At 60.0% G+C, this 55,619-nt stretch carries 56 protein-coding genes, 1 tRNA gene, 3 pseudogenes and 1 riboswitch (2 of these 61 cut by a window edge); of the genes and pseudogenes, 22 read left to right on the top strand and 38 right to left on the bottom strand.

Features of this window, described 5'->3' with window-relative positions:
- The 3 genes and pseudogenes from K3555_RS16065 to K3555_RS16075 form a co-directional block, all read left to right on the top strand.
- Positions 1-681, top strand: partial view of a S8 family peptidase gene (locus K3555_RS16065; protein ID WP_260006245.1) — the final stretch only. The gene continues 1,863 nt to the left of window position 1, outside the view; 681 of the gene's 2,544 nt are visible here — the last part of the coding sequence; its start codon lies beyond the left edge, outside the window; its stop codon occupies positions 679-681.
- Between the two features lie 272 nt (positions 682-953).
- Positions 954-1,778, top strand: a pseudogene (locus K3555_RS16070) (IS3 family transposase); the annotation flags it as partial.
- A gap of 398 nt (positions 1,779-2,176) precedes the next feature.
- Complete coding sequence (locus K3555_RS16075; RefSeq protein WP_260006246.1) at positions 2,177-2,479, top strand: hypothetical protein; 303 nt, start codon at positions 2,177-2,179, stop codon at positions 2,477-2,479.
- 668 nt (positions 2,480-3,147) lie between these two features.
- Here K3555_RS16075 and K3555_RS16080 read toward each other — a convergent pair.
- Positions 3,148-3,693 carry a TetR/AcrR family transcriptional regulator gene (locus K3555_RS16080; protein WP_260006247.1) on the bottom strand — a complete coding sequence of 182 codons (546 nt, stop codon included), beginning with the start codon at positions 3,691-3,693 and terminating at the stop codon, positions 3,148-3,150.
- A 108-nt stretch (positions 3,694-3,801) separates the two neighbouring features.
- Between K3555_RS16080 and K3555_RS16085 the strand changes: the two genes are divergently transcribed.
- From K3555_RS16085 to K3555_RS16105, 5 genes are read left to right on the top strand one after another with little or no spacing between them, the layout of a single operon-like run.
- Entirely contained in the window at positions 3,802-4,503 is a 702-nt protein-coding gene (locus tag K3555_RS16085; protein WP_260006248.1) for a type 1 glutamine amidotransferase domain-containing protein, read from the top strand.
- 57 nt (positions 4,504-4,560) lie between these two features.
- A complete protein-coding gene (locus tag K3555_RS16090; RefSeq protein ID WP_260006249.1) occupies positions 4,561-5,541 on the top strand; it encodes an MBL fold metallo-hydrolase in 981 nt (326 codons plus the stop codon).
- A 14-nt stretch (positions 5,542-5,555) separates the two neighbouring features.
- Positions 5,556-6,233 carry a cupin domain-containing protein gene (locus K3555_RS16095; protein WP_260006250.1) on the top strand — a complete coding sequence of 226 codons (678 nt, stop codon included), beginning with the start codon at positions 5,556-5,558 and terminating at the stop codon, positions 6,231-6,233.
- 4 nt (positions 6,234-6,237) lie between these two features.
- A complete protein-coding gene (locus K3555_RS16100) occupies positions 6,238-6,912 on the top strand; it encodes an SDR family NAD(P)-dependent oxidoreductase (protein ID WP_260006251.1) in 675 nt (224 codons plus the stop codon).
- Positions 6,912-7,997, top strand: coding sequence for an FAD-dependent oxidoreductase (locus K3555_RS16105; protein WP_260006253.1), 1,086 nt, complete (start codon positions 6,912-6,914; stop codon positions 7,995-7,997). Before K3555_RS16100 ends, K3555_RS16105 begins: the two co-directional genes overlap by 1 nt.
- 708 nt (positions 7,998-8,705) lie before the next feature.
- On the opposite strand, the gene K3555_RS16110 is transcribed toward K3555_RS16105, so the two are convergent.
- The gene (locus K3555_RS16110; protein ID WP_260006255.1) at positions 8,706-9,530 is read right to left on the bottom strand and encodes a type 1 glutamine amidotransferase domain-containing protein; all 825 of its coding nucleotides are present in this window, start codon (positions 9,528-9,530) and stop codon (positions 8,706-8,708) included.
- Positions 9,531-9,914: 384 nt separating this feature from the next.
- On the opposite strand from K3555_RS16110, the gene K3555_RS16115 reads away from it, so the two are divergent.
- On the top strand, positions 9,915-10,283 hold the full coding sequence (locus tag K3555_RS16115; protein WP_260006256.1) for a group 1 truncated hemoglobin: 369 nt from the start codon (positions 9,915-9,917) through the stop codon (positions 10,281-10,283).
- 326 nt (positions 10,284-10,609) lie between these two features.
- Here the strand turns inward: K3555_RS16115 and K3555_RS16125 are convergent, their stop codons facing one another.
- The 13 genes from K3555_RS16125 to K3555_RS16185 all read right to left on the bottom strand — a co-directional run bounded on the left by K3555_RS16125 (position 10,610) and on the right by K3555_RS16185 (position 21,257).
- On the bottom strand, positions 10,610-11,542 hold the full coding sequence (locus K3555_RS16125; RefSeq protein WP_260006257.1) for an IS5 family transposase: 933 nt from the start codon (positions 11,540-11,542) through the stop codon (positions 10,610-10,612).
- A 393-nt stretch (positions 11,543-11,935) separates the two neighbouring features.
- The gene (locus K3555_RS16130; protein WP_260006258.1) at positions 11,936-12,901 is read right to left on the bottom strand and encodes a transposase; all 966 of its coding nucleotides are present in this window, start codon (positions 12,899-12,901) and stop codon (positions 11,936-11,938) included.
- A 413-nt stretch (positions 12,902-13,314) separates the two neighbouring features.
- Positions 13,315-14,355 carry a type IV secretion system protein gene (locus tag K3555_RS16135; protein ID WP_260006259.1) on the bottom strand — a complete coding sequence of 347 codons (1,041 nt, stop codon included), beginning with the start codon at positions 14,353-14,355 and terminating at the stop codon, positions 13,315-13,317.
- Entirely contained in the window at positions 14,355-14,765 is a 411-nt protein-coding gene (locus K3555_RS16140; RefSeq protein ID WP_260006260.1) for a hypothetical protein, read from the bottom strand. The genes K3555_RS16135 and K3555_RS16140 overlap by 1 nt, the downstream gene beginning before the upstream one ends.
- 15 nt (positions 14,766-14,780) lie before the next feature.
- Positions 14,781-15,095: a hypothetical protein gene (locus K3555_RS16145; RefSeq protein ID WP_260006261.1), complete on the bottom strand. Its 315-nt coding sequence runs from the start codon at positions 15,093-15,095 to the stop codon at positions 14,781-14,783.
- The gene (locus tag K3555_RS16150; RefSeq protein WP_260006262.1) at positions 15,079-16,599 is read right to left on the bottom strand and encodes a relaxase/mobilization nuclease domain-containing protein; all 1,521 of its coding nucleotides are present in this window, start codon (positions 16,597-16,599) and stop codon (positions 15,079-15,081) included. The genes K3555_RS16145 and K3555_RS16150 overlap by 17 nt, the downstream gene beginning before the upstream one ends.
- Positions 16,593-17,066 (bottom strand): plasmid mobilization protein, encoded by a 474-nt coding sequence (locus K3555_RS16155; protein ID WP_311199989.1) that lies wholly within the window; start codon positions 17,064-17,066, stop codon positions 16,593-16,595. Before K3555_RS16155 ends, K3555_RS16150 begins: the two co-directional genes overlap by 7 nt.
- Before the next feature lies 1 nt (position 17,067).
- Entirely contained in the window at positions 17,068-17,799 is a 732-nt protein-coding gene (locus K3555_RS16160; protein ID WP_260006264.1) for a helix-turn-helix domain-containing protein, read from the bottom strand.
- A gap of 53 nt (positions 17,800-17,852) precedes the next feature.
- Entirely contained in the window at positions 17,853-18,077 is a 225-nt protein-coding gene (locus K3555_RS16165) for a MerR family transcriptional regulator (RefSeq protein ID WP_260006265.1), read from the bottom strand.
- 89 nt (positions 18,078-18,166) lie between these two features.
- Complete coding sequence (locus K3555_RS16170; RefSeq protein WP_260006266.1) at positions 18,167-18,871, bottom strand: hypothetical protein; 705 nt, start codon at positions 18,869-18,871, stop codon at positions 18,167-18,169.
- The gene (locus K3555_RS16175) at positions 18,868-20,046 is read right to left on the bottom strand and encodes a site-specific integrase (protein WP_260006267.1); all 1,179 of its coding nucleotides are present in this window, start codon (positions 20,044-20,046) and stop codon (positions 18,868-18,870) included. The genes K3555_RS16170 and K3555_RS16175 overlap by 4 nt, the downstream gene beginning before the upstream one ends.
- A gap of 2 nt (positions 20,047-20,048) precedes the next feature.
- Positions 20,049-21,020: a bacteriophage abortive infection AbiH family protein gene (locus tag K3555_RS16180; RefSeq protein WP_260006268.1), complete on the bottom strand. Its 972-nt coding sequence runs from the start codon at positions 21,018-21,020 to the stop codon at positions 20,049-20,051.
- A 147-nt stretch (positions 21,021-21,167) separates the two neighbouring features.
- A tRNA-Ser gene (locus tag K3555_RS16185) sits at positions 21,168-21,257 on the bottom strand.
- A 151-nt stretch (positions 21,258-21,408) separates the two neighbouring features.
- Between K3555_RS16185 and K3555_RS16190 the strand changes: the two genes are divergently transcribed.
- A complete protein-coding gene (locus K3555_RS16190; protein ID WP_260006269.1) occupies positions 21,409-21,606 on the top strand; it encodes a hypothetical protein in 198 nt (65 codons plus the stop codon).
- Positions 21,607-21,617: 11 nt separating this feature from the next.
- Here K3555_RS16190 and K3555_RS16195 read toward each other — a convergent pair.
- Together K3555_RS16195 and rlmF are read right to left on the bottom strand one after the other, a co-directional pair.
- Positions 21,618-21,844 (bottom strand): annotated as a pseudogene (locus K3555_RS16195) (transposase); the annotation flags it as partial.
- A gap of 174 nt (positions 21,845-22,018) precedes the next feature.
- On the bottom strand, positions 22,019-22,945 hold the full coding sequence (rlmF, locus tag K3555_RS16200) for a 23S rRNA (adenine(1618)-N(6))-methyltransferase RlmF (protein WP_260006270.1): 927 nt from the start codon (positions 22,943-22,945) through the stop codon (positions 22,019-22,021).
- A gap of 491 nt (positions 22,946-23,436) precedes the next feature.
- On the opposite strand from rlmF, the gene rsgA reads away from it, so the two are divergent.
- The 4 genes from rsgA to K3555_RS16220 all read left to right on the top strand — a co-directional run bounded on the left by rsgA (position 23,437) and on the right by K3555_RS16220 (position 27,531).
- A complete protein-coding gene (rsgA, locus tag K3555_RS16205; RefSeq protein WP_260006271.1) occupies positions 23,437-24,429 on the top strand; it encodes a ribosome small subunit-dependent GTPase A in 993 nt (330 codons plus the stop codon).
- A gap of 250 nt (positions 24,430-24,679) precedes the next feature.
- On the top strand, positions 24,680-25,222 hold the full coding sequence (locus tag K3555_RS16210; protein ID WP_259987201.1) for a YaeQ family protein: 543 nt from the start codon (positions 24,680-24,682) through the stop codon (positions 25,220-25,222).
- 215 nt (positions 25,223-25,437) lie between these two features.
- Positions 25,438-26,325, top strand: coding sequence for a site-specific integrase (locus K3555_RS16215; RefSeq protein ID WP_260005203.1), 888 nt, complete (start codon positions 25,438-25,440; stop codon positions 26,323-26,325).
- Between the two features lie 12 nt (positions 26,326-26,337).
- Positions 26,338-27,531 carry an IS91 family transposase gene (locus K3555_RS16220; RefSeq protein WP_260005205.1) on the top strand — a complete coding sequence of 398 codons (1,194 nt, stop codon included), beginning with the start codon at positions 26,338-26,340 and terminating at the stop codon, positions 27,529-27,531.
- A gap of 438 nt (positions 27,532-27,969) precedes the next feature.
- On the opposite strand, the pseudogene K3555_RS16225 reads toward K3555_RS16220, so the two are convergent.
- From K3555_RS16225 to K3555_RS16260, 8 genes and pseudogenes are all read right to left on the bottom strand, one after another.
- Positions 27,970-28,371, bottom strand: a pseudogene (locus K3555_RS16225) (integrase core domain-containing protein); the annotation flags it as partial.
- Positions 28,372-28,853: 482 nt separating this feature from the next.
- Complete coding sequence (locus tag K3555_RS16230; RefSeq protein ID WP_260006272.1) at positions 28,854-29,774, bottom strand: nucleoside hydrolase; 921 nt, start codon at positions 29,772-29,774, stop codon at positions 28,854-28,856.
- A 16-nt stretch (positions 29,775-29,790) separates the two neighbouring features.
- A complete protein-coding gene (gene pth / locus K3555_RS16235; RefSeq protein ID WP_260006273.1) occupies positions 29,791-30,468 on the bottom strand; it encodes an aminoacyl-tRNA hydrolase in 678 nt (225 codons plus the stop codon).
- A gap of 76 nt (positions 30,469-30,544) precedes the next feature.
- Entirely contained in the window at positions 30,545-31,786 is a 1,242-nt protein-coding gene (locus K3555_RS16240; RefSeq protein WP_260006274.1) for an FAD-binding oxidoreductase, read from the bottom strand.
- A gap of 136 nt (positions 31,787-31,922) precedes the next feature.
- Entirely contained in the window at positions 31,923-32,558 is a 636-nt protein-coding gene (locus K3555_RS16245; RefSeq protein WP_260006275.1) for a 50S ribosomal protein L25/general stress protein Ctc, read from the bottom strand.
- 126 nt (positions 32,559-32,684) lie between these two features.
- Positions 32,685-33,851, bottom strand: coding sequence for an alpha-hydroxy acid oxidase (locus tag K3555_RS16250; RefSeq protein WP_260008554.1), 1,167 nt, complete (start codon positions 33,849-33,851; stop codon positions 32,685-32,687).
- 141 nt (positions 33,852-33,992) lie between these two features.
- A complete protein-coding gene (trpA, locus tag K3555_RS16255; RefSeq protein WP_260006276.1) occupies positions 33,993-34,784 on the bottom strand; it encodes a tryptophan synthase subunit alpha in 792 nt (263 codons plus the stop codon).
- A gap of 93 nt (positions 34,785-34,877) precedes the next feature.
- Complete coding sequence (locus tag K3555_RS16260) at positions 34,878-35,375, bottom strand: acyloxyacyl hydrolase (RefSeq protein WP_260006277.1); 498 nt, start codon at positions 35,373-35,375, stop codon at positions 34,878-34,880.
- Positions 35,376-35,581: 206 nt separating this feature from the next.
- Between K3555_RS16260 and ychF the strand changes: the two genes are divergently transcribed.
- The 3 genes from ychF (at position 35,582) to K3555_RS16275 (ending at position 37,691) form a co-directional block, all read left to right on the top strand.
- Positions 35,582-36,679, top strand: a complete 1,098-nt coding sequence (ychF, locus tag K3555_RS16265) for a redox-regulated ATPase YchF (protein WP_260006278.1) — start codon at positions 35,582-35,584, stop codon at positions 36,677-36,679.
- A gap of 174 nt (positions 36,680-36,853) precedes the next feature.
- Positions 36,854-37,231 carry a DUF2237 family protein gene (locus K3555_RS16270; RefSeq protein WP_259997382.1) on the top strand — a complete coding sequence of 126 codons (378 nt, stop codon included), beginning with the start codon at positions 36,854-36,856 and terminating at the stop codon, positions 37,229-37,231.
- Positions 37,232-37,370: 139 nt separating this feature from the next.
- Positions 37,371-37,691 carry an antibiotic biosynthesis monooxygenase gene (locus K3555_RS16275; protein WP_259987239.1) on the top strand — a complete coding sequence of 107 codons (321 nt, stop codon included), beginning with the start codon at positions 37,371-37,373 and terminating at the stop codon, positions 37,689-37,691.
- A gap of 56 nt (positions 37,692-37,747) precedes the next feature.
- Here the strand turns inward: K3555_RS16275 and trpB are convergent, their stop codons facing one another.
- The 4 genes from trpB to ihfB all read right to left on the bottom strand — a co-directional run bounded on the left by trpB (position 37,748) and on the right by ihfB (position 40,803).
- Positions 37,748-39,007 (bottom strand): tryptophan synthase subunit beta, encoded by a 1,260-nt coding sequence (gene trpB, locus K3555_RS16280; RefSeq protein WP_259987241.1) that lies wholly within the window; start codon positions 39,005-39,007, stop codon positions 37,748-37,750.
- A 500-nt stretch (positions 39,008-39,507) separates the two neighbouring features.
- A complete protein-coding gene (locus K3555_RS16285) occupies positions 39,508-40,161 on the bottom strand; it encodes a phosphoribosylanthranilate isomerase (RefSeq protein WP_260006279.1) in 654 nt (217 codons plus the stop codon).
- A gap of 7 nt (positions 40,162-40,168) precedes the next feature.
- Positions 40,169-40,519, bottom strand: coding sequence for a LapA family protein (locus K3555_RS16290; protein ID WP_129371945.1), 351 nt, complete (start codon positions 40,517-40,519; stop codon positions 40,169-40,171).
- The gene (gene ihfB, locus K3555_RS16295) at positions 40,519-40,803 is read right to left on the bottom strand and encodes an integration host factor subunit beta (protein ID WP_129371946.1); all 285 of its coding nucleotides are present in this window, start codon (positions 40,801-40,803) and stop codon (positions 40,519-40,521) included. Before ihfB ends, K3555_RS16290 begins: the two co-directional genes overlap by 1 nt.
- Before the next feature lie 620 nt (positions 40,804-41,423).
- Here ihfB and K3555_RS16300 point away from each other — a divergent pair.
- The 5 genes from K3555_RS16300 to K3555_RS25010 all read left to right on the top strand — a co-directional run bounded on the left by K3555_RS16300 (position 41,424) and on the right by K3555_RS25010 (position 46,662).
- The gene (locus K3555_RS16300; RefSeq protein ID WP_260006280.1) at positions 41,424-42,797 is read left to right on the top strand and encodes an ammonium transporter; all 1,374 of its coding nucleotides are present in this window, start codon (positions 41,424-41,426) and stop codon (positions 42,795-42,797) included.
- Between the two features lie 114 nt (positions 42,798-42,911).
- Complete coding sequence (locus K3555_RS16305) at positions 42,912-43,109, top strand: hypothetical protein (RefSeq protein WP_260006281.1); 198 nt, start codon at positions 42,912-42,914, stop codon at positions 43,107-43,109.
- 643 nt (positions 43,110-43,752) lie between these two features.
- Positions 43,753-44,640 (top strand): site-specific integrase, encoded by an 888-nt coding sequence (locus tag K3555_RS16310; RefSeq protein WP_260005203.1) that lies wholly within the window; start codon positions 43,753-43,755, stop codon positions 44,638-44,640.
- A 12-nt stretch (positions 44,641-44,652) separates the two neighbouring features.
- Positions 44,653-45,846 (top strand): IS91 family transposase, encoded by a 1,194-nt coding sequence (locus K3555_RS16315; RefSeq protein ID WP_260005205.1) that lies wholly within the window; start codon positions 44,653-44,655, stop codon positions 45,844-45,846.
- A 456-nt stretch (positions 45,847-46,302) separates the two neighbouring features.
- The gene (locus K3555_RS25010; protein ID WP_409201661.1) at positions 46,303-46,662 is read left to right on the top strand and encodes a hypothetical protein; all 360 of its coding nucleotides are present in this window, start codon (positions 46,303-46,305) and stop codon (positions 46,660-46,662) included.
- Here K3555_RS25010 and K3555_RS25015 read toward each other — a convergent pair.
- The 9 genes from K3555_RS25015 to rpsA form a co-directional block, all read right to left on the bottom strand.
- The gene (locus K3555_RS25015; RefSeq protein WP_409201662.1) at positions 46,587-46,847 is read right to left on the bottom strand and encodes an energy transducer TonB; all 261 of its coding nucleotides are present in this window, start codon (positions 46,845-46,847) and stop codon (positions 46,587-46,589) included. The genes K3555_RS25010 and K3555_RS25015 overlap by 76 nt on opposite strands.
- A gap of 44 nt (positions 46,848-46,891) precedes the next feature.
- Complete coding sequence (locus K3555_RS16320) at positions 46,892-47,188, bottom strand: biopolymer transporter ExbD (protein ID WP_260006282.1); 297 nt, start codon at positions 47,186-47,188, stop codon at positions 46,892-46,894.
- Positions 47,189-47,442: 254 nt separating this feature from the next.
- Positions 47,443-48,444: a DUF6925 family protein gene (locus tag K3555_RS16325; protein WP_260006283.1), complete on the bottom strand. Its 1,002-nt coding sequence runs from the start codon at positions 48,442-48,444 to the stop codon at positions 47,443-47,445.
- Entirely contained in the window at positions 48,437-49,093 is a 657-nt protein-coding gene (locus K3555_RS16330) for an adenosylcobinamide amidohydrolase (protein WP_260006284.1), read from the bottom strand. The genes K3555_RS16325 and K3555_RS16330 overlap by 8 nt, the downstream gene beginning before the upstream one ends.
- Positions 49,093-49,848 (bottom strand): ABC transporter ATP-binding protein, encoded by a 756-nt coding sequence (locus K3555_RS16335; protein WP_260006285.1) that lies wholly within the window; start codon positions 49,846-49,848, stop codon positions 49,093-49,095. Before K3555_RS16335 ends, K3555_RS16330 begins: the two co-directional genes overlap by 1 nt.
- On the bottom strand, positions 49,845-50,828 hold the full coding sequence (locus K3555_RS16340) for an iron ABC transporter permease (RefSeq protein WP_259987261.1): 984 nt from the start codon (positions 50,826-50,828) through the stop codon (positions 49,845-49,847). The genes K3555_RS16335 and K3555_RS16340 overlap by 4 nt, the downstream gene beginning before the upstream one ends.
- On the bottom strand, positions 50,825-51,661 hold the full coding sequence (locus K3555_RS16345; protein WP_260006286.1) for an ABC transporter substrate-binding protein: 837 nt from the start codon (positions 51,659-51,661) through the stop codon (positions 50,825-50,827). The genes K3555_RS16340 and K3555_RS16345 overlap by 4 nt, the downstream gene beginning before the upstream one ends.
- Positions 51,662-51,664: 3 nt before the next feature.
- A complete protein-coding gene (locus K3555_RS16350) occupies positions 51,665-53,548 on the bottom strand; it encodes a TonB-dependent siderophore receptor (protein ID WP_260006287.1) in 1,884 nt (627 codons plus the stop codon).
- Between the two features lie 155 nt (positions 53,549-53,703).
- A riboswitch (cobalamin riboswitch) is annotated at positions 53,704-53,913 on the bottom strand.
- A 599-nt stretch (positions 53,914-54,512) separates the two neighbouring features.
- Positions 54,513-55,619: the 3' portion of a 30S ribosomal protein S1 gene (rpsA, locus tag K3555_RS16355; protein ID WP_259987267.1), read on the bottom strand. The gene runs 576 nt beyond the window's last position; 1,107 of the gene's 1,683 nt are visible here — the last part of the coding sequence; the start codon falls outside the window, past its right edge — the gene reads right to left on this strand; its stop codon occupies positions 54,513-54,515.

The following is a 55,619-nucleotide window of genomic DNA, read 5'->3' on the forward strand; positions in this document are numbered from 1 at the left end:
AGCATACCTGATGCGTTGGACGAAAAGGCCCTTCGCCCACTAGCCAGGGACCTCGTGGGATTTGGTATGACTGCGCCGGCTGATGAAATCCTTCAGGGCAACGATCACCAGATTACCTTAGTCTTCGCCTCTCGAATTCAAAAGGAACAACAGATTGAATTTGGCTTCGCTTGGCCCGCGTCCCTCGTCCTCCCTGGGGGGAAGTGTAGAGGGAAAGCAAAGCTAACTGTTGTTTCAACTCCACCTCTGGATTCGAGATTTGGTTCCGAATTCGTACGTGTCAACTTGAACGCAACCCTGCAGCAGGAAGAGCCAAAGGCAGATGGCACATCGGGTTGGCTGGGACGACTTGATCCTATCTATTCAGCCAAAGACATTGAAGGGCACAGAATTGAAGCCGAAAGAATCAAGCATGATCTAAAGTGGAGCCCAGTAAAAGGTTTCGAGAAAACCATGCCTCGAGGAAAAGGCAAGTCCTCGAACTGGCGCCTATTTGTGGAATACCTAACCCGTTCAAGCCAAGAGATACCGGATGAAGGAATTCCGTTTACTGCTGTCTTGACCATTAGCGACCCAGACAAGAAGGCATTTGTCTTCGATGAAATGCGACAAACCTTGCAATCGACGGGTGTTCAGATTGCGGACATCAGAACAGCTGCGAGAATTGCATCTCGGATTTAAGACATAATCACCTGGTAGGGCTATGGTAGGATTGCAAGGTGATCTCCACGTAGCCCAATCCGCTTAAATGTATCTCCATTTTTATAGTAAGGTGGTGGCTGTTTCTCCCCGTGAGATTTGGCTCACCTTTGTCGCTCTAAAGATGATCCTAATCGCTTTCTGCATGTTCATTCGGGTAGGAACTTCCGGGACAAACCAAGCATTCCACCTTGCAACCCTGAGCGGATCGTCACAGGTTTCACCAAGGCGTGACAGAAAGGTCGATTCATGGGTGTCGGCTGATCGGTGTCGATCCAAAGACAGTCCGGCGTGAACGCCCGCCGGACTGCCCCGAAATCCGCAAAGAGATGCATGAGATCGCCGGAAAGCGGCGTCGGTTTGGTTACCGGCGGATCGGCGTTCTGCTGGAGCGCAAAGGCATGATCATGAACCACAAGAAACTGTATCGGCTCTATCGAGAGGAAGGGCTGTCTGTGAAGCGACGGCACGGCCGCAAGCGGGCGCGTGGATCTCGCACGCCGATGCCTGGGGCTGCGTGTCCGAATGCTCGATGGTCGCTGGACTTCTTGTCGGACAGCTTTGGGGCTTCGCGCAAGTTCCGGATACTGGCCGTGATCGATGATTGCAGCCGTGAAAACCTGTGTCTGGTGGCAGACACCAGCATCTCGGGCGCACGAGTGGCCCGCGAATTGGATGCGCTGGTACGGGTCTATGGAAAGCCGGGCAGCATTGTCAGCGATAATGGGACTGAGTTCACCAGCCGCGCCATCCTGAAGTGGGCCGACCAGAACGATGTGCCCTGGCACTACATTGACCCCGGAAAGCCGCAGCAGAATGCCTTCATTGAGTCATTCAACGGCAGCCTGCGCGACGAACTTCTGAACGAGGAGATCTTCGACACCCTGGATGACGCCCGGAGAAAGCTGGCGCTCTGGCGCTATGATTACAACGCCGTCAGGCCGCATTCTTCTTTGGGAAACCAGACACCGCTGCAAGCGCGTCGGGCGCTTGAGCAATTTGAGGGCTTCGCGCACGCCGCGCTTGCCAAATCTGAGACCGACAATTACCAAAATCAAACCCGCAGACTCTCCCTATGAGCGAGGGACCGGCGGGGGGCAGGTCAATAGCCTTTGCTTCCAATCTCTTTTGTGTGGGCATGGGGTTCACTCCGTTATTTGAAACGCTCAGCGTTTCATTCAAAAAAAATTTGGGCTGGGTAAGCGATCGCTTACCCCTGCCGAGCGGCGAGCGTGAAAGGATGGGGGTGAAGAAAAATCGACAGGGGGGGGCGCGGCCCGCAGCGTAGCGAGGACACGGACCTGTCTATTTTACTTCAGGGGGAAGGAAGTCAAAACTCCTTTCCTCCTCAATATCAATGACATGGCTCGGAACATCGCGCCTTCTCTACTTTTCAAATCATTTGGTCTGAATTGCATCTTGCAAGCACTCCCCGTGCTGCTCAAAATGACATGAACCTCAAGTTAGAGGACGAAAAATGCCCGACTTGACACTTGATCTGCCGGACGAACTGTATGATCGCTTTTGCGAGATGGCTGCGACATTCGACGTCTCCGCTGAAACACTGGTGCGGCAAACAATTACACTCAAGGTTGGTTGCAACCCCTCATCCAACTGCAGCCCAATTTCGACCAACTTTCTGAGCCAGTTTACAGATGAAGTTCTGGCGGTCGCCGACAATGAACCTGTTTATCTCATCGACGCAGACAAGCAGAAGTATGTTTTGCTTTCCATCGATTACCATGATCGGATCCTAACACCAGGACCATCAGAGAGCTGAGATATCTACCGTGTTTGATCGGTCAACACCTGGTCACAACGATAGCATGGGCAAAGAGCGTGTAGACGCCAAATATTGGAACGCTCTTTGCCCATGCGATTTCAGCAGAGCCGCCGTTCAAACAAAGCGCGGCGGATTCAACGAGAGAGCCCACAGCCGACAAGCAGATTTTTCGCTTCGCTCGCTCGCAGCAACAAAATCGCCGCGACTGCATCATTTCCCGCTCCGTCGCGCGGCGTGAAAACCAGCCGTTCAAGCATATTGCAGCAATATCTGTCGCCCGAAATCACTGGTCGCGGGGTCATCTGTCTTTTGTTACTTCAGCGCCCATTCACGCAGAGTGCCTTTGCATCTGCAGCGGTGAATTCGCAACGAAACCGCGGAGTCACGGAAGCTCCTATTCAGGAAAGCGCGTTTTGACAGCCCCCTAAGCTATACTGCGCTGCCTCTGCGACCAGTTGCGGTGGGGTAAACCCTGAGTGGTTGAAACTCAAGCACTGCCCGTTTTGCTCGACTCCAGAACACAATCTGGCAGAGCTAGGGCGATACAAACGGCCTGAGCCAAACGCTGACCAAAGAGCCGGGTGCGCACACTCGAACTCAATTTTCAGGATACCTAAGTATGTGAATAACGCTTTACGCGGGCTGGCCGCTCCAAGCTCTGAGCCTCATTCTATGGCAATGCTACGAATGGCCGTTTTGGCGACTTGTTCGAACACGGAACGGTCGTTTGACGACGATGCGACGATCATGCCCCCTTCGAGGGCGGCAACAATGAGGCTTGCAACATCTTCCGCATCCCTGACCTTGTGCTTGGAGAACAGGGCGGTGAGCCAGGCCCTGTTCATCTCGAAGAAGGCCTTGGTTCGCTGATTGACATTTTCTGGTAGACCGATGGCTTCCGCCCCCATGATAGCGCAGAGGCAAATCGATTCATTCAGCACAAGTGCATTTGAATAGAGCCCGACAAAGCTGTCTATGGCAGTTTGCAGATTGTCCGGATCAATCTTGTCCAAATCTTCCTTGAACCGTTCAGCATAGCGGGCGACGAGCGCCTCCCCAAGATCATGCTTGGTGGGGAAGTGGTAGTGAACGCTGGCGCTTTTGATTCCCACATCGTTGGCCAGATCGCGGAAACTCATCTCCGAGAAGCCAGCGCTTCGCACCCTTTTTTCAGCAGCAGCAAGAATTTTTTCTTTCATTGTCAGTGGCATGACGGCCTCCAGTCTATCAATCGGTAGATATCAGTTGACAGGCGGAAAATCAATTCCTAGCTTTACTCTACCTACCGATAGATAGCTTTCAAGAAAGGAACTCTCCCAATGGCTACCGGAAACAAACAAAAGCGCGTCTTGCTGGTCATGTCCTCCGTTGACGAAATGGGGATCTCGGGCAAGCAGACCGGCACCTGGTTCGAAGAGGTTGCAACCCCGTACTATATCCTGACAGAAGCAGGCTATGAGGTTGTCTTTGCATCGCCTGCTGGCGGCAATGCGCCCATTGATCTCCTGTCCATGAAGGCCCCGTTCACCACCGAAAACACTGACCGTTTCTTCAGCGATCCGGTTGCGATGTTCGCGGTTCAGAACACCCGCAAGCTGCGCGAGATTGACTATTCGACCTTCGATGCGCTTTTCGTGCCGGGCGGCTACGGCCTGATCTGGGATCTGGCTTCGGACAGCTACACCATCAAGATGATCCGCGACTTCTACGAATCCGACCGGCCTGTTGCGATGGTCTGCCACGCGCCGGCCATCCTGCGGGACATCAAGAAATCCGACGGCTCCTACCTGGTTGATGGCGTCAGCCTGACCGGCTTCAAGAACGACGAAGACAGCGAGATCGAGCTTCTTCATCACCTGCTGTTCTCGCTGGAAGACGAGTTGAAGCGCCGTGGCGCCAACTATGTCAGCAAGGCCAACTGGGAAGCCAATGTGGTCGAGGATGGCGCCCTGATGACCGGCCAGAGCCCGGCGTCGGCACCCCCGCTCGCGGAAGCGCTCAAGCAGCGCCTGTCTGCCTGACGCCGGCTGCCGGGGCGGGCACTTGTCCGCCCCGGCAACTCGAAACGGAGAAGACCCATGCCCGCCAAGCTTCAACCCATCGACAGTGTCGAGATCCTGGTGCTGATCGATAACCAGACGGACAGCCTGTCCAGTGTGCCCGAGGGGTTCACCCATGAATGGGTCAATCTGCACAATGCCGGGATGGAGCAGATTTCGGGCGCCGGTCAATGCTGTGCCAATCACGGTCTGGCGCTGATCATCACGGCCAAACGCGGCGATACGGAGCATACATTGCTCTTTGACGCCGGCCCCGTTGATTTTGCCGTCGGGTTCAATGCATCGCGCCTGGGCAAGTCCTTTGCCTCCATCGAGGCCATCGCGCTGTCGCATGGGCACTGGGACCATGCGGGCGGCATTCCTGCGGCCATCGACCTGATCCGCAAGGATGGCCAGACCGGTGATCTGCCGGTTTATCTGCATCCCGGCATGTTCCGCAAACGCGCTTTTCCGCTCTCGTCTGGAGAGCTGATCGAAATCCGCGAAATCGCCACGCCCGAAGAACTGGCTGCGCAGGGGGCAACACCCGTTGTCACCGATCAGCCGCTCAGCGTGCTGGACGAAATGTTCTATGTCTCGGGAGAAATTCCCCGCATCACGGATTACGAGGCCGGGTTTCCGGGCCATGTCCGCCGCACCGAGGACGGCACGGGGTGGGAAGACGACCCGCTGCTCATGGACGAGCGCTATGTCGCGGTAAACATCGCAGGCAAGGGGCTGGTTGTGTTTTCGGCCTGTTCGCATGCGGGCATCGTCAATGTCCTTCATGCCGCCCGAAGAGACTTCCCCGGCGTGCCAATCCACGGCCTGACCGGCGGCTTCCACCTTGCCGGCGGCAACGAAAAGATCATCGGCCAGACCGTCGCCGACTTTGCGCAATTCGACATCGACCTGATCATGCCAGGCCACTGTACCGGATGGCGCGCGACTAACGCGCTGGAACGCCAATACGGCGAGCGTGTCGTGCCAATTGCCGTCGGCATGAAGATCAATCTCTGAGAAAGGAACAAGACATGGAAATCAATGCAAACTTTGATGAACGTGCGGTTGTCCATTCGGAAAATGAACCCTGGATTGCCTCACCGATGAAAGGCGTCGACCGCCGGATGCTGGATCGGATCGGCGATGAGGTTGCACGGGCAACAACAATTGTCCGCTATGCGCCGGGCAGCGCCTTTTCGGCCCATACCCATACCGGGGGCGAGGAGTTTCTGGTGCTCGACGGCGTCTTTCAGGACGAACACGGGGATTTTCCCGTTGGCACCTACGTGCGCAATCCGCCGACCACGTCGCACACACCTAGCGCGGCGGACGGCGCAACCATCCTTGTCAAGCTTTGGCAGTTCGACCCCGAAGACCGCACCCAGCTGACGATCGACACAACAGCTGAGGAACCGCGCCCTGTCGCGGAGGGCCTGTCCGAAATCCCGCTTTTCGAGGATTCCCGTGAACGGGTCCGGATCGAGCTGTGGAGCCCAGAGGAAGAAGTCAACGTGACCGGGCACAAGGGTTTTGAAGCACTGGTGATCGAAGGCAGCTTCACCGAAGGCGGCGAACTGTTCGGGATAAACAGCTGGCTGCGTTTGCCGCCGGGAATGGCGCTGAATGCCAAGGCCGGGTCCGAGGGCGCGCGCCTGTGGGTCAAATCCGGCCATCTGGCGGAACCGCCGATCATCCCTGCAAAAGGATAGGACTATGGCCAAACCTCTTGCAATCGTCGCTGGTGCCGGTCCCGGGCTTGGACAGGCACTGGTTTCCTCCTTTGGCCGGAACGGGTATTCGGCCTTTGGCCTGAACCGCACGGTGCCGCAAGGCGCAGGATCCACACTTGCTGTTGATCTGACCGATCCGCGCCGAAGCAGGTCCAAGCTAAGGGACATGATCTGCACCCATGGCGCGCCCAAGCTTGTGGTTCACAACACGGCAAAACTTGTCATTTCGCCATTCGAGGACACGAGCAATGACGAATTCGAGGCAACCTGGCGCGCGATGGTCTTATCCGCTGTCAATCTGGCGCGCAGTGTATTGCCTGCAATGGCCGGGACCGGCGGCGGAACGTTCATCGTCTCCGGTGCCACTGCGAGCCTGCGCGGCGGCAGGAACTTTGCAGCCTTCGCTTCAGCCAAGGCGGCCTTGCGGGCGTTGACCCAGTCTCTGGCCCGGGAATATGGGCCCAAGGGCGTCCATGTCGTGCATGTGATCCTGGACGGGATCGTCGACACAGAGGCCAGCCGGGATCTGCACAGCATGGATCCGTCACGGATGATGCAACCGGAAGACATCGCAGAGACCTATCTCGCGCTCGCCCGCCAGCCAAAATCCACCTGGACCCACGAACTGGATCTCAGACCCATGGGGGAGGCATTCTGATGCAAACGGACATTCTCATCGTGGGCGGCGGCCTGTCCGGCCTCGCCCTCGCAGACCACCTGACGCGCAAGGGCGCAGATTTCCTTCTGGTCGAGGCGCAGGACCGCCTCGGCGGGCGCATCCTGACCAAAGAGCTGTCGGGTGGAAAATTCGACCTTGGCCCGGCCTGGTTCTGGCCCGGCCAGCCGCGTATGGCGGCCCTGGCGCGGCGTTTCGATATCCCGGTCTTCCCGCAGTATTCAACCGGCGATCAGATGTATCAGGACCGGTCCGGCGCGGTCCAGCGGGCGCGCGGCTTTGCGTCCATGGAAGGGTCCTACCGGCTTGCCGGCGGCATGGGGGCCTTAATCAGTGCGCTGGCCGGATCACTGGATGCAGGGCGTATCCTGACGCAAGCCAGGCTTGAAACCGTTCAGCATTCCCCTGGCAGCATCACGGCGCATCTTGATCAGAATGGCGCATCTTTGACCGTGAAAGCCAAGAAAATCATGCTGGCCATCCCGCCCCGGGTCATTGCGGATACCGTCAGCTTTGAGCCGGCGCTTGATGAAGCTCAAAGCCGGTCCTTGAAGAATGTCCCGACTTGGATGGCCGGCCAGGCCAAGATCCTCGCCGTCTATGATCAGCCTCATTGGCGCAATGCCGGTCTCTCGGGCGATGCGATGAGCCACCGTGGTCCCATGGCCGAAATCCACGATGCCTCCGCGATGGAAGGCGGGCCTTATGCGCTGTTCGGTTTTGTCGGCGTCTCTGCGGAGGCGCGCGCAGCGCAGCGGGATGACATGATGGACCAGGCCCTGGCCCAGCTCACAGCGATGTTTGGCCCCAAAATGGCGCACCCCCTTGATCTGGTTCTGCAGGACTGGGCGGCGGTCCCGGAAATCGCGCGAGCTCAGGACCGCGTGCCATCAGGATACCATCCCAGCTACGGCTTGCCTTCAAGTCTCAGAAGCCTAGCGGCGCACGGCATGCATTTCTGTTCAACCGAGACCGCACGCGGGTTCGGCGGGTTCCTTGAAGGCGCACTGGAAGCTGCAGAACAAACTGCAAAAACTGCAGTGCTATCGATGGAAGCTGATGGCTGACCTCTTGGGCATGCTCATCTTGGCTTTTCAGCATCTGCAGCTTCGCCCCAGGGGCCGGAAGTATTAATGGTGCTTGCGGTAGAGGCGCCTGCTGCTCTTGAAATGCCGCGGATCCTGGCTCTTCGTCGCTCCAGAGACGCTCAACCGGCTTGCGCCTTGTCTCTGGTGCGGCTGGCTTTTGCAGTAAGGAGCTCTGCCAGCGGTCCACGGCAGCAAAACGATCCTGCGGCAGCCAAGTCTGCTGAGGCTACCGGCAAGACAGTTAACAACAGGCCGCAGGCCGTCTGATATCGCAAAAAACGGAGCGTAAGCCCGGCGGCCTGACAGGTCCGGTGATCCGCTGCCCCCGCCCGAATACCGGTTCACTGCAATCTACTGTTCCCGTCCCACGGCAACAGTTCTGGCCCCAGTTTTGGGTTCAAGGAATAGCCAGGAACAAGTTTTCTCCATCGCTGCCGCGCAGCAAAACGCGAGGACTCCTGCCATCGCCCCAAAAAATCGGCCACACATCCCAACCGGAAATGTAACGCCGTTTGGTCTCCTCAATCCGATTGGGGCAACCGGCAGCTTAGTGGCTTTGAAGGATGAGAAACATCAGGCATGTGACCCAGGGGTGGGTGCAAGGTCAGCATTACAGTTAGGTTCCGCCTGTGTTCCCACATCGGAGAGCCGAGGCAATATTTCCGCCGCGGCTCTCTCAATGGATAATCAGGAAGTTGCCATGTGGTCGCGCAGAGCTTCAGCCAGCGGCGGAGCCGAGGCGGGGCTTTGGCCGGTCATCAGCATGCCATCAACAACGACATTTGCTTCCCAGTTTGCCTTGCTGATGTAATTTGCACCACGGCCCTTTAGTTCGTCCTCAAGTGAGAACAGCAGGTGATGCAGCAGCTCGATCTCTGTGTCTTCGGCGTTTTTGAAACCCGTCAAGCTGACACCGTCGACCAAATACTTGCCGTCTGACGTTTTGACGTCCCGGAGCAAAGCCGGCGCGTGGCAAACCATCGCAACAGGCCGGTTGGTCTCGTAGAAGTCCCGGATCATCTTGACGACATAGGAATCCGAGGCCAGATCCCAAAGAAGACCGTAACCGCCGGGGAAAAACACCGCGTCGAAAGTGTCATAGTTGATTTCACGCAGCTTTATGGTGTTTCGCGCCGCAAACATAGCAACCGGGTCCTTGAGGAAGCGCCCGGTGTGCTCGGTGGTAAAAGGCTCCTTCATGCTGAGCAGGTCAATCGGGGCTTCACCGCCTTTAGGCGACGCGAAAACAACCTCGTAACCAGCTTCGGTCAGGATGTAGTAGGGGGCGGCAAGCTCGGTGAACCAGGTTCCTGTCTGTTTGCCGCTTATCCCCATTTGATCGACCGATGACATCACGAGCAGAACACGCTTTTGCTTGTTACCTGTTATGACCTCGCGGCCCTGTCTGGAATTTGCGCTGTCCGATGCCAGCGCAAATGAATTCATCAAGACAAGGCCTGCCGCGGCAGTTGCGGAACCCAGGAAGGTCCGGCGTGTAGTAGAGAGTTTCATAGCTTAAGCTCCAAAGTGAATACTATCTATCGTTAGGTAGATTAATATGTAGGCTGCTTGGAAGATGTCAATGCGCCCGGCTGCCAGAAAGTACCCTGTTCCGACGTCGAACCAGCTTCAGATCAAGGCCGGCATCGGATAGGCAGCTGATCTTCCCGATTCTGCCGGAGAGGCGGCTGCAGGTATTCGAACGCAGCGCAGGATTGCTCTACTATGCCATGGTTCTTCCCCTACTTTTCAAAGTCCCGGGCGCTGTATACCTATCGATTGATAGATAGACGTTGACAAGCCGGGGTCTTTGCGGCTATCATGCAACCTATCGATAGATAGTCACGGGCGAAACCCTCAGCTGGCAATCGAAACTAAACGAATATGGAGACCAAGATGAGCGACGGAACACTCTACACGCGCCTCGGTGGCTATGATGCGATACGTGCGGTTGTCGACAACCTGCTTCCTCGGCTGCAAGCTGACGAGTTACTCGGGCGCTTCTGGCAAAATCGTGGTGCAGATGGAATTGCACGGGAAAAACAGTTGCTGGTTGATTTTCTGGCGAATGTTTCCGGCGGGCCAATGTACTATACTGGCCGCGGCATGGTTCGCGCACACAAAGGAATGGGAATTTCCGAGGCTGACTGGACTGTCTTTGTTGGACATCTGAAGGCGACCTTGAAAGCATTCAATCTGCCTGAGAAGGAATTCAACGACGTCGTCGGCTTTATCGAAAGCCTCAAAGAAGAAATTCTTGTTTGAAGGCTATCCGATACGGTCGGTATCCTGAACTCTGTACGCAAGGTGTGTCGCCTATAGGGTCTAGGTCGGCCTTGTTGCGCAAATCTGTTGAGGGTCGGCCTTGCCCTTTCCCGGAATGGACTTACTCTACGGGCCGCGTAACTGGTAGGCCAAGTGCCGTGTATCCGTTCAGCACGGCGATACGCACCTGGGCTCAGCGATCTGGCGCTCGAAGTCTCGAGCCATGAGGGATCGATTGCAAAACGACTAATAGTGAGTTGATGCTCCGAAACGACTCTGTTGCGCAAATCGGGTGATGGCCGAGGTTCCCCTTTCCCCGGACGGACTTATCCCACAGCGTCCGTGACGGGTATGCCGAGCGCGGTGTATCCGTTCAGGACGGCGATGCGGACCTGGAGTTCCGCGACCTGACGGTCAAAGTCCCGCGCCATAAGGCGCTGCCCCAGCAACTTCACACAGTGCATCTTCGTCTCGACGCGGCTTCGGCGGTGGTATCCGCTCCATCGTCGCCAGAGCGCGCGGCCCAGGTATTTCGCCGCGCGCAGGGCCTCGTTTCGCGCCACGGCTCCGGCGGTGATGGTCTTCCATGGCTTTGCGTTCTTGCGTGGCGGGATGACGGCGTGGGCGCCACGGTCAGCAATGGCGTCGTGGCATTTTCGTGTATCATAGGCGCCGTCAGCCGTGACACTGCCGATCTGCTGGCCCGCCGGGATCTGGTTGAGCAGGCCGGGTAAAACCGGTGCATCGCCGATGTGGCTCCCGGTGACCTCGACTGCGCGAACCTCCAGTGTCTCCTCGTCGATCCCGAGATGGATTTTGCGCCAGACGCGCCGTTTGGGTCCACCATGCTTGCGGGCGTGCCACTCGCCTTCGCCCTCGACCTTGATACCCGTGCTGTCGATCAGCAGGTGCAGCGGCCTCTTGGAGCCGCGATACGGGATGTTCTCGGCCAGGGTCTTCTGGCGCCGGGACAGGGTGCTGAAGTCGGGCACCGTCCAGTCGAGGCCAACCAGCCGCAGCAGGCTCTCGACGAACCCGGTCGTCTGCCGGAGCGCCATGCCGAACAACACCTTCATGGAAAGGCAGGTCTGGATGGCGGCATCGCTGCAGGTCTGCTGCCGGCCACGTCTGCCAGTCGGCGCGGCCTCCCAGCTCATATCGGGGTCGAACCAGATCGTCAGCGAGCCCCGGCGCTTGAGCGCTTCATTGTAGGCTGGCCAGTTCCTAGTCTTGTAGGACGGGGGTGTAGGTCTGCTCATACATCTCAGCTACCACGCTGGATCCATGAGATGAATCCCACACGGGATTTGCGCAACAGAGCCAGTCTTTGCCGAAACCGATTTGGAGAGGGTATTTTCTTACAGCATTTCATATGTCGAGTATTCGCATCCCTCCAGCCAGATCACCCAACAGGCATGACCGCCTTGTCCCGCGTCTGGATTGTCGGCGAGGGCTGCGGCGAACGTGCGGTCTCGGTTCGGGTCAAATCGACACCCGCGAACGACCGCTTCGACGACATGCGCTGCATCGCAACCATGGGCGCGCTGCGTGCGCGAATGGATGCTGCGTCAGCAATGGCCAAAATTCCAATGTCGGGTTTGTCCCGCGTCTTTCGAGTTCATGATCCGCGCAGCGATCGGCAGCAGTCGCCGTCATACTGCACCGTAGCGGTTTGACGCCTGCCCTTCTTTGAGCACAGCGTTCATGATCACGATGAGCTTGCGCATGATGGCGGTTAGGATCACCTTTGATGGCTTTCCGCGCGCTTTCAGTTTGGCGGCGAAGTCACGGATTGCCGGGTTGCTACGCAGGGCCGAAAGCGCGGCCATATAAAGACTGACTCTAACGTCCTTCCGCCCACCCGCGACATGGCGATGGCCCTGATATGTGCCAGAATCCTTTGCGTATGGGGCCAGTCCCACCATGGCCGCCGCTTCGCCTTTGGTCAGTGCCCCCAGTTCCGGCAGGTATGCCAGACAGGCGGATGCTGTCTTGGGGCCAATGCCCTTGATGGATTGCATCAGCTCGGCTTTGCGTTTGAATGCAGGAGTGGTGGCAACCAGCTCCGCGATCCGTTTGTCCAGCCCCTCCATCTCGCGCGTCATGGAACGGACATGCCGTTGCAAGGACAGCCGCACAGTTTTGACCGTCGCATGTTCAAGGCGGTTCTGTTCCACACGCAGAATTTTCGCCAGATCGTCGCGGCGACGGCGCAAGGCTCTCAGTTCGTCAGCCACTGGGTCGGTCGGTTGCCAGAGACGCAGCCCATCTGACTTCTGCGCAAACAGCGCTAGCATCCGCGCGTCGATGGCGTCTGTCTTGGAAACGAGGCCAAGGAAACGCGCGAAGTTGCGGGTACGGGTGCCGTGTGCGCGATGGACCGGCAAATTGGCGTCTGCACAACAGGCCAGGACATGCCGCTCATAGCCGCCAGACGCTTCGCAAATGGCGAAAGATTTTTCCAGATTGCTAATCTGTCGAAGTAGCTTCTTGATCGCCTTTGGGGTGTTGTCGATGACAAGCTGCCGATCTTCTGGCATCAGATGTATCGTCAGGCTAGCCTTTGAAACTTCGAATGCAATGATGTGCTCATGCGCGGATTGAGTTGAAATGCTCATGTTGGTATCCTGATCCTTGATTATGTGCGGCCGCGAAGGCCCTTCTACCGTTCGGATGGCCGGACATATGGCGTGGCGGGTGGCGAGATATTTTACGACCGTAATGCCACCAGCTTCAGGTCTTCCTAGGGGTCGCCCGCCCGCCACCAGTCCCCCGGATGGCCACCCGGAAAACCGACCGCCTCCAATCTGACACAGGCCAAATCAACGGCAATGACAAACACATAATCTAGGGGCTGTCTGCCCCCGTGCCTGGCGGCACTCCCCCGAGGATGCATTTTGGGAAGATGAAGAGGCTTTCATCATCGGCACGCCATCGAGGTTTGCGAGCACTGATCACCCTTCAAAGCTACTGACTAATTCAACACCTCTATGTGCTTAGGACCTCATTTCATAACCTCGCAGGCTCTCGATCAATTTCGCAGCCTGTCGGCACGGTCTTTCATGCGCTGTACCTTTTCCCCTGCAGCGGTGGAAGGGCGGGCATCTCTTGCAGATGTTTGCGATTGCGGTGCCTCCGGCCCAGTATTCAACCTTCGGTTCGTGTCACTTGCCGTGCTCAAAGAAGGGCGTCTAGGTTGCTGCAAGTTGTGTTGTGGCGAAAGCCTCCTGACTCCTCCGCCAACCGCCGAAGCAGCCCAGCCCGCCTGCAGGTTGCCAGAAATCATCGGCACAATGAACGGGATTGCCACGACCATTGCGAGCGAGAGTATTACAACTGCCAGGAACGGAATCGTCGCGCCGACCTGCTCGATGGAATCTGCCGACCCAATCTCGCTAACCAATAGGCTAACCAGACCGAAGACCATCGAGAAAATCCCGGCCACTACAACCGGATAAAGGGCAAAACTCGCCAGAGAAGATAACCAACGATGGAAATAGTCCTGAGTGACCGAGAAGATCGAGCACAGTATCATGACGGGAGCGATGCCGATCAGGAACGTTATCATCATCTTTGCCAGCACGAGCACAGCACCTGCCGCACCGCCGACTACGGCCAAAAGAGCCATAAAAAATACACCCATCACAGCCTTGCTAACCGCACCCATATGCGAGGTAGCCGAATTGCCATACTCGGCCAACCTGTCCAGTTGGAGATCAAAGCGGGCGGCAAAATACTCCGGTCCCGCCCCATTCTTTCCGGTAACGGATCCAATTAGGCTTCCCGCAAGGTGGTCCAGACCGTCAATCAGGTTTCCGCTGACGAAGTTGAAATTCGCCCAATTTAGCGCAAATGCGTCTATCAGACCGATCTTAAACAACAGAACCAGCATCTCCCTACCGTCCATCGGCCGGACTTGCCAAGCCATATTGATGAACAGGGCAATGATCGCAATTGTTGCGGCCCCGACGATCATCGTGCCGAAAACCTCTGCAATGGCTGCGAATTGGGACGTCGCCACGGTTTCAAGGCCTTGGTCGGCTGCCTCCACAATAAATGAAACGATTCCCATTATTCCGCCTCTTGGCAGCGGGAGCGCAACCGATCCCGAAGATCGAAGATGATCGGGAAGTATTCTTCCGCCGACCATGCGATGTGCAGGCTGTCGGAGCTGGTCGGGGCGGCAAAGCCCAACTCCTCGAATTCATCCTCGATGGTCGCCCAGTCGGGCCAAAGGCTCTCACAATCGCAAGTGTCGGCTGCTAGCGCCATCTGATGCCGTCGGAGGCTGTAAAGATCATTCGCGGCAACCGAGCGCCAAGCGTCACGAAAGCCCGTGAAGGTCAGGCTCTCCGGTCGCGTGCGAATTGGACAGCCATAGCGATCCGCAGCACCCGGCCCAATGGCGGTCGAGAAACCGGCCTGCTCAGAATGGGTCGGCGCGGCTGTGGCAATCACAACAATAACTGCAAGGTAATTCATTTCTGAGACCTCCATTTACTCAACCCTAGTGGGTAATTGGTCGACATGGGGAAGATCGAGATCCGGTGCGGCACTCAGCCAGCCCTGGATCGCCGCAAGGTTGCCATGCTCGCTCAGCACGATCTCAAGCCCGTTGCGGAAGCCCTTCGGGCACTGATTGGCATAGCGCCTGGCCTGCGCGCCCAACTCGAAGGCGTAGCTGTCTTCCCAGATCGCGCCACTGCGGATCAGCACACCTATGCGTTCCAGCGCATCGAAGGCGCGATCATTGCCCGGTCGCCAGGTCAGCCAAGGATTTACCGGGAAACGCGGTTTAGTGCCGAAGCGCATGATTGTCCTCCATATCTTCGGTTAATGCGTCCCGAGGTGCTTCTTCGCCCTCCGCGCGTGTTCCATACTCTCGTTGAGCCGCCCGGATTCCGGCATCCAACCGTTCAAGGCTTCGACCAATGAGAGCTGCGATCTCAGCAAAGCGATCATTGAGCCGCGCAACCCATCCAGTTCCGTCCGCCTGTCCTGTCCGGAGGCGGTCAATTCCTGTGCGGATGCCCTGGAGGCTTCCGCCAACTGCTCGACGTAGCTCAGCAATTCGCGTTCTAGTGGCGTCAGACCGTCCATCGCTCACTCCTTCGGGATCATCAGGCAATCCACGGGCTCCCCTGCCAGCGAACAGCGGGTCAGCGTCGCCCGGTCGCTGCGCGGGATCAGAAACGTCGCCTCCGGTCGCTCGATCACCCTGAGCCCTAACGTGTTCAGATTGGGCATCAGCCAGGTCATCACCGTCCAGGTCGAAACCCCGGTGCTGATCATCAGGCAGCAGGCCACCAGCATCGGCCACATCAGCGCCTTCCATTCCGGTCGCGCTGCGTTCGCGCTCTGTCTCATGAGGTGCTTCCTCACGCGCAGCAGGTAGCCTTCCGTATCGGTCTTGATTGTAGCCAGCGCGCTTTCGGCAATGGTCTTCAAATCGCTCCTGAAGCTCTGCAGCTGTGCGTCGACCGAGGCGGCGTTCTCCAACCTGATGCGCTCCAGGTCCGCGTTCAGTTTTTCGCTCAGCCGTTGCTTCGGCTCTCCAGTCTTCATGGAAAATCTCTCCTTTCAGGCGAAACCGTTCTTCGGTCTCGGGATCTTTGACGGTCAGGTAATTCTTGCCCGCACGGGGCACCTCGAAGCCTGCATCGTTAAGCGCAGCGATCAGTCCGGCGCGATCCTCAATCAGCCCCAGGGAAATCTGGTCGCCGATCCAGGCATGGAGCCCGTCGCGCCCGGCGGCGCGGTCGGGCGCCTCGAACACCGGCTTGACCTCGGCCGCGCGCTCCACGTCCATGGGATCGGCCCAGCCGTGGGTCTTGTTCATCAGGTCGCGCAGGCTGTCGAAGGCGCGCTCATAGCCGGGCGGGGCGATGTTGAGGCTGCGCCCGCCGTACAGCTCCATGCGCGGCGTGCAGAAATGCAGCTCGACGCGATCCTCATGGGTGTGGCGCACCCAGAGGCAGGCATAGCGGTCGACATCGAGGCCGGCGAAGGCGATCTCCTCGAAACAGTCGATCACTTCCTGCTGCTGGTCCTCGGTCGGAGCGTCCTCGCGGGCGAAGCTGACAACACCGGCGCGATAGGTCCATTGGTGCGGGCAAGCGTCGATCAGGTCGATCATGCAATGGGGATCGCCGCGCACGACCTCCGGCAGTGGCGCACGCGTCACGGTCACGGGCTGGCCGGAGGCATCGCGGATCAGGTCGCGATGGCCGTCATAGGCGAGCACGGTGCAGGCGGTCAGGTATTCGACCGGCCCCGCACCGCCGCCTTTGCCGTTGGAGAAGAACTTGATCAGCATCCGGGCGGCCTCCGGTGCTGTGCAAGGGCTTCCGCCAACCTCCGCTCGATGCCGACCAACGCCGCCGCCACGCGCAGGGCCTCGACCTCGCTGGCCCGGCCCGCGCGGGTCGCCGTGTTGAGCCACCGCGCGATCTGGTTGAGGTTCCCGCCATAGCGAGACACAGCCAGAACCAGCGAGGGATCGGCACGAGGCGCGGGCTTACGCCGACGTGCCTGCGCGCGCCAAAGGGCCTCGCGCAGAAGTTCGGCGGCGGACAGGCCTGCCGCTTCGGCCTTGGCTCGAAGTGCGGCCTTCTCCTGCGCCGTGCACCGAAAAACGAAGGTTTCCGTACGCGACTCCTTGGCACGGGCTCGCCCCGTGGCGGTGGGGTTCGAAGGGGAGGCTTGCCACCCCTCGCAAGGCCCCGTGTCAGAAGCGTCAGCGTATGACATGGGTCGCCTTGCTCTTTGCTCAGATCCTGCCATTTCACGCAGTCCTTCCCACACTGGGAATTAACGCCAATTCTTCGATTTGTTGAATTTGGTTGTGCAGGTCAGAGCTACCAAATTGAGCTGGCCAAGTGGCAGGCAGCCAATAACCACGCCTACCATTGTGCTGCACTTCGCTTAGAAGACGCCTAAGCTCCAGACGACCAGACTTTGCCAGCCGGTCATCCCATTCACGCTCAAACACGCTTCCGCCGCCAGGAACAAAGACTACAGGTGAAGCTTTATGCATGGCACCTTCCGAACCTGTTCTTTTATTTTTCTTTATACTCTTTGAGTGACATTCCTGTCGCCGTTTCTGCGACAACGATGTCACCTCGTTGCGACGCTTCTGCCATGGTTCGACAATTGAAAGGGTGACAGCACCGTCATCCTTGCGCCCTGTGCATTGCCGTTTGATCTGTTCAGAAATCTCTATGGATTCATCAGTCACGTGGTAGTTGGTAGAACGAGTGCGCCCGTTTCCGCGATCAGTATGAAACCACCCAAGCCGTTCCAAGCTGTTAACCGCACGCTGGACGGTTCGAGGCTCCACACATATGTCACGCGCAATCGTAGCGACCGCTGGGTTAATCTGGCCAGTTTTCCAATTCAAACGAACATTGATGAAATATGCTGCGATTGCCTTTTCAGTACCTGTAAGAGCAGGGCTGGCAAACAACGCCTTGTGCCATTGAATACGGACGGCTTTGAAACTTTCGAGGTCGGTCATTTTCCGTGCTCGCCTTTCAGCAAAGTATCCAGCAACCACAACAGTGTGGCGGGTTAACCCAACTGCTGAATTTCAGGGGAGGCTGTGGCGATGCGATTGCCGTTAATCCACGAGTTCAGATCAGCGCCATGATACTTCACTCGCCTACCAAACTTTAGAAAAGGAGGACCAACGCGGCGATGCCGCCACTGCGCCCTCTTTGCTTTAGGCGCGATCAGATTAAGTTCGTCGTCCGCATCATCATAAAGACGGTCTGCTTCAAATACTTGCAATGACATCTATCCAGCTCCGCTTGCTTTCGGTCGTCTCTGGATATTTGCATTGAGTTCCGTCCGCTTGTATTGGGGAGCGGAAACCGTACTACAAGCTACTGAAAATTAATGCCTAATGGGTGAGATGAGGGGCGCATTCTGATACGGCGCGACTGCGTCAGCTCTCCCCAAAAGTAAGCGTTCCAAACCTCGAAATCTTCAGGAAGGATTACTGGATTCCGCTCCTCGGGGATGACGTCGGACCAAGCGTTATAATCTCTGTTCCGATAGTAGATGTACGCATAGGGCAGCACACATTCGAAGCGCTTAAAACGCTGCCTAAAGCTATCGACGGAGAGAAAACGATACCCTTCTGGCCAGCCCGACACATCGGGTAGATCAAGCTCGCCAGCTGCATGAACCTTGTTAATAGCTGCACGACTGCGCCGAAAACTGGATATCGCCTTCTGTATCGCCGTTTGCTTGGGCGAACCTGAAACCATGAATTCCAGTGCTCGCCCCAGAGGGACCAACTCGTTGCTGTACGCTTTGGGCCATTCTTTTCGAGCAGCTAGGTAGTCTTGGCGAGACTCATCGAGAGACACAACGATGCCTTGGTAGGCAGTACGAGCAACGAGATCTAAGGTTTTGCGGTGCTTCTTGTGCCAGACGACGATTTCGTCAGCCAGCGCCCCTCTATAGAGCTGATGGAAGCTCTTTTCGAACCGGGCAGCCATTAAGAGACATTCAACTGCTAGCCAGCGTGCTTCTGGTTCCAAAATAAACTGCCAGCCACTGGTTTGTGCCTTTACAAATTTCATGTAGTAGTTCTCTCGCCTGCACAAAACTCCGACCATCGTGTCATCAACTCACGACGCTTGAGGAGTAAGTCACTTCGCGCATAAGCACGTTCTACTTCCGAGCCGACTTTGTGGCCTAGGCTCATTTCTGCAACCTCACGAGCGGTATTGTTTTCCTCGGCAGCCCAATCCCGAAATGCTGACCTGAACCCGTGCACAGTCACATCCTCGATCTTCATGCGCCGCAGCAGCATCAGCATCGACATGTTGGAGAGCGGTTTGTGCCGCCGCTGACCTTCAAAGACGCATTCAGAGCGAAGCGCTTTTAACGGCTCAACGATTGCCAGCATCTGATCAGTCAGTGGAACGCGGTGTTCGGTGCCCGTTTTGGTACGTTCCTCGGGGATCGCCCAGATCTGGTCATCGAAGTCGAATTCCTTCCAGACAGCTTTCAGAACCTCGCTGGTTCGGCAACCAGTCAGACTGGTGAACATCAATGCCTTGGCCGCCATTCCGCTTTGCTGCGAGAGTTTCGCGTAGAATGCGGGCACATCTTGCCAGCGCATCGCATTGTGGTGCTTCACCTTGGCCTTCACGCGGGGCAACACCCGGGCATCCAACACGATCGTCACTGGGTTTTCTCCCTCGCGGAAACCGCGCGACCGAGCTACATCGAGGACGGCCTTAACCCGTTGCGCCACCCTTCGCGCAGTTTCGTGCTTCTCGGTCCAGATTGGGGATAACACTTGCAAGATTTCAGGCTGGTCGATATCCGAGACTGGCATCCGGCCGATTTTTGGAAATGCGTAGTCAGCAAGTGTATTGATCCACTGTTGGCCGTGCTTTGGGTTCTTCCAAGTCGGCAGGCGCTCAACATGCACTTGCCGAGCCACTTCTTCGAAACACGGCACATCTTGGTCTTTGTGGTATTTCGGGTTAAGGCCCTGCTTGGCGAGGCGGCGATACTCTAGGGCGCGTTCGCGAGCCACGTTGAGCGCTACCACATCAGCACCGCCGAGGCCGAAATCGGTGCGGAGCGGCTTTCCCTGCCGATTCCGCTGCCCCTTCACCGTCACGCGCACGATCCAGCGCCGCGCACCGGATGGATCGACCACCAGATAGAGCCCATGGCCATCGCCATGCCGACCAGGGCCGAGCGTTCGGACGAGATTCTTGGTCAGCTTGCCGCTGTACACGTTCACTTTCCTTCGGCAAATCTAAGCAAATCTGCGAGACTGCGTTGAGCTTGCAGAGCATTAGTTTGAGTGTTTGGATTAACTTCGAACTCGGATAGCTTGGCGACGGACAATACCGCAGCATGTTTTAGGTCTAGGCTCTGGATCACGTTCCGAATATTGCCCAGATCTTCCTCGTTGAAATAGCTGAAGCTCCATGTGGCGCTGGGGTGCAACTTGTTAATCGTCTCAAAGTACGGAAAATCAACGAATCCAAGAGAATGGCCGCGCACCGAAATTCTATCGATGTCGGGCAATGCAACCAACCACGCACGGAGTTTTGGTTCGATGTCCTCGATGGGCTTCCGGGTAAGGCGTAAATACCCATAGAACGGATTGAACTGAACGTCCGGCAAGTCATGCTTCGATTGAGGCTTGGGCGGGCTGGTATCATGTCCCACAATCAATCTGTCTTGGCTTGCTCTTCTTCCGTGAATGTAAAAGATGCGTGCAGGATCTACCTTGTAGAAAGTTTCCAACGTTTCGGTGTAGTTGAAATTCACGAAGACCGTCGTGGGTTCGAAAATGAAACCTTTTTGGTGTGACATTGGCAAATCAATGCCCAAAACCCAATCGCGGAACGTATCGAGTATACTAGCCATGCCATGCACGAATTCGTCGACAAGGTGCTCTTCCATTCCGAGCTCTTGCATGTATTCCGACACCCCCTCCTGAGAACGCTGGACAAATTCCTCATCATCAAGGAGGCCCAGACAGCTCTCAAAATCACACCACCGATCATAGACAAAATTTTTCTCGTTTGTCGGAGGCGGACGATCAAGTCCCATGTATTCGCTGGAGGCCAAGAATAGTTCGGACAACAGAGTGTACACGTTAGAAGAGTGATCTTTGGCGAACTGCGCAAACGAACCATAGGAGGTCTGTAAGCCGTGATGCAGCTCGAATCCGTTACCGACAATTGCTAGCTCAGTCATTATTATACCACATTTCGTACCACCAAGTGAACAGAACTGAGCGCAATCGAAACAAAGCCAATGAGAACAGCGAATGCAGATGAGCGCATAAGTTCAATGACTTACACGCTAACAAGCGGTTCTATAGTGTTCAATGAAAATGGTGGGTGGCGGAGACGAAGGGATTCGAACCCTCGAGACCCTTCCGGGCCTACTCCCTTAGCAGGGGAGCGCCTTCGACCACTCGGCCACGTCTCCGCTGACCCGTATATTTGCCAGAGCCTAGAGAAACAAGGCGTTTTTTAAAATTTTTGCCGCGCCAGAAAAACAGGGAGATTTCCCCGATTTTCCGGGAACTTTTACGGAACTGCACGTGAATCGCGTGCAAAATCCGTGCAGCCGTGTTCGCATGATGTTCACGGCAACCGGCCTGAAATTGATTCCCCCTGCTCCAGCCGTAATGAGAGCCGCCAAGGCGAGCGCTGCCATGGAAGAAGCGCTCGCGATCCTCGACACCACGTTGGTGGGCATCGGCGAGCGCGGTGATCTCATCACGCTTCACCTTGGCTCTTTTACCACATGCAAGAACGGATGCTGTTTTCGCTGAGAGGCGGCGTGAGATCTTACGCCGTTGCAGCATAACCGGCCAGGAGCATCCGGATCATCAGTTCCGGATCAACCGGCGGCCTGCCGGCCGAACTGTAGAAAGGAGCCAGGTGCCGCCGGATGCCAGACAGGTCGACGAACCGATCTATCGCCCGAAGCATGTGATCCTGCGGGACATGATCCTCGATCGGGAACTCATAGAACAGCGCGCCCTGCGCTTCCTGCCGTGGTCCCATCATTGCCACGCACCTCCGCTTGCCTCGCGGAAAGTGAATCAGCACTCAACACCCAAAACAACCCGGGTTTTTCAACAGAATAGGCACTTAGCGGACATCCACGGTGCCCTGGAATGCTGCGATGCTGCTTCACCGAAGCAGACCTTGTCTGCACAACAGAACTTCGATTGAGGGGTCCTACGTCCGAGCTTTCTTCGCAAAGGAGGAGCGCAGACTTTTCTTCATGTAAGTCCAGGCAATAAAACGACTGGTTTTTTGCCCCTGAGCCATTTCTACGACTTTGCATTCAGCAACCCTGGCTTTTCCAAGAATTCGATTGAGGGGCTGGAGGTTATCTTTTTTCGACACCAACGAAGTAAACCACAGGCACTGGCCGGCGAACTCCATGCTCTGTTCAACCATGCAGGCGAGAAACTTTATCTCCCCACCGGGACACCAAAGTTCAGCGTTTTGGCCACCAAAGTTGAGTTTTGTTGAACGCCCCTTGCCAAGGTTCGCCCACTTGCGCTGGGTACCCTTTTTCGCTTTCTCGATAGACCCATGGAATGGCGGATTGCACATGGTTAAGTGAAAAGCATCGTTGGGCTTGATCACACCGTGAAAGATATTCTCAAGTTTTCTTTGTCGCCTAAGCGTAATTGCCAACTTGTTGAATTCACAGATTTGCCGCGCCGATTTGATTGCGCCTGCGTCGATATCGACGCCAGTGAAGTGCCAGCCGTATTCGCTCTGGCCCGTAAGGGGGTACACCAAGCTTGCACCAGTGCCGATGTCCAATACCTTGATATGGCGCCCACGCGGGATTTCTTGGTTATAGCTGTCAGCAAGCAAGTCCGCGAGATAGTGGATGTAGTCGACACGGCCGGGGATTGGCGGGCATAAATATCCGGCGGGAATATCCCAAAAATCAATACCGTAATGCGCCTTTAGCAACGCCCGATTAAGCATACGGACTGCCTGCACGTTTTGAAAATCAATCGTCGCCTGACCGGCTGGGCTTTGGATCGTGAAGGCCTCAAGCTCAGGTGTCTGCGCCACCAAGAGCTCAAAATCGTAGCCTCGTGAGTGTTGATTGCGGGGATGTAGCTTCGTCTTGGTGGTCATGGGGACGCCTTCATTAAAGTTTGGTAGACGTCACTCGCCAGACGATTTGTTGCTTTTAGCCCCTCATAGACAAAAGGTAAAATGTGGAGCGGTGCGGATCCTCCGCTGACGCGACGTCCCGACCGTTCGTTACCTGTGCAGCAGCTGAAATGTTGGTCTCGAAGCTGACTTTCTATAACGCGCAGCATATCGCTGTTCCAATAGGTGAGTCCGCCAACCGCAGCCCAATGGAGAAACCCATCCGGTCGGCTTACGCTGCGGTGCGGCTTACGCATTCCTGCCATTCGCGGTCTTGCAGCATTTGCCAATTACAGTTGATAGGTGTGCGAGGTGTGGCGCTACTCATTTCTGGCAACGTGGATGCGATCAAGTAAGGAGGCCTTGATTGTCGCCAACCGGCTGTAGATCTGGCCGGAAGGGGTTGCTTTTCCCTGATACCGTGGCCATGCAAGGTCACCGTGGTACATTCCATTGTTCAATCACCTCTGTCTTTGGCCGATCTCGACTGGTCTCAGTTCTTTGGCAACCAGCTGGGACCTGACGAAACGGATCTTGCCCGGATGCGCATAGCGGCTGTCCACCGGTCCCGTATGACTGCTGTATCTGCAATGGGCCCTGTGAAGCTGAACCTGCCCGCCCAAACTACTACGGCAGATTTCGCCGTGGGGGACTGGATCTTAGCGGATCCACGGACCCACATAGTCATTCGCCGTTTGGAAAGACGTGCCCTATTGCAACGCCGGACCGAGGGTCCCCGGACCCCGCAGCTGATCGCCGCAAATGTGGACACGCTCTTCATCGTTACCTCCTGCAACGGTGTTTTCAATCAAGCCCGGCTGGAACGCTACCTGGCCCTCGCAAATGAGGCGGGCGTAAACCCCCTGATTGTCTTGACGAAAGCCGATCAAGCGGCGGATGCGGAACCGTACCGGCAGCAAGCAGAAGATCTTCAGCGCGGAGTGGCCGTCGTTGCGGTGAACGCGAAAACCCATGATGCGGTGACAACCTTAGCTCCGTGGTGCGGATCTGGGCAGACTGTTGCACTTGTCGGATCATCCGGGGTGGGGAAGTCAACTCTGCTCAACACTCTTGCTGCCAAGCTACCTGAGGAAGCACAGCTTACGGGCGGCATTCGGGAGGACGATGCAAAGGGGCGCCACACAACCACGTTGCGCTCCCTGCACTCTATCAAGGGCGGCGGCTGGGCAATTGACACGCCGGGAATCCGTACGCTGCATGCCAGCGATGTCCGGGCTGGTCTGGACATGCTGTTCGCGGAGATCACAGAGCTGGCACCCAAGTGCCGCTTTCGGGATTGTACCCACGCACACGAGCCAGGCTGTGAGGTTCAGGCAGCGGTTGCGGTTGACCCAGGTCGACTTGGCCGGTGGCGCAAGCTTGTCGAAGAAAATCCCAACAACACACGCTCTGGATCCAGGGCCCGTGGCTACAAGACCCCAGACGTCCGTGGCAAGCGACGCTGAGTCCATTCCCACTATGCGCGGCCTATGATCCACCGGGACTGACCTCTCCAGCACAGTCGCATTAGCCCGGCTCATTCAACGCTGCCCGCAGCTTACCCAGGCCAGCCATTCGTGCTCAGTTCAACACTGTGATGGCTACTAAGGTCGGCGGCGGGTCGGGAACCTCGCGGAGCGATGCCAGTTGCTTTCCGCTTTCGCAAAGCCATGCTGCGGTCTAAACATCCCTATCTTCGCTAGTCCGGGAAAAATCATGGCGCAAAATGCCACCATCTATAAAGTAGAGCTTTCCGTATCTGATATGGATCGACACTATTACGAGACCCACAAGTTGACCGTCGCCAAGCATCCTTCGGAGACGGATGAACGGTTGATGGTGCGTATTCTCGCTTTTGCGCTGAATGCCCATGAGCAATTGGAACTTACTAAGGGCCTTTCAACGGATGATGAGCCAGATATTTGGCAGAAAAGCTTGAGTGGCGAGCTTGAACTATGGGTAGCGTTAGGGCTTCCAAGCGAGAAGATTGTTCGTCAATCTTGTGGCAAAGCCAAAGAGGTGATTGTCTATAGTTATGGCAGGACCGCTGAGGTGTGGTGGGAAAAGATCAAAAACAGCACCACCCGGTTTGATAACCTTCAGGTTGTTAATTTTTCAGAGACGGATACCCGTGACCTGGGAAATCTTGCAAGTCGGTCGATGAAGCTGCAGGTCAATATTCAGGATGGTGATGTCATGGTCAGTGTTGATGATAGTATCGTCTACGTGACCCAGGCCAAATGGAAGAATGCGGTGTAGGCACGGCAGATTAGGCATCTGCCTTACCTCTGGATGATGCCCTCTTTTATGTGCCATAATCAGCTCCCCCAAGGCGACCGGCCCATGGACGAAGCCGCTCCGCGGCATTGGCGCGGGTGGCTGATGTTCAGCGATGATCTGACAGTGGTGCATTTGGGGAACGGCATTTCTGCCTGACGATTGAGCCCTTCTCAATCATCAGACAGGAGGCTCCCATGACAGAGGAGAGATCAACCCCGCTTCGAGAGCGGATGATCGAGGACATGCGCATCCGCGGGATGGGCGACAAGGCGCAGAAAGCGCATATCCGGGCGGTCAAGGATTTCGCCATTTTCCTCGGGCACCCGCCGGATACCGCCTCACCGGAGGAACTCCGCGCCTATCAACTGCACATGACGGATACAGGGGTCACGCCGGCGACTTTCAACGCCAGGATCGTGGCGCTCAGATTCTTCTTCGGCATGACCTGCGGGCGCGAGGAGATGAAGCGCTACATGCAGTTCCGCACCCAGCCCAGGAGGTTGCCTGTAGTCTTCAGCGTTGAAGAGGTATCGGACATCCTGATGGCGGCGCCGGGGCCCGGGCTCAAATACCGTGCCGCGCTCAGCATTTCCTACGGCGCGGGGCTGCGGGCCGCCGAGGTCTGTAACCTCAAGATCGGCGATATCGACAGCAACCGGATGCTGATCCATGTCGAACAGGGCAAAGGGCGGAAGGACCGGAAGGTGATGCTGTCACCCGGGCTTCTGAGCTTGCTGCGCGACTACTGGCGCGAGGCGCGGCCGGAGGGCTGGCTGTTCCCCGGCAAGCCGAAGATCAACCCGCTGTCGCCACGGCAGCTGAACCGCGCCTTCACGTCAGCGAAGAACATGGCCGGCATCAAAAAGGCCGCCACTCTGCATACCCTGCGGCACAGCTTTGCGACGCATCTGCTGGAGGCCAACACCGATGTCCGGGTCATCCAGGTGCTGCTCGGCCATGCCAAGCTGAGCACGACGGCCCAATACACCCATGTCGCCACCAAGACGATCCGTGACACGGTCAGCCCCTACGAGATGCTGGAGCAGTTGCAGGATCAGACAATCAAGCGAAGCCTGAAGTGACGGGGCACTGGGGTGTCCCGCCCGGGGCTGGAGATTGCTGATATATTCCGTGCCCATGGTGCCGCGTGGCGGCGGGCCAATGCAGGGCATGTCAGCCTGACCCAGCTCAAGGTGATGTCGGCAATCGAAGCCTGCCGGACCGAAGCGCTCGGCGGGCATGTGGCCGGGTGCGCCAAATGCGGCCATCGCCACATCGCCTACAATTCCTGCAAGAACCGGCACTGCCCGAAGTGCCAAGGGCCAGCGGCGCGCGACTGGATGGAAGCCCGCGCCGAGGACCTGCTGCCCGTGGAGTATTTCCACGTGGTCTTCACCCTGCCCGCAGAGATCGCCCGGATCGCCTCCTGGAACAAGCGGGCGGTCTACGGTCTGCTGTTCCGGGCGTCGGCACAAACGGTCATGACCATCGCAGCGGACTCCAAGCGCCTTGGTGCTCGGGTGGGCATGACCAGCGTGCTGCATACCTGGGGATCGGCGCTGACCCATCACCCCCACATCCATATGATCGTTCCCGGTGGCGGCCTGTCTCTGGACGGCGCGAGATGGATTGCCTGCAAGCCCGGGTTCTTCCTGCATGTGCGGGTCCTGTCGCGCTTGTTCCGGCGGCTGTTTCTGGAGGGGCTGATGGCGCTTCACCGCGCCGGGGAGCTGGCCTTCTTCGGCGACCTGGAACCGCTGGCGCAGGCCGATGCCTTCGCAGAGTGGCTGGCTCCTTTGCGCAAGTCCGAATGGGTGGTCTATGCCAAACCGCCCTTCGGAGGCCCGGAAGCCGTTCTCGCCTATCTCAGCCGGTACACCCACCGGGTGGCCATCTCGAACGCACGCCTCGTCAGCGCCGACGCAGGCACCGTGGCATTCCGTTGGAAGGACTACAGGATCAAGCGCGGCGACAGGCAGAAAGTCATGCGTTTGGCCACGCCCGAGTTCATCCGCCGCTTCCTGATCCACGTCCTGCCCGCTGGTTTCCACCGCATCCGGCACTACGGCTTGCTCGCCTCAGCGCAGCGCAAGGCCAACATCGCCCGGTGCCGTGCCCTGCTCGGGACAAGGTGCCCGGCTCAAGAACCGCCAGAAGCCGCCGAGGTTCTCCCGCTCACCCTGCGTGAGCCATGCCCGTGCTGTGGCGGAACAATGCATATCATCGAGATCTTCCGGCGCGGGCAAAAACCCCGGTCGCGCGCGCCACCGCGGAAGGAGGCGGCATGACGAAACGCCCGTCATTCCGGTATTGTGAACACCGGGCATCCGCAGCCGCCCGGCTGTCTCCATTTACGCCTGTACTCTCCTGCAAGCTCAGAACCACGCCGAAACGCCGCTTTCGTCGCAGCAATTGTCCGGAGGCCCCCGTTAAGAGCATCCCAACCGGCATCGGAATGCCTCCGGCTTGGCCGCTGGCTCCAACCGCAGACCCCGCCGTCTGCGCTCTTTCCCCATAGACAGCCCCAAGAGTCCCGCGGCTTCCACCTTGGGAGGTTTTCCAACGCGGGCCGATGTCGCGCCAAGCCGCACCCTCACACCGCGGCCCGCATCAGAAAACCTTCACCAATGCCGACCTTGAGCGGGTCTGGCTCTTGCTGCAGTGCGGCTCGTCAAACCGGGCCTTGCTCCACTGATCAGCCCCACTTGAATGGTCCAGTTTGATTGTTAGTGCATGACTGGCCTTGGGTCCATCTGGACGATGGTTTCCGGCGCCGGTGGGCGATAGCCCAGAGCACTATGAGGGCGTTTGGTGTTGTCGTGTTTCCTCCAGTCTTCGATGAGGATTTGCGCCTCGCGCAGGCTGTAGAAGATTTCGCCGTTCAAGAACTCGTCCCTGAACCGTGCGTTGAAGCTCTCGCAATATCCGTTCTCCCATGGAGACCCTGGTTCGATGTATGCGGTCTTCGCGCCAACAGCCTTGATCCAGTTCTGGACGGCCTGAGCAACAAACTCCGGACTGTTGTCTGAACGAATGAACGACGGCGCCCCGCGCAGAATGAACAGGCCGCTCAAGACATCGATGACGCTGCCTGAGTTCAGCTTGCGATCCACACGAATGGCAAGACAGAGAACGGAGGGCTGGTTATGAGCATCAACGATCAAACGTCACAGTCAGCAACTGGCAGGTGCGCGCCCTTGAGGGGGCATACGTTGGCCTCGAACACCAATCTGAGGGAACGGCAATCTGAAACCGCAAGGCTGTCGAGCGTTTTGGGTTTTCAGCAGATTCCAGGCAGCATCTGGCCGGTGGCCACACAGAGTACCGAAGCGCGCCTTCAATCGGGCCGAGGGCCTGCATCGATTTTGGGAAAACCTCGGCAACGGGCCTGCCGTCCTCCGTCTGCTTGATGATGAACGCCTTCTGCGCGTCCGTGAACTTTGATGCCTTCAGGCGTTTCCGGTTCAGCGGGAAAACAGTCCTCTGGACTGTTTCCTGATCCGCCTCACTCTCCCAGCCGGGGGTTCTCTTCGGGAAACTCCAGCTTCAAACGGTCCAGTTTTCAGGGGGCAGAGCCCAACAGTGGAGTTCCCCCCGGTCCGGTCCCTGCTTAGGGCAACAGCGCCAGGCGCCGCAGAAACAGTGATTTCACCGCATCCGCCTCCACCGTCATGCAGACCTTGACCGGCGCCCGTCCGCTGTCCGGTGCAGCCAGGGTCGCGCCGGAGGTTTCGCCCTCGCAGGACACCTCAAGCGGCACGTCGCGCATTGCGAACAGATCCGGGTGGGTACAGGCAATCACCGCCGCGGGGTCGTGCAGCGAACAGCCGTTGAGGCCCGCAACCTCCCTGTAGAACTTGATATAGAAATGCGACATCTGCTGCAGAATGCCGCCCAGTTCCGGAGATTTGGCGGCGATGGCGGTAAAATCCTCCGGCCGGCACAGGATCCGGTGGGTAACATCCAGCCCCACAAAGACCACCTTGGCGCCGCCCTGGCAAACCACGTCCGCCGCGTGCGGGTCGTGATAGATATTGGCCTCGGCATGGGGAGTGATATTGCCGCCCTCTTCCAGCGAGCCGCCCATCACCACGATGGATTTGACGTTCCCGATGAACTCCGGGTCGCGCTGCATTGCCAGCGCAATGTTCGTCAGCGGTCCGATCGGACAGACCACCAGTTCGCCCTTGTGCTCGCGCGCCATGCGGCACAGGAAGCCCGCAGCCTCCTCGTTCAGCGCCCGGCCCCTGGGCTCGGCGGCGGGGATATCGCCAAAGCCCTCCTCGCCATGCACATAGGCCGAGGGTTTGAACGGCGGCAGCACCAGCGGCGTGGTGGCACCGCCGGCCACCGGCACATCCAGCCCGGCGGCCTCCAGCAGGCGCAGCGCATTGCGGGTGGCGGTGGCGGTCGTGACATTGCCAAAGATCGTGGTCAGACCCAGCAGATCAATATCCGGCGCCGCGGCGGCATAGAAGATCGCCATCGCATCGTCGATGCCCGGATCGGTGTCGATAATCAATTTCATCATCTGCTTGCCTCCCGGCTTACTTGAACTTGTCCATCAGCTTTTCCATCGCTGTGCGGGTGTCGGGCGCAGGCTCCTCCTGAGCGGGCTGTTTCGCCTCCGCCTTGGGCTTAGTGGTGGAGCTGCGCGGCGGCCCCACGCGCAGGGCCACCGCATTCATGAATTTGCCGCCATCGCCGCGGGCCAGGTCCGCCGCGCCGTCCGAGATGCCGCGCATCACATCGTCCAGCCAGCCCTCATCCGCTTTGGGGAAGTCACGCAGCACATAGCCCGCCACCGCATCCTTGTGGCCCGGATGGCCGATCCCCAGCCGCACCCGCGCATAGTCCGCGCCGATATGGGAATGGATCGAGCGCAGACCGTTGTGGCCGGCATGGCCGCCGCCCTGCTTGATGCGTGCCTTGCCAGGCGCCAGGTCCAACTCGTCATGCAGCACCACCACATCAGCAGGCGTCAGTTTATAGAACCGCATCGCCTCGCCCACCGACTGGCCGGACAGGTTCATGAAGGTTTGCGGCTTCAAGAGCAGCACCTTTTCGCCGCCCAGATTGCCCTCGCAGATCATCGCCTGGAACTTCGACTTCCAGGGGCTGAACCCGTGATCGCCGGCAATATTGTCCAGCGCCATAAAGCCGATGTTATGGCGGTTGCGCTCGTATTTCGGGCCGGGATTGCCAAGGCCGACAAAGAGTTTCATGGGTTCTGCCCGATCTGCGTTTCAGTAGACCCGTTTGATGCCCTATTTGACGTCCGGAATCCAGTGGTCTCCAGCGTCAGGCAAAGGCCCGGTCTGCTGCGAATGGCGCCAGATCAATATTGGGCTGCCGGCCTTCCGCCAGATCGGCAACCAGCCTCCCGGTGATGCCGCCCAGGGTCAGGCCGATGTGCTGATGGCCAAAGGCGTGGATCACCCGGTCCGACTGCGGGCTGCGGCCAATCACCGGCAGCGAGTCCGGCATGGTCGGGCGGTAGCCCAGCCAGTCGCTGTCCGGGTCCGGCAGCGACCCCAGCATCTCTGCCCCCTTGCGGACAAGGTAATCCAGGCGGCGCGGGTTTGCAGGCGCGTCCAGCGCGGCGATCTCCACCGTGCCGGTCAGCCGCAAACCTTTCGCGTGCGGCACCGCATAAAACCCGGCCTCGCCCCAACCGACGGGTCGCGTCACCCGATGCCCCTCACCTTCATACATCACATGATAGCCGCGCTCGGTGCCAAGCGGCAGTTTCTGCGTACCCGCGCCCTCGATTTGTTTGGAAAAAGCGCCACAGGCAATCACCGCGTGGCCGGCGGTGAGGCTCTGCCCGCCTGCCTGCAGTTCCACCCCTGTGTCCGAGGCCCGGACCATCTCCGCCTTGGCCCACAGCGTGGTGCCGCCCAGTTCCGTGAAGGCCCGGTGCATCCGGGTGATGAATTCCAGCGGATCGCGCAAGTGCCGGGCGGCGTGAAAATGCACCGCGCGTTTGACCGGCAGGTGCAGGCCCGGCTCCATCTCCAGCGCTTCTTCCGGGTCGACCTCGCGCCAGGGCACGCCCAGCGCCCGGCGGCGTTCCAGCCCTGCTGTGGCAGCATCAGCCGCTGCTGCCGTGGACCACACCGACAGCTGGCCGCGCTCCACCACCAGATCGCCGGCGCCTGCCGCCTCGATCAGCGGGTTTATTCCAGCATCGGCATGGGACAGCAGATCCGCCAGATGGCCCGCTATCCGGCGCGATGGTGCGGCGCGGCAATTGGCCAGAAAGGACAGCATCCAACGCGGATTGCGCAGCGCATGGGCATAAGACAACGACAGCGGGCTGTCCCTGGAGAACATCAGCTGCGGCAGGCTGGTCAGCACCGACGGGTCATTCACCGGCAGGCAGGCATAGGTCGCCAGGGTGCATGCATTGCCGTAACTGGTGCCGGATCCGGGCGGCTCCGGGTCCATCAGCAGCACCTTATGCCCGCGCATCTGCGCCCACAGCGCGCAGCTCATCCCCACCGCGCCTGCGCCCGCTATGGCAATGTCAAAATCCGCCATGCCCGTCCCTCCCCTGTCCTCAAGCGGAAATGGGGCAGCGGCGCAGGGAAAAGTCAATCACTTGCCTGCGGGGCGGACAAACAAAAACGGGCCCCCAGATGGGAGCCCGCAAACCAAACCCGGATGGGCGCGGTTCTTATTCTTCGGCAGCCACTGCTTCGGCTTCGCCTTCTTCGCCTTCTTCGTCATCCGATGCGGTCAGGCCGCCCGGGGATGCGATGTTGGCAATCACGAAGTCGCGGTCGATGGTCGGCTTGGCGCCGGCCGGCAGGTCGATCGACGAGATGGTGACAACGTCGCCGATGTTCAGGCCTGCCAGATCGACAACCAGCTTCTCGGGGATGTCGCCAGCGGTCACAACCAGCTCAACCTCGGGGCGGGTCACGTTCAGCATGCCGCCTTTTTTGACGCCGGGTGCTTCGTCCTCGTTGATGAACTCAACCGGGATGTACAGGTTGACTTTCGAGGTGCGGCGCAGACGCATCAGGTCGAGGTGGGTCGGCAGGTCCTTCACCACATCACGCTGAACGTCGCGGCAGATCACGCGCACGTCGTCCTGGCCTTCCACTTTCAGGTTCCACAGGGTGGACTTGAACTGGCCGGCTTTCAGCTTTTTCAGCAGAACGTTGAACGGGATCTGGATCGCTACCGGATCCACGTCACCACCGTAAACAACGCCCGGTACCATGCCTGCGCGGCGCGCAGCGCGAGCGGCGCCCTTGCCCGTCCCCGCACGTACTTCGGCGACGAGATCAGGAATCTCTTTTGCCATGTCAATTCTCCAATGTATCTAGGGCGGAGTGCCTCCAAGGCTGTCACCCCGCGTGAAGCCGTGCCTATAGACCGCTTGCGGCAATTTGGGAAGGGGCAAAGCCCCCTGCCCGGTTCCGGGGCCGCGTTATTCCTGCCAGCGCCCGCCGAAATCCTGCGGCACCAGCAGATTATGACGCCCCAGGCCATCAACTGAACGTTCGCCGCACAGTGCCATGGTGGTGTCCAGCTCCTTGCGAATCACCTCCAGCGCCTCGGTGACGCCCTTCTGGCCCCTTGCCCCCAGGCCGTAAACAAAGGCGCGGCCGATCATGGTGCCGGTGGCCCCCAGCGCCAGTGCCTTCAGCACGTCCTGGCCAGAGCGGATGCCGCTGTCCAGATGCACCTCGACGTCACTGCCCACAGCATCCATGATTTCCGGCAACATCCGGATGGAACTCAGCGCGCCGTCCAGCTGCCGCCCGCCGTGGTTCGACACAACGATGGCATCGGCGCCCAGTTTGGCGGCCATCCTCGCGTCTTCGGCGTCCAGAACCCCCTTCAGGATCACCTTGCCGCCCCACATCTCCATCAGCTTTTCGACCTTGCCCCAGTCGAGCGCCGGATCGAATTGCTCGGCCGTCCAGGCGCCCAGCTGCGAGGTGTCGGAGACCCCCTGAACATGACCGACGATATTGCCGAAGTTTCGCCGCTTGGCACCCAGCATCTGCAAGCCCCAGGTCCATTTCATCATCAGGTTGGCGATGGTCGCGGGGGTCAGCTTGGGCGGCGCCGACAGCCCGTTTTTCAGATCCTTGTGGCGCTGGCCCAGGATCTGCAAGTCCAGCGTGATCACCAGCGCCGAGCATTTGGCATCCTTGGCCCGCTGGATCAGGCGGCGGATATAGTCCTCGTCCTTCATCGTATAAAGCTGGAACCAGAATGGCTTGGAGGTCGCTTCCGCCACTTCCTCGATCGAGTTGATCGACATGGTGGACAGGGTGAACGGCACGCCGAATGCCTCGGCGGCCCGCGCCGCCTTGATCTCGCCATCGGCGTGCTGCATCCCCATCAGCCCCACCGGCGCCAGCGCCACCGGCATCGCTACATCCTGACCGATCATCCGGCTGGCGGTTGTCCGCCCCGTCATGTCCACCGCCACCCGCTGGCGCAGGCGGATCTGCTCGAAGTCCGAAGTGTTCTCGCGGAAGGTCTGTTCGGTCCAGCTGCCGCTTTCGGCATAGTCAAAGAACATCCGCGGCACACGGCGTTCATAGATGCGCTTCAGGTCGTTGATATTTGTGATCACCGGCACCGGTTTCTCTCCCGCTTTCATTTGGTAATATTTTCTTACCAATTCACCGAAGCAAAGGCAACGCCGCGATTGCCGCACCCCTTGAGACGCAAAAAGCCGCACCCCAAGGCGCGGCTTTTCAAACCTGTTTTCTGCAGAACCTCAGCCTTTATGCGCACCATCCGCGAGGGACTTCACGAACGCCAGCACCTCATCCGGCGACTTGCCTGCGCCGATCTGGCTGACAATGGCGCTGCCCACCACGGCGCCGTCCGAGATCGAGGCGATGTTCTGCGCCTTCTGGGGCGTGTTGATGCCAAAGCCCACGATAATCGGCAGATCGGTGGCCGCCTTGATGCGGGCAACCTCGGGGCCGACGTCGGTGGCCTCGGCCTCTGCCGCGCCGGTGATGCCGGTGATCGAGACATAATAGACAAAGCCCGAAGTGTTCTGCAGCACCTTGGGCAGGCGCGCGTCGTCAGTGGTGGGGGTGGCCAGGCGGATGAAGTTCAACCCTGCTTTTTGCGCCGGGATGCACAGCTCGTCATCTTCTTCCGGCGGCAGGTCCACCACGATCAGCCCGTCTATGCCGGCCGCTTTGGCGTCTTCCAGAAAGGTATCCACGCCACGGTTATAGATCGGGTTGTAATAGCCCATCAGCACGATCGGCGTGGTGTCGTCGCCTTTGCGGAAATCTGCCGCCAGCTGCAGTGTTTTCTCCAGCGTCATACCGCCGTCCAGCGCGCGTTGGCCCGCCAGCTGGATGGTCGGCCCGTCAGCCATCGGATCGGTGAACGGCAGGCCCAGCTCGATAATGTCCACACCGGCGCCCGGCAGCCCTTTGACCACTTCCAGCGAGGTGTCATAGTCGGGGTCGCCCGCCATCACATAGGTGACAAAGGCTTTCTTTCCGGCGGCTTTCAGGTCGGCGAATTTGGCATCAATGCGGGTCATGGGCGGGCCTTTTATTCAGGTTTCCGCCATGGTGTGCCGAATGTTGCGCGGGAAATCAATCCCGGGCCGCGCGCAGGCCCGGGAATGCACCGGTCAGCGGTTCAGCGGAATATGCCAGCGCAGCGTCAGCGAATTCACGCCCGGGTTCTGGTCCGCGGTCGAGGCGTTGGATTTGTGGCTAAGCGCCAGCGACACCGCCTTGCCATTGTGAAACCGCTTTCCAACCGCCAGCAGGCTGCGGATTTCAAAGGTGGAGCCCAGATCATTACCCAGCGAGCTTTCGTGATAAGCGCCCGGCATCACGCTGGTCTCAATGAACCAGTTGTTGTTCAGGTCAACCACGCCGCTGATGCCGACACCTGCGAACACATCGCCGGTTTCCTGCACTTCCAGCACCGCGCCGAACCGGGTCGACAGCAGCCGCCCCTCGTGGAACGGCGCATGCAGATACTCCGCTGTAAACAGCGCGCTGTCTTCGGAACCCGCACGGGAATAATTGGAATAGCCCAGCCCCAGCGTCACTTCCTGGGCGGCGGCAGGCATGGCTGCGGCAACACAAAACGCGGCTGCCAGCATAGCTGTCTGTTTCATTTCTAGCCCCTCGCAGAATTATTTTCTTTGCACCAAGATATTTTAATTTGATGCTTTTCCTAGTCACCTCACGAAAAAGCAATATGAGGGTTCACTGTGCGACCCCGCACAGAGAGCGATTGTGGCACATATGTCAGCCATCCTTGCCTTGCGTGCAGGCTCAATGCTGCCTAGAAGCAGCTCCCAAGTGGTATCAGGAGGCCGGTATGGGCTTTAAGATGGGAATCGTCGGCCTGCCCAATGTGGGTAAATCGACGCTGTTCAATGCGCTCACCAAAACCGCCTCGGCGCAGGCGGCCAATTTTCCGTTCTGCACGATTGAGCCCAATGTGGGTGAGGTCGGCGTGCCGGACGCGCGTCTGGACAAGCTGGCGGCGATTGCCGGCTCCAAGCAGATCATCCCGACCCGGATGACATTTGTCGACATCGCCGGCCTGGTCAAGGGCGCGTCGCAGGGCGAGGGCCTGGGCAACCAGTTCCTGGCCAACATCCGCGAAACAGATGCAATTGCCCATGTGCTGCGCTGTTTTGAAGACGGCGACGTGACCCATGTGGAAGGCCGTGTCGACCCGGTTGCTGACGCCGAAGTGATCGAGACCGAGCTGATGCTGTCGGACCTTGAAAGCATCGAGAAACGCCGCGCTAATCTGGTGCGCAAGCTGAAGGGCAACGACAAGGAAGCACTGCAGCAGGACCGGCTGCTGGCTGCGGCCCAGGCGATGCTGGAGGACGGCAAGCCCGCCCGTCTGGTCGAGGTTGACGCCGATGACGCTAAGGCCTGGAAGATGCTGCAGCTGCTGACCACCAAGCCGGTTCTGTACGTCTGCAACGTTGGCGAATCGGAATCGGTTGAGGGCAACGCGCATTCTGCCAAAGTGGCCGAAATGGCCGCGGCGCAGGGCAACTCCCATGTGATCATCTCGGCCCAGATCGAGGAAGAGATCAGCCAGCTGGACGCCGACGAAGCCCAGATGTTCCTGGAGGAGATGGGCCTGGTCGAGGCCGGTCTCGACCGATTGATCCGCGCAGGTTACGAGCTGCTGCACCTGGAAACCTATTTCACTGTCGGCCCGAAAGAGGCCCGCGCCTGGACCATCCGCAGCGGCACCGCAGCGCCGCAAGCGGCCGGCGTGATCCACGGTGATTTCGAGAAGGGTTTCATCCGCGCCGAGACCATCGCCTATGACGAATTCATCGCCTGCAATGGCGAGCAAGGCGCCAAGGAAGCCGGCAAGATGCGGGCGGAAGGCAAAAGCTACGTCGTCAAAGACGGCGATGTGCTGCACTTCCTGTTCAGCAAGTAACCCGGGGATTGCAGCCTTGATTTTCAACCGCCCGCCAGCCCGTCTGGCGGGCGGTTTGCGTTTTACGGCCCGTTGGGGCAATCCTGTGCAAACCAGGCATTTCAAGCCGGAACCTACGGGACCGGCGGCGCAAACGCGCTATCCTTAACCCTGAACGCGCCAAGGACGGGCCTCATGGAAAAAGACGACAGCATCAATGTTCTGGGCGGCCCGCTGGCGCCTTGCTCCACTGCGCCGGTGACCGGATTTTTCCGCGATGGGCATTGCAACACCTGCGCCGAGGATCAGGGCAGCCATACAGTTTGCGTGGTGATGACTGCGGAATTCCTCGCGTTCAGCAAATACGTCGGCAATGACCTGTCGACCCCGCGGGCCGAGTTCGGCTTTGCCGGCCTGCAGCCTGGCGACCGCTGGTGCCTGTGCGCGGCCCGATTCCTGCAGGCAGCGGATGAGGGCTGCGCCCCCAAGGTGCATCTGGAAGCCACCCATCAGCAGGCACTGGAGATTGTGCCGCTCAGCATTCTGCAAAGCTATGCCGCCGATCCGGCCTGAACCGGTCCGGATTGCTGGATTGCCCTCCCCGATTGACCGGCAGCGGGAAAAACCGTTATTGCATCGTCAAGCTAGCCCGCCGGACCCTCGCCTGCGCCAGCCTCCCTGCATTTCATCACACCGACAAGGAGGCTCCTGCATGAGCTACATCGCAATGAACCGTTTCAAGATCCGCCCGGGCCGCGAAGCCGATTTTGAGACCATCTGGAAACAGCGGGAAAGCCGCCTGAAAGAGCTGAAGGGGTTCCGCGAATTCCGCCTGCTGAAAGGCCCGGAAGGCGCAGACCACCATCTCTATTCGAGCCATGTGATCTGGGACAGCCGCGAAGATTTTGAGGCCTGGACCAAATCCGAACAGTTCCGTGCTGCGCACCGCGATGCGGGCAAGCGCGAAGGCGAAAGCCCGATCCTGGGCCATCCGCAGTTCGAAGGATTCGAAACCGTCCTGCACGAGGCCTGACCCGAACAGAAAAAGGCGCCCTGCGGGGCGCCTTTTGTGTTACCGGGTTGTTGCCGTTACTCCTCGAAGCTGCGGCCTTCTTCGGTGTCGGACATATCAAAGCCCAGATGCTTGGCAACGGTGAACACGTCCTTGTCGCCGCGTCCGCACATGTTCATCACAATGATGTGGTCCGACGGCAGCTTGGGCGCGATCTTCATCACATGGGCCAGCGCGTGGCTGGGCTCCAGCGCCGGGATGATGCCTTCGGTGCGGCAGCTGACCTGAAAGGCTTCCAGCGCTTCCTTGTCAGTGATCGAGACATATTCAGCGCGCCCCGACTCATGCAGCCAGGAATGTTCGGGGCCGATGCCCGGGTAATCGAGACCGGCGGAAATCGAATAGCCTTCCTGGATCTGGCCGTCCTCATTCTGCAGCAGATAGGTGCGGTTGCCATGCAGCACGCCCGGACGCCCGCCAGTGAGGGAGGCGCAGTGCTGGATCCGGTCATCCACACCCTTGCCACCGGCCTCAACCCCGATGATTTTCACCGATGGGTCATCCAGAAACGGGTGGAACAGGCCAATGGCGTTAGAACCGCCGCCGATCGCAGCAATCACAGTATCCGGCAGACGGCCCTCGCCTTCCTGCTCGGCCAGCTGCCAGCGCACTTCCTTGCCGATGATCGACTGGAAATCGCGCACCATCGCGGGGTACGGGTGCGGGCCTGCGGCGGTGCCGATGCAATAGAAGGTGTCGCGCACATTGGTCACCCAGTCGCGCAGCGCGTCGTTCATTGCGTCCTTCAAGGTGCCGCGGCCCGAGGTGACCGGGATCACTTCAGCACCCAAAAGGCGCATGCGGAACACGTTCGGCGCCTGGCGCTTCACGTCATGGGCGCCCATGTAGACGATGCACTTAAGGCCGAACTTGGCGCAGACGGTGGCAGTCGCCACACCGTGCTGGCCGGCACCGGTTTCGGCGATGATCCGGGTCTTCCCCATACGGCGTGCCAGCAGGATCTGGCCCAGCACGTTGTTCACCTTATGCGCACCGGTGTGGTTCAGCTCGTCACGCTTCATATAGATCTTGGCGCCGCCCAGCTCTGCGCTCAGACGCTCGGCGTGGTAGAGCGGACTGGGACGGCCAACGTAATGCGTCCACAGATCCTTCATCTCCGCCCAGAAGGCAGGGTCGTCCTTGGCCCGGTTATATTCGGCCTCCAGGCTCAGGATCAGCGGCATCAGGGTTTCCGAGACAAACCGTCCGCCAAAGATGCCAAAACGCCCCTGTTCATCCGGACCGTTCATGAAGCTGTTGAAAAGATCGTCGGCCATGGTTCTTCCCTCTCTCGCAGCGCCCGCAATGACTATAGCGCGCCGCTGCCTTGGTAAAGAGGGCTTTGGTACGCAGGTCTGACCTGCGAAGGCTGCTGCCCTGCCGGAATGTCTGATAGCCGCCGCTTGCTGCTGGTCCTGAAAATTAAGAGGATAAGTTTGGCGGCGCTGCCAACAAGCGGAGGCGGGCGGGCGTATTCGCCCGCGTGCTATACGTTGTCTCTGCACGCCCCCAATGATTGAGGCCCTGTTCCTAAGTGCCGGAAGTGTCAGGTCCAGGGTGACCGCGATCAGGGGAAAGCATGGCAGAACGGGTTTAAGACGGCGTGAGGGCAGCGTGCGCCGGCTGCGCAACACCCGGAAGGCATACCAGCTAGGCGCGGTCGCGTAGTGAGTATTTTTGGAAAGATGAAGACACGGGACGATGCATCTTCATCTTTCTCCAAATACTCAAATCCCGCCGGCTTCCGCATTTGCACCGGCTGCTGCGGCGCGGGGCTTCAGCCACGGGAAGCGTGCGCCGCCCTGGTGAAATCTTCGATCAGCGCGGCGTCTTTCTGCCCCGGCGCGCTTTCGACGCCGGAGGAGACATCGACCTGACGCGCACCGGTCATGCGGATCGCCTCGGCGACGTTGCCCGGGGTCAGGCCGCCGGCCAGCATCCAGGGTTTCTGCCAGTATTTGCGGCCCGCCAGCAGCCGCCAGTCAAAGGCCAGGCCATTCCCGCCCGGCAGCACGGCCTCTTTGGGTGGTTTGGCGTCGATCAAGAGCTGATCAGCCACCTGTTCATAAAGCGCAATCTGCGGCAGGTCGGCGGCATCGGCGATGCCAACGGCCTTCATCACCGGCAGGCCGTAGCGGGCGCGCACCTCGGCCACCCGCTGCGGGCTTTCCTTGCCATGGAGCTGCAGCATATCAAGCGGCACCGCGGCTGTGATCGCATCAAGCTCTGCATCTGCGGCGTTTACTGTCAGCGCTACTTTGCACAGGCCGGCGGGGGTTTCGACGGCCAAAGCTGCAGCCAGTTCGATGCTGACGTTGCGCGGGGACTTGGGGAAAAATACAAAACCGGCGTAAGCCGCCCCTGCCCCGGCAACGGCCGCAACATCCTGCGGCGCGCTAAGCCCGCAGATCTTGACCCGGATCTCAGTCATGGCGGTGTCAGCCCGCGTCTTCCAAAAGCGCCAGAACTTCGTCTTTGCCTTCGTTCTTCTGCTTTTTCAGCTTGCTCACTTCGCGGTTCAGCCTGCGCGCCTCGCGCGTCTTCTGCGCGGCTTCGCTGCGGTGCTTGTGCTCGCGCAGCCATTCCCACAGGAAGCCGATCACCAGCCCGGCGCCAACCCCGCCCAGCACCACCGCAAACAGCGGCAGCGCAATGGTGAAGTTGAAACCAAAAAGCTCGCCCAGCGCCGAGGGCATCAGCTTCAGTTCGACAAAAGATCGGTTTGCAAGGGCAACCGAAACCAGCACAATGGCCAGAGACCCCAGAACCGCGTAGCGAATGTAACGCATCAGGCTTTCCCGTTCAGGCGGTCCCTCAAGAGCTTGCCAGTCTTGAAGAACGGCACATGTTTTTCATCGACATGGACCGTTTCACCGGTGCGGGGATTGCGGCCGGTCCGCGAGTCCCGCTTTTTGACCGAGAAGGCGCCAAAGCCGCGCAGCTCAACCCGGTCGCCGCGGGACATCGCATCGGTCACTTCCTCGAACACCGTGTTCACGATCCTCTCCACATCCCGCTGATACAGGTGCGGGTTTTCGTCTGCAATCATCTGAATCAACTCAGAGCGGATCATGTTCTTTTTCCTCCCAGGCTGCCGGTATGTTCTGGCTATTATTTTGAGAGTATAGGAAAAATTCTTGCGTGGGGGAACAAAATGCCGCGGGTCCGGCAGCTAAATCGGCGGGAGTTCACCGGGTTTTCCGCCTCCAGGCTGCCATTTCGGGGCGGCAAGCTGCCGCCGCAGTGCGGCATTCCCCGTTGCCAGGCACGCTGCGGCGATTTGATTCGGAGCGGCAAACAGCCCCCGGATCACACGGGCCCCCGGCCCAGCCCTGCGGTGTGCCGGCCACAGCGGCGTGATGTTTCCCTGCCGTAGAATCTGCTGAGACCGGTTGATTCCGCCGCCAAGGAAGGCCGAAGCCGAAACCATTCACTTAACCGGCAGTGCAGGATGCGGCATACAGCCGCCGCACATGCCGCAAATGAAACTTTATTTCCACAAGGTAAAATTATTTGTTGTAAAGCGCCCTGGATCCGCCATCCTTTCCGTGAACCAGGCGTGTCAGAGGACCTGACCGGCCCGGTGCGTTTCGAACCGGCATGCTCGGCCCATTGGCGGCAGCATAGCCCGGCCTGTCAAAGCTGGTGGCAAACAACCGGCGGGAAGACAAACCAACTTGGAGAAAACTGGAAATGCCATTGGACGTGAGCACGATACACGCTCAGCAAGTTACGCTGAATTCACTGGTACAGAATATTCTGTACGCTTCTGGGATCGTCGGGGCCATTCTGGTCGTCGTCGGCCTGCTGCTGATTGATGCAGGCACTGCCCGGCGCAGGAATCTGTTCAACTCGACGATTGAAAAGACGCTGGGGTTCTTCCTCGGGTTTGCGACCTACTACGTCATCGGTTTTGGCCTGTGGGCCGGGCAGTATTACATCATGGAAGGCGCGACCATGATGGATTCCATCAAGGATTGGTGGCTGGGCGGCGCCCTGACCAATGCGATGGCGCACCATACGGACCCGGGAACCTTTCCGGGGCTGAACACCTTCCAGATCTTCATCTTTTTCCTGGCGGTGTTTGCCGGGATCATCAACATCCTGCTGCATTTCGCAGTATCTGAACGGATGAAGGCCTCGGCCTATTTCATCACCTGCATTGTCGCCGCGGTGGTGTCCTCAGGCCTCAGCTGGGCAACCTGGGGGTCGGTCGGGCCGCTGACCAATGCGGGCTTCCACGATTTCTTTGGTGTGGGTTTCGTCTATCTGTTCCCGGCCGGCATGGCGCTGGTATTCACGCCCAAGCTGGGCGCACGCCCCGGCATGATGGCGCCGCACCCGCGGATCTCGGCCTATCTGGCGCCGAGCATCGGGTTGTGCGCTCCGGGTCTTTTGCTGATCTTTGCCGGCTTGCCGATGGTGATCCTGTCTTGCCTGTTTTTCTTTGATCCCGAAGCGCTGGCCGTCAGCATCACCATGGCCGACACCAGCGTCGGCATTGCAATCAACAATTACGCGCTGGTCTGGGCCGGCGGTGCAGTGACCGGCCTGCTGATTGCCTATGCCACCGGTAAATACGCCTATACGCTGCTGGGCCCGCTGGCGGGCTATGTCGCGGGCGCGTCCGGCTTTGATGTCTATCTGCCCTGGCAGGCCTTCATCGTCGGACTGGTGGCGCCGTTCATTGCCTATGCGGTCTATGAGTTCACGCTGAAACGCGGCATCGACGAACACAAGCTGTTCCCGCTGTTCCTGGGCTGCGGTACCTTCGGAATGATCATGCTGGGCCTGTTCAAGGCTGGCACCCCGCGCGGCGGCTACTTCGGGGTTGAGGAAGGCGCCTATGCGTTCCAGCACGGGGAAATCTCGCTGGTGATGCAGCTGGCGGGCACGGCTGTCTGCATCGGCACCGGTGTTGTCACTGCGCTGGTTCTGGCCTTCATCCTGGAGCGGACCGTGGGGCTGCGGGTGTCCGAGGACGACCAGATCGACGGGCTGGACGGCAAGGTCTGGGACCTGGAGCCGGATGTCATCACCCACGCGGACAGCGTGCAGCGCGCCTGATCGCGCCGGGATCGGGAGAGAGGCCCTGGCGGAAGCCGGGGCCTTTTTTCGTTCGCGCCCCTGATACGGCGGGAATCGGCTATAGTCACTCTCATCAACAGAGAGGAGACCGCCATGCTGTACCCGCTTGCCTCGCTTGAGGCCGACAAACTGGAAGCGATCAAGAGCTTGGAAAAGGACATCGGCAGCCCTGTGGTGGCGCTGGCGGGTGTCGAGGCAAACACCGCCCCCCTGCCCGATGACCAGCTGAAGAAACTGCAGGAACTGGAAGCGGAACTGGGCGTTGTGCTGGTGGCCGTTCGGTCGAACTAGCAGGCGCAGCGGACAGGCGCGGCACTGGCCAGGACGCGGTTGAAACGCTGGCCGCTGCTGTGGCTGTTAAGGTCCGCTGTGCGGCACTTTTCGGACGTTTGCCCTTGCGGCTATTGCTTGCGCAGAAAATGCTCGCGGGCGCGGCATGGTTCCCGCCGCTACGCAGCGTGTGTCACCAGAGCGGATGAAGTGGATGGCTCCTGATCCACCGGCGTCTGAAGCCCAACCAGCATTGGAATGCACCTGGCATGTGCGCTGGCTCCAGCCGCATCCTCAGCCGTCAACGCATTTTCCCATAGACAGCCCCAAGAGCCCCGCGGCTTCCGCCTTGGGAGGTTTTTCAACGTGGGCCGGTGTCGCGCCAAGCCGCACCCTCGCGCCGCGGCCCGCGTCAGAAAACTTCATCAGAACCGGTCTTGACCCGGGCAATGGCGGTGCCGGCCCGCCCATGGTGATGTTCCGCTACGCACCTGGCTGGGGCGCCGGGCATGCTCTCCGCTTCCTCAAGGGCCAAGGACGAAGCCGCTCCGCGGCATTGGCGCGGGTGGCTGATGTTCAGCGATGATCTGACAGTGGTGCATTTGGGGAACGGCATTTCTGCCTGACGATTGAGCCCTTCTCAATCATCAGACAGGAGGCTCCCATGACAGAGGAGAGATCAACCCCGCTTCGAGAGCGGATGATCGAGGACATGCGCATCCGCGGGATGGGCGACAAGGCGCAGAAAGCGCATATCCGGGCGGTCAAGGATTTCGCCATTTTCCTCGGGCACCCGCCGGATACCGCCTCACCGGAGGAACTCCGCGCCTATCAACTGCACATGACGGATACAGGGGTCACGCCGGCGACTTTCAACGCCAGGATCGTGGCGCTCAGATTCTTCTTCGGCATGACCTGCGGGCGCGAGGAGATGAAGCGCTACATGCAGTTCCGCACCCAGCCCAGGAGGTTGCCTGTAGTCTTCAGCGTTGAAGAGGTATCGGACATCCTGATGGCGGCGCCGGGGCCCGGGCTCAAATACCGTGCCGCGCTCAGCATTTCCTACGGCGCGGGGCTGCGGGCCGCCGAGGTCTGTAACCTCAAGATCGGCGATATCGACAGCAACCGGATGCTGATCCATGTCGAACAGGGCAAAGGGCGGAAGGACCGGAAGGTGATGCTGTCACCCGGGCTTCTGAGCTTGCTGCGCGACTACTGGCGCGAGGCGCGGCCGGAGGGCTGGCTGTTCCCCGGCAAGCCGAAGATCAACCCGCTGTCGCCACGGCAGCTGAACCGCGCCTTCACGTCAGCGAAGAACATGGCCGGCATCAAAAAGGCCGCCACTCTGCATACCCTGCGGCACAGCTTTGCGACGCATCTGCTGGAGGCCAACACCGATGTCCGGGTCATCCAGGTGCTGCTCGGCCATGCCAAGCTGAGCACGACGGCCCAATACACCCATGTCGCCACCAAGACGATCCGTGACACGGTCAGCCCCTACGAGATGCTGGAGCAGTTGCAGGATCAGACAATCAAGCGAAGCCTGAAGTGACGGGGCACTGGGGTGTCCCGCCCGGGGCTGGAGATTGCTGATATATTCCGTGCCCATGGTGCCGCGTGGCGGCGGGCCAATGCAGGGCATGTCAGCCTGACCCAGCTCAAGGTGATGTCGGCAATCGAAGCCTGCCGGACCGAAGCGCTCGGCGGGCATGTGGCCGGGTGCGCCAAATGCGGCCATCGCCACATCGCCTACAATTCCTGCAAGAACCGGCACTGCCCGAAGTGCCAAGGGCCAGCGGCGCGCGACTGGATGGAAGCCCGCGCCGAGGACCTGCTGCCCGTGGAGTATTTCCACGTGGTCTTCACCCTGCCCGCAGAGATCGCCCGGATCGCCTCCTGGAACAAGCGGGCGGTCTACGGTCTGCTGTTCCGGGCGTCGGCACAAACGGTCATGACCATCGCAGCGGACTCCAAGCGCCTTGGTGCTCGGGTGGGCATGACCAGCGTGCTGCATACCTGGGGATCGGCGCTGACCCATCACCCCCACATCCATATGATCGTTCCCGGTGGCGGCCTGTCTCTGGACGGCGCGAGATGGATTGCCTGCAAGCCCGGGTTCTTCCTGCATGTGCGGGTCCTGTCGCGCTTGTTCCGGCGGCTGTTTCTGGAGGGGCTGATGGCGCTTCACCGCGCCGGGGAGCTGGCCTTCTTCGGCGACCTGGAACCGCTGGCGCAGGCCGATGCCTTCGCAGAGTGGCTGGCTCCTTTGCGCAAGTCCGAATGGGTGGTCTATGCCAAACCGCCCTTCGGAGGCCCGGAAGCCGTTCTCGCCTATCTCAGCCGGTACACCCACCGGGTGGCCATCTCGAACGCACGCCTCGTCAGCGCCGACGCAGGCACCGTGGCATTCCGTTGGAAGGACTACAGGATCAAGCGCGGCGACAGGCAGAAAGTCATGCGTTTGGCCACGCCCGAGTTCATCCGCCGCTTCCTGATCCACGTCCTGCCCGCTGGTTTCCACCGCATCCGGCACTACGGCTTGCTCGCCTCAGCGCAGCGCAAGGCCAACATCGCCCGGTGCCGTGCCCTGCTCGGGACAAGGTGCCCGGCTCAAGAACCGCCAGAAGCCGCCGAGGTTCTCCCGCTCACCCTGCGTGAGCCATGCCCGTGCTGTGGCGGAACAATGCATATCATCGAGATCTTCCGGCGCGGGCAAAAACCCCGGTCGCGCGCGCCACCGCGGAAGGAGGCGGCATGACGAAACGCCCGTCATTCCGGTATTGTGAACACCGGGCATCCGCAGCCGCCCGGCTGTCTCCATTTACGCCTGTACTCTCCTGCAAGCTCAGAACCACGCCGAAACGCCGCTTTCGTCGCAGCAATTGTCCGGAGGCCCCCGTTAAGAGCATCCCAACCGGCATCGGAATGCCTCCGGCTTGGCCGCTGGCTCCAACCGCAGACCCCGCCGTCTGCGCTCTTTCCCCATAGACAGCCCCAAGAGTCCCGCGGCTTCCACCTTGGGAGGTTTTCCAACGCGGGCCGATGTCGCGCCAAGCCGCACCCTCACACCGCGGCCCGCATCAGAAAACCTTCACCATCGCGGACAATTCGTGCAATGCAACGGCTATGAAGCCTATGAGAAGCTCACCAAGGCCGATCGGACCCTGAGCCATGGGTACTCGTCCATTGCTGGACGCATAGGCGCCGACGCTTCGTGAAGCGACTCGAAAAGGACGGTTTGCCGATCGCTGAAGAAACTCTGCGCCAGATCGCCGAGCTCAATACCGTCGAGAAATCCGTGCGCGGCCTGCCCGGCACGAACTCTCTGCGCCGGTCATCGCGGCCTTCTGGCCCTGGCTCGAGGCGCGGCTGTCACGCATTCCGCGTTCGTCCGAACTTGCCGAGGACAGCTGCCTTTCCGGCACGCTGCGCGCGTTGCTCGACGGCCATCCCAGAAGCCGCATCGACGACCTCATGCCCTGAAACTTCCCGCCCGCGTCAAGCCGCGCCGCGCAAGGGAGCGCCGGGGCGCTTGTTCCAGTTCGTGAAACGGGGCGAAAATTCGAATGCATAATTCCCAGGGGCGAGCGCCATAGAAGCGCGTGGATACCTGGCCTTCTGTGCGGCCTGCAGCGCAGCCCGGTCCAGAATTGAACTGCCGGAACTTTTGGAAATCGCCGCCGCAGTCAGCTGCCCTTGGGCCGAGACCCTTAAACGCACCCTTGCTGTCCCCTGTTCTCCTCCCCGGGGCAGCCGCATCTGAGGTTCGATTCGGGAGAGTACAGCCGCACCCCACCGTCGCTTCAACCGGGCTTCACGTGCAGAATTCCCGGTGTTGCGCTGTCCCCGTTCTCCAGCCTGGGCGGCGCAACCGAAAGAGGTGCCCGCGGAGCGATCTGCGAGGTCAGCAGGAAGAAAATCAGCAGCAGGAACACCACGTCGATCATTGGCGCGAGGCTGAGGCGCTTTTTTTCAAGCGCGGTGGTCCAAAGGCCAGCCTCATTCTGCGGCGTGCCGCAATGCCGGGCCGCCAGTTCCGCCTTGGCGGTGCGGGTGGTTTCCTTTTCTGCCCTCTCCGCAGTGAATTCGGGCTTCAGCACGGCCCGCACCGCAGACAGCGTTACCCGGTCCAGCGGTGTACGTCATGCGGTGGCTAGGCGTTGCGTGCCCCTCGCCCCATTGAACAAGCCATGTTTCGGTCCGCGGTTTGCGCCAGGCGCCCGCCTGCACAAGCCTGGTTACACGCCAGAAAAATAGCGCGAGGGTCAGCACCGACAGCCCTGCAATCACCCACAGGGCGGGGCCGCCGCGGCCGTGAAATCGATCAAAGGAGCAAGGGACATCGCAGCCTCCTTCAGTGGCCCGGGTTTTCCGGTTCTGTTTGCTCTGCACCGCGGTCAAAGCGCTCGGTGTAGGACGCTGTCAGGCGGCTGGGGCCGTGCAGCACCCGCCATTGCCGGATGCCATTGCGCCAGCCTGCCCGGCCTTCGCGGGTGTCCGGCTCTTCCGCCGCCCCGGCAGGGGCTTTTGTATTAAGCAGCTCCCAGACCGCCTGCTTGCCCTGGCAGTATGCTTCGGCGCCCCAAGCGCTCAGCAGTTTCTGGAACGCGTCAAAGGCGGCGCGGTTGAAGACCTTATCCTCGCCCAGGCGGCCAATCACCGGGTTCTCAGGATGGACGCCGCAGCAGGGCACCCAGCCTTCGGGGATGGGCGTGTTGGCGGAATGGGTGCGCTCGGCGCGCAGCAATTTGGGCAGCACATGGGTATGCGGGCCTTCGGGGGACTTGCCGCCGGTGTCGGGACCGCCGATCATCTGGTAAACCTCTACCCGGCCGAGGCGGGTCAGCAGCACCCGGTGTGGGTGATGTTTCAGGATTGCAGCCATCGCTGGATTGCCGTGCTCAAACAGCGAGCGGCCGGCGTTTTTGTTCAGCACCTCCAGCAATTCCGGATCGGCGGTGCGGATGCAGAAATCCGCCTGGTACTGGCCCAGGCCCATGTCGAACAGCAAAGCGCCGCGGTCTTCGCCGCGCAGGGCGCCTTCGTCAGGGCCAAGCGCGGTCAGCACATCGCGCCGGTTCATCGCGGCCTCGGCCTGCGGCAGGCACAGCGACACGGCTTGCGTCCAGCGGTGCGGCTTGGGGCTGAGCGTTTCATAAGCAACCGGGCGCACGCCCTCCAATGTGTCGATGCGCACGCCGCCGCGGGAGGTTACCTGCATAAGCCCGGCATGTTCCTGCGGCGCCGGATCGCCATAGACGTGGTGGAACTCACCAATGGCGCCATAAGACCCCATGTTCCAGCCGCAGTCTTCCTGCATCAGCGCGTCTTTCAGCACCTGTTCAATCTCAGGCATGTGCTGCCCTCCTGTTGGTTGTTTTCCACTCCAGGGCGCCGGTGTGGACGGCCTGGTAAACGGCTTTGCCGATGGCTTCGCCGGTGGCGGTGTGCAGCCCGGCATAGGGGCTTGCGCCGGTCGGGGCAGCCAGCGCGAGGCAGTCGGTTCCGGTGCCGGTCGCCGTTCCGCTTGGCAAAGTGATCCCAGTGTCCATCACGGCCGCTGTGCGGGCCTGGACCGCGATGCTCATCGCTTCGATCAGCCCGGCGTGGGTCAGCCCTTCGGAGAGGCGCAGTGCGACATTGATGGTCCCCCAGTTACGGCTGGCGTAGTCCATCCGGCTCCCAACCCGCTCGGCATTGGACAAGCCGACAGTGGCCACCGCATGAGCGCTGATGCCTTCTATCGTGACTGAGGCCTCGCAATAGCGGCGTACATCGCGAGAGGTGAGGAAGGCCACGGCATCCTCGCAGCCCCTCTGCGCCAGTTCACCTGCGAACCACTCGGTGACATCCAGATCCGGTGGCAGGTCGCTGTTGCGGACTTCGCGCCACAGGATGCGGCGGGCGGTGACAAGGCCGGGGCGGTTCACTGCCCAGCTCAGCACCTGCATTTCGGCACCGAGGTCAAATTCGATCCAGGGGCGTTCCAGGTTGACGGCAGTCATCACAGTACCTCCAGCGGCTGGAACACAGGCCCTTGCGCAGTGTGTTCATGCCAGATCGAGATGCCAAAGGCGTGGGCCATCAGGTCCGGTGTCAGCACCTCAGCGGGCGCACCGTCAGCCAGTATTCCGCCTTCGGCCAGCAGGATCAGCCGTGTGCAGTGGCGTGCGGCCAGCCCAAGGTCGTGCAATGATACCAGCGCGGCGCGGCCCTCGGCAGCAAGGCCTGCAAAAACCTCCATGGTGGAGATCTGATGCGCCGGGTCCAGCCCGGCGGCGGGCTCGTCAGCCATCAACAGCGGCGTGTCCTGCGCCAGCGCGCGGGCAATCAGTGCGCGGGCCTGCTCGCCGCCCGACAGGCGCGACGCTGCGCGCTGCCGGAACGGATCCAGTCCCATGCGCTCAATCGACTGATCGACCAGCGCCTGATCGCCAGGCGGCAGCCGCAGCCTCTGCGGCAGATGCGGCAGGCGGCCAAGCGCCACCAACCGCTCCACCGGGATCGGCCAGGCAATCTCGCGCGATTGCGGCATCCAGGCCACCGCGCGGGCGCGCTCCGACGCTTTCATCGCCGCCAGCGAGCTGTGCCCCTGCGCCGGGATCAGCCCCAGCGCGGCACGCATCAGGCTGCTTTTGCCGGCGCCATTCGGCCCCAACAGGCCGACGAACTCACCTGCTTGGATTTCAAACGACACATCACGCAGCACCGGGCGGTTCCGCAAGGTGACAGAGAGGTTCCGAACCGAAAGCACGCTCATGCCAGCCCCTTCCGCGTCTTGTAGATCAGATGCAGGAACAGCGGCGCGCCGACCAGGGCGGTGACCACTCCCAGCTTGAGGTCGCGCGACGGCAGGATGATCCGCACCGTGATATCTGCCAACTGCAGCATGATGGCGCCGCCAAGCGCCGAGGCCCACAACAGCCGCGACGGCTGTCCGCCCACCAGGGGCCGCAGGATATGCGGCACCACCAGACCGATGAAGCCGATGGCCCCGGCCACCGCGGTTGCACCGCCGACAATGCTGGCGGTTCCAATGACCAACAGCAGCCGCAGCCGGTTCAGGTTCATTCCCATCGTCTGGGCCGCATCCTCGCCCAGGGTCAGCGCATCCAGCCCCCGCGACAGCGTCATCAGGATCGCGGCTCCCGTCAGTGCAAAGGGCAGCACCAGCCAGACATGCAGCATCGAGCGGTCCGCCAGCGAGCCCATCATCCAGAACACGATCTCATTGGCGGCAAAGGGGTTGGGCGACAGGTTCAGCACCAGCGAGGTGAGCGCCGCTGCCATCGCTGAGATCGCGATCCCCGCCAGGATCAACGTCAGCGAGCCGCCCTGCGGTCCGGCCAGCGCCATCACCAGAAACACACCCGCCAAAGCTCCCGACAGAGCGGCCAGCGGCAGGCCCAGGGTGAGGCTGGCCGCCAGCCCGGTGTTGATTGCCAGCACCGCCCCCAGCGCCGCTGAGGAGGACACACCGATCAACCCCGGCTCCGCCAGCGGATTGCGCAGATAGCCCTGCATCGCCGCCCCCGCCAGCCCCAGCCCGCCGCCGATAATCACCGCCAGCAGCGCCCGCGGCAGCCGGATTTCGCGCATCACCAGCGTCAGTGGGCCATAGCTGTTGTCAAAAAGGGCCGCCAGGCTTTCGCCGATGCCCACATCCGCAGGCCCCACGGTCAGCGACAGCAGGAACAACGCCAAAACGGCCGTGGTAAGCATTAGCATCAGACGGGTCATTCCCGGCCCTCCTTTTCAAGAAACGTGCGGCGTTCCTCGGCCAGCGCCGCCACCGCGCGCAGCACATGCGGGGTGCCGCAGACCCAATCCGCATCGCGAATCTGCCCGGCACCGCTGCGGCCCGCCAGGCGGCGCACTGCCGGATGCAGCAAAACTTCCTCGCTGCGCGAGCCGCGCGGATAGGGAGAGGTTCCGATCAGCAGGTCCGGTTCCGCCATCGCCAGCACCTCCAGCGGCATATGACCGGAGCGGCCATAGCCCAGCTCATCCGCGATATTGCGCAGCCCCGCCGCGCGCAGGATCTTGCCCGCCAAGGTCATGCTGCCGGAAGTGAACCCGTTGGCGGCATAAAGCGCGGCGCGCGGCGCCTCCGGCCCGGCGTGCTCGAACGTTTCCAACTGCCGGCCATAGTCTGCCAGCAGTGCGCGGGCCGCGTCTTCACGGCCCAGAACCTCCCCCATCTGCAGGATGCGCGCGCGCACATCCTGCAGCGAGCTGGCAGGCTCGAACACCACCACCGGCACGCCAAGACGGCGCAGCATATCCGTGGTGGCCGGTGTCGAATAGGCGCCGGCAATCACTAGGTCGGGCCGCAGCAAATAAATCTCCTCTGCCAGCCCGTGGTTGACGGGATAGGCCATGGCCACGTCAGCCATGGCCGAGGCGCGATTGTCCCGCGCGATGTAGGAGACCGATGCCAGCTGGCCGGGGGCCGCAAGCAGCATCGCCAGCTGGTCAGTGCAAAGGTTCATCGACACCACGCGCGACGGCCCGGCAAAAGCACCGGTGGCGGCCCACAAAAGGACCAGGACTATGCCGGACAGCCTGCGCATGGATCAGAACGAGGCCCTTACGCCGACATAGGCGGCGCGGCCGCGCTTGGCGTAGCCCCAGACGTCCGCGTAGTCCTCGTCGAACAGGTTGGTGACGCGCCCGGTCAGCACCACGTTATCCGTCAGCTCATACTGAGCAGCCACATCAACGGTGGTGTAATCCGGCAGCTCAGCTGTGGCAAAGGAGCCAAAGAACTGGCTGTCCCAATTGCCTGCCACATGCCGGATGTCCGCGGTGACAGAGCCGCGGCCATTGAAAGTATCCAGTGTGGCGCTCAGCAGAAGCTCGTGCTCCGGGCGGCGGATCTCGACCGAGCCATTGGGGTTGGTGGCGTCCAGATAGGTGTAGGACAGACGCAAATCAAGTGTGTCGGTGGCTTCCAGACTTGCCGCCAGCTCTACGCCTTTGCGTTCGCTGTCACCGGCTTGGTTGCGGTAGGAGAACGTGGTTGCGTTCACCATGTAGCTCTCGATCTCTCCCGTCAGGGTTTCGTCAAAATAAGTCACATCGACCAGCCCGCGCCCCTGCAGGAACGGTACCTCGACCCCGAAATCGAAGCTGCGGTTTTCCTCTGGCTGCAAGCTCGGATTGCCAAGGTAGGTGGTGGCGCCGAATGTACTGCTGGCAAACAGCTCAAAGTAAGACGGGTTCACGATCCCTGTCCCGGCAGAGCTGTGCAGCCGCACGCCGCTGCCTGCGAAGGTATAAGAGGCACTGGCGGTCCAGCTGGTGGCGTCTTCGAATACGCTGTTGTTGTCGTGGCGTATCCCGAGCTGCAGATCGAGGCCGTTGGCAAAGCTGCCGCGGTATTCCAGGGCAATCGAATTGGTTTCGCGCGCAAAGGCCGGGTTAGAGCTGCTGGAGTCCTCTTCCCATTCCAGCATTGCGTTCAGAAGGTGGTCTGCCTGATCCGCCGGCTGCCCGTCCAGGCCAAAGCTCAGCAGGTATTTTGCTGCTTCGGTCTTGGTCTCTGTCGGTGTGCCGCCATTGAAGGAGCGGTCAAAGTCAGTGCGTTCCAGCGACAACCGATGCTTCAGACGGCCGCCCAAGGTGTCCAGTTCAGCATAGACCTGGGCCAGTTGCTCATCGCGGTCACTGAATTGCGTGGGATCATCCACGACATAGCTAGCCGCATCCGTTGCAGTGAATGAGGTGCTGTCGCTGTCATAGCGCTCATCCGAAGTGCGGACGTTGAAGCCAAGTTTCAGCCGGTCGGTGACGAGGTAATCGCCTTTCAGCTGCAAGGTGTTGCGGCGGATGCCGTCCTCTTCACCGCCATCGCCGGAGGCATCGTAGCCGTCGTCATTGTCATGGGCGAGGCTGAAGGAAATGCCGCCGCGCTCGATCCGTGACGAGATCCGCGCCGACGCCCGGTAGTCGTCCGAACCCGCCTCGGCGCTGCCGCCGTATTCCGTGCCGATACCGCCGGACTTGGTGATGATGTTGATCACACCGGCTGAGGCGTTGGAGCCGTAAAACACCGACTGCGGGCCGCGCAGGACCTCGATCCGCTCGATATTGGCTGTGTCCAGGCCGGACAGGATGTACTCGCTGTCACCGCCCGAGGCTTCGACACCGTCGATCAGGATCAGCGTGTGATTGGCTTCGGCGCCGCGGATGCGGACCTGGGTAAAGCTGTCGCCGGAGCCGTTTATCATCAGGCCGGGAACGGAACGCAGAGCGTCTTGCACGGTGGTGATGCCGCGGTCTTTGATCTCTTCGCTGGTCAGAACTGTGACGGAGCGGCCGTATTTCCGGGCCTCAACCGGTGTGAAGCCGCCGGAGATGATAATCTCCGCCAGGTCGGTGACCTCTGGATCCTGGGCGGTTGCGATTGCGGGGGTGACGGCCAGGGCCGCGGCCAGGGTCAAGCTTGCCTTGCGCATATTCCATTCCTCCCGGCCCGCGCAACAATCGCAGGCCAAGTGACTGCCCAAGCGGGCAGTGTATTCGGGTCGGGTCTTTGGAAGGCTTTGCCTCCGCAGACGGTGAAAACTGCCACCACTACGGAAATCCGTTATCTACGGCGCGCCCCGCACCGGGAAAGGGTGATCATCCTGGCAGGTCTCCTGACTCGCGGGTCGAAGCTTTGCCGCGCCTTCCCGCCCCTTTGGGCAGTGGCATCTCGCAGCATTGCTCTCCGCTCACAGTTGCGGGGGCAGTCACGGATTCAGCGCCTGTTGGCTACACTTCACCGTGTTCCCTTTTACCCGGGTGGTCTCCCAGCCGGACCAGAATGTCCGGGACTTAGGCAAACTGGAATTGTTCTGTCAAGCGGAAGCAAACTCAACCAAGGTTGCTATGGATTGGCTTCAGGATGGAATGAAAAAACAATTGTTTTAATTTAGGGGCTTACGTCCGGAAAATCCCCGTGAAGAAATTTGATTTTGAGCACCGGGGATGCGGCTTAAGTCCTAACAGGAGTATGCCGAACCGCGGCCGATACTGCTGTTCAATCTCAAGCGGGACTTAGGAGGCGAGATCTTGCATTGCAGGCAAGCCCGTCATTGCTCCTTTCCAATGCCCGTTGAAAACTGGAAGGTCCGCTTTTGCGGGTAGTGTCAAAAGTGTTTCCTTTTGCCCTGTCTGCTTGCAGCCGCGGTGAATGAAAGGCGTCTCCGCGCCTCGGGCATTGCCCACCAAAACATCGCTGAACCATGCCTAACCCTCCGCACTTCCTTTTGCCGTGCGGCGGGCGGTTTCCGGCAGCGTAGCGGGCCGACGCGCTGCACGCGTGCCGCGAGAATTCGGCACTTCTGCAATGGGCTCGAACCAGCTCTCCCACCCAAGAAAAAAGCCCCGCAGACACCTGCGGGGCTTTCGTTTTCAGCAGCCGTGAGGCCGGGGAGATTACTCGTCGCCCGACTTCAGTGCGGCGCCCAGGATGTCGCCCAGCGATGCGCCGGAGTCCGAGGAGCCATACTGTTCCACAGCTTCTTTCTCTTCTGCAATCTCGCGTGCTTTGATCGACAGGCCCAGACGGCGGGTCTTGGAGTCGACGTTGGTGACGCGGACGTCGACCTTGTCGCCAACCGAGAAGCGCTCGGGGCGCTGGTCGGCACGGTCACGCGCCAGGTCGGAGCGGCGGATGAAGGACTTCATGCCTTCGTATTCCACCTCAACGCCGCCGTCTTCGATCGCGGTCACGTTCACGGTCACGATCGAGCCGCGCTTCACGCCGCCAACCGCTTCTGCGAACTTGTCGCCGCCCAGAGCTTTGATCGACAGCGAGATACGCTCTTTGTCGACGTCCACTTCGGAAACAACGGCCGAAACCATGTCGCCTTTGCGGTAGTTCTGGATCGCTTCTTCACCGCGCTCGTCCCAAGACAGGTCGGAGAGGTGAACCATGCCGTCGATGTCGCCGTCGAGACCAATGAACAGACCGAATTCGGTGATGTTCTTGACTTCGCCTTCGACCTCGGTGCCTTCCGGGTTGGCTTCGGAGAAGACTTCCCACGGGTTGCGCATGGTCTGCTTGAGGCCCAGGGACACGCGGCGCTTGGCACCGTCGATTTCCAGAACCATGACGTCGACTTCCTGGGAAGTGGAGACGATTTTGCCCGGGTGGACGTTCTTCTTGGTCCAGGACATCTCGGAGACGTGCACCAGACCTTCGACGCCCGGTTCCAGCTCAACAAATGCACCGTAATCGGTGATGTTGGTGACGCGGCCCTTGTGGACCGAGGACAGCGGGTACTTGGCGCCAACCAGATCCCACGGATCTTCCTGCAGCTGCTTCATGCCGAGGGAGATACGGTGGGTCTCTTTGTTGATCTTGATGACCTGAACCTTGACGGTTTCGCCGATCGACAGGATCTCGGAGGGGTGGTTCACACGGCGCCATGCCATGTCAGTGACGTGCAGCAGGCCGTCAACGCCGCCCAGGTCAACAAACGCACCGTATTCGGTGATGTTCTTGACCACACCGTCGACCGCTTGGCCTTCGGTCAGGTT

The organism is Leisingera sp. M527 (genome assembly GCF_025141525.1).
Taxonomy (GTDB): Bacteria; Pseudomonadota; Alphaproteobacteria; order Rhodobacterales; family Rhodobacteraceae; genus Leisingera.

Coding starts and splice junctions, on each gene's coding strand:
- K3555_RS16075 (WP_260006246.1), top strand. CDS start 2,177: ATGCCCGACTTGACACTTGATCTGCCGGACGAACTGTATGATCGCTTT.
- K3555_RS16080 (WP_260006247.1), bottom strand. CDS start 3,693: ATGCCACTGACAATGAAAGAAAAAATTCTTGCTGCTGCTGAAAAAAGG.
- K3555_RS16085 (WP_260006248.1), top strand. CDS start 3,802: ATGGCTACCGGAAACAAACAAAAGCGCGTCTTGCTGGTCATGTCCTCC.
- K3555_RS16090 (WP_260006249.1), top strand. CDS start 4,561: ATGCCCGCCAAGCTTCAACCCATCGACAGTGTCGAGATCCTGGTGCTG.
- K3555_RS16095 (WP_260006250.1), top strand. CDS start 5,556: ATGGAAATCAATGCAAACTTTGATGAACGTGCGGTTGTCCATTCGGAA.
- K3555_RS16100 (WP_260006251.1), top strand. CDS start 6,238: ATGGCCAAACCTCTTGCAATCGTCGCTGGTGCCGGTCCCGGGCTTGGA.
- K3555_RS16105 (WP_260006253.1), top strand. CDS start 6,912: ATGCAAACGGACATTCTCATCGTGGGCGGCGGCCTGTCCGGCCTCGCC.
- K3555_RS16110 (WP_260006255.1), bottom strand. CDS start 9,530: ATGAAACTCTCTACTACACGCCGGACCTTCCTGGGTTCCGCAACTGCC.
- K3555_RS16115 (WP_260006256.1), top strand. CDS start 9,915: ATGAGCGACGGAACACTCTACACGCGCCTCGGTGGCTATGATGCGATA.
- K3555_RS16125 (WP_260006257.1), bottom strand. CDS start 11,542: ATGAGCAGACCTACACCCCCGTCCTACAAGACTAGGAACTGGCCAGCC.
- K3555_RS16130 (WP_260006258.1), bottom strand. CDS start 12,901: ATGAGCATTTCAACTCAATCCGCGCATGAGCACATCATTGCATTCGAA.
- K3555_RS16135 (WP_260006259.1), bottom strand. CDS start 14,355: ATGGGAATCGTTTCATTTATTGTGGAGGCAGCCGACCAAGGCCTTGAA.
- K3555_RS16140 (WP_260006260.1), bottom strand. CDS start 14,765: ATGAATTACCTTGCAGTTATTGTTGTGATTGCCACAGCCGCGCCGACC.
- K3555_RS16145 (WP_260006261.1), bottom strand. CDS start 15,095: ATGCGCTTCGGCACTAAACCGCGTTTCCCGGTAAATCCTTGGCTGACC.
- K3555_RS16150 (WP_260006262.1), bottom strand. CDS start 16,599: ATGCTGATCAAGTTCTTCTCCAACGGCAAAGGCGGCGGTGCGGGGCCG.
- K3555_RS16155 (WP_311199989.1), bottom strand. CDS start 17,066: ATGGCAGGATCTGAGCAAAGAGCAAGGCGACCCATGTCATACGCTGAC.
- K3555_RS16160 (WP_260006264.1), bottom strand. CDS start 17,799: ATGACCGACCTCGAAAGTTTCAAAGCCGTCCGTATTCAATGGCACAAG.
- K3555_RS16165 (WP_260006265.1), bottom strand. CDS start 18,077: ATGTCATTGCAAGTATTTGAAGCAGACCGTCTTTATGATGATGCGGAC.
- K3555_RS16170 (WP_260006266.1), bottom strand. CDS start 18,871: ATGAAATTTGTAAAGGCACAAACCAGTGGCTGGCAGTTTATTTTGGAA.
- K3555_RS16180 (WP_260006268.1), bottom strand. CDS start 21,020: ATGACTGAGCTAGCAATTGTCGGTAACGGATTCGAGCTGCATCACGGC.
- K3555_RS16190 (WP_260006269.1), top strand. CDS start 21,409: ATGATGTTCACGGCAACCGGCCTGAAATTGATTCCCCCTGCTCCAGCC.
- rlmF (WP_260006270.1), bottom strand. CDS start 22,945: ATGACCACCAAGACGAAGCTACATCCCCGCAATCAACACTCACGAGGC.
- K3555_RS16210 (WP_259987201.1), top strand. CDS start 24,680: ATGGCGCAAAATGCCACCATCTATAAAGTAGAGCTTTCCGTATCTGAT.
- K3555_RS16215 (WP_260005203.1), top strand. CDS start 25,438: ATGACAGAGGAGAGATCAACCCCGCTTCGAGAGCGGATGATCGAGGAC.
- K3555_RS16230 (WP_260006272.1), bottom strand. CDS start 29,774: ATGATGAAATTGATTATCGACACCGATCCGGGCATCGACGATGCGATG.
- pth (WP_260006273.1), bottom strand. CDS start 30,468: ATGAAACTCTTTGTCGGCCTTGGCAATCCCGGCCCGAAATACGAGCGC.
- K3555_RS16240 (WP_260006274.1), bottom strand. CDS start 31,786: ATGGCGGATTTTGACATTGCCATAGCGGGCGCAGGCGCGGTGGGGATG.
- K3555_RS16245 (WP_260006275.1), bottom strand. CDS start 32,558: ATGGCAAAAGAGATTCCTGATCTCGTCGCCGAAGTACGTGCGGGGACG.
- trpA (WP_260006276.1), bottom strand. CDS start 34,784: ATGACCCGCATTGATGCCAAATTCGCCGACCTGAAAGCCGCCGGAAAG.
- K3555_RS16260 (WP_260006277.1), bottom strand. CDS start 35,375: ATGAAACAGACAGCTATGCTGGCAGCCGCGTTTTGTGTTGCCGCAGCC.
- ychF (WP_260006278.1), top strand. CDS start 35,582: ATGGGCTTTAAGATGGGAATCGTCGGCCTGCCCAATGTGGGTAAATCG.
- K3555_RS16270 (WP_259997382.1), top strand. CDS start 36,854: ATGGAAAAAGACGACAGCATCAATGTTCTGGGCGGCCCGCTGGCGCCT.
- K3555_RS16275 (WP_259987239.1), top strand. CDS start 37,371: ATGAGCTACATCGCAATGAACCGTTTCAAGATCCGCCCGGGCCGCGAA.
- trpB (WP_259987241.1), bottom strand. CDS start 39,007: ATGGCCGACGATCTTTTCAACAGCTTCATGAACGGTCCGGATGAACAG.
- K3555_RS16285 (WP_260006279.1), bottom strand. CDS start 40,161: ATGACTGAGATCCGGGTCAAGATCTGCGGGCTTAGCGCGCCGCAGGAT.
- K3555_RS16290 (WP_129371945.1), bottom strand. CDS start 40,519: ATGCGTTACATTCGCTACGCGGTTCTGGGGTCTCTGGCCATTGTGCTG.
- ihfB (WP_129371946.1), bottom strand. CDS start 40,803: ATGATCCGCTCTGAGTTGATTCAGATGATTGCAGACGAAAACCCGCAC.
- K3555_RS16300 (WP_260006280.1), top strand. CDS start 41,424: ATGCCATTGGACGTGAGCACGATACACGCTCAGCAAGTTACGCTGAAT.
- K3555_RS16305 (WP_260006281.1), top strand. CDS start 42,912: ATGCTGTACCCGCTTGCCTCGCTTGAGGCCGACAAACTGGAAGCGATC.
- K3555_RS16310 (WP_260005203.1), top strand. CDS start 43,753: ATGACAGAGGAGAGATCAACCCCGCTTCGAGAGCGGATGATCGAGGAC.
- K3555_RS25015 (WP_409201662.1), bottom strand. CDS start 46,847: ATGCGGCTGCCCCGGGGAGGAGAACAGGGGACAGCAAGGGTGCGTTTA.
- K3555_RS16325 (WP_260006283.1), bottom strand. CDS start 48,444: ATGCCTGAGATTGAACAGGTGCTGAAAGACGCGCTGATGCAGGAAGAC.
- K3555_RS16330 (WP_260006284.1), bottom strand. CDS start 49,093: ATGACTGCCGTCAACCTGGAACGCCCCTGGATCGAATTTGACCTCGGT.
- K3555_RS16335 (WP_260006285.1), bottom strand. CDS start 49,848: ATGAGCGTGCTTTCGGTTCGGAACCTCTCTGTCACCTTGCGGAACCGC.
- K3555_RS16340 (WP_259987261.1), bottom strand. CDS start 50,828: ATGACCCGTCTGATGCTAATGCTTACCACGGCCGTTTTGGCGTTGTTC.
- K3555_RS16345 (WP_260006286.1), bottom strand. CDS start 51,661: ATGCGCAGGCTGTCCGGCATAGTCCTGGTCCTTTTGTGGGCCGCCACC.
- K3555_RS16350 (WP_260006287.1), bottom strand. CDS start 53,548: ATGCGCAAGGCAAGCTTGACCCTGGCCGCGGCCCTGGCCGTCACCCCC.